This window comes from Seonamhaeicola sp. S2-3 (assembly GCF_001971785.1).
Classification (GTDB): domain Bacteria; phylum Bacteroidota; class Bacteroidia; order Flavobacteriales; family Flavobacteriaceae; genus Seonamhaeicola.
This window is the reverse complement of record NZ_CP019389.1, coordinates 3306935-3364605: the sequence shown is the minus strand read 5'-3', so window position 1 is coordinate 3364605 and position 57671 is coordinate 3306935. Positions and strand designations below refer to the sequence as shown.

General features: G+C 30.8%; 57 protein-coding genes (2 of these 57 running past the window's edge). 33 read left to right on the top strand and 24 right to left on the bottom strand.

All coding sequences use genetic code 11. The annotated features are described in order from the left end of the window. The 9 genes in view from BWZ22_RS17025 to BWZ22_RS14695 are tightly spaced (at most 26 nt apart) and all read right to left on the bottom strand, a layout consistent with a single transcriptional unit that may run on beyond the window. Positions 1 to 513: the 5' portion of a serine O-acetyltransferase gene (locus BWZ22_RS17025; protein ID WP_076701374.1), read on the bottom strand. Its footprint begins 45 nt before the window's first position; 513 of the gene's 558 nt are visible here — the first part of the coding sequence; its start codon is at positions 511 to 513; its stop codon lies off the left edge, out of view. A 4-nt stretch (positions 514 to 517) separates the two neighbouring features. After that, positions 518 to 1636, bottom strand: a complete 1119-nt coding sequence (locus BWZ22_RS14730) for a glycosyltransferase family 4 protein (RefSeq protein WP_076701370.1) — start codon at positions 1634 to 1636, stop codon at positions 518 to 520. Further along, positions 1633 to 2745: a glycosyltransferase family 4 protein gene (locus BWZ22_RS14725; RefSeq protein ID WP_076701367.1), complete on the bottom strand. Its 1113-nt coding sequence runs from the start codon at positions 2743 to 2745 to the stop codon at positions 1633 to 1635. Before BWZ22_RS14725 ends, BWZ22_RS14730 begins: the two co-directional genes overlap by 4 nt. 14 nt (positions 2746 to 2759) lie before the next feature. Next, positions 2760 to 3725, bottom strand: coding sequence for a polysaccharide pyruvyl transferase family protein (locus BWZ22_RS14720; RefSeq protein ID WP_076701365.1), 966 nt, complete (start codon positions 3723 to 3725; stop codon positions 2760 to 2762). Positions 3726 to 3727: 2 nt separating this feature from the next. Next, positions 3728 to 4999, bottom strand: coding sequence for a hypothetical protein (locus BWZ22_RS14715; RefSeq protein WP_076701362.1), 1272 nt, complete (start codon positions 4997 to 4999; stop codon positions 3728 to 3730). Next, positions 4999 to 5979 (bottom strand): lipopolysaccharide biosynthesis protein, encoded by a 981-nt coding sequence (locus tag BWZ22_RS14710; protein WP_076701359.1) that lies wholly within the window; start codon positions 5977 to 5979, stop codon positions 4999 to 5001. Before BWZ22_RS14710 ends, BWZ22_RS14715 begins: the two co-directional genes overlap by 1 nt. A 2-nt stretch (positions 5980 to 5981) precedes the next feature. Beyond that, positions 5982 to 6524 carry a lipopolysaccharide biosynthesis protein gene (locus BWZ22_RS14705; protein WP_076701356.1) on the bottom strand — a complete coding sequence of 181 codons (543 nt, stop codon included), beginning with the start codon at positions 6522 to 6524 and terminating at the stop codon, positions 5982 to 5984. Positions 6525 to 6550: 26 nt separating this feature from the next. Further along, positions 6551 to 7915 carry a nucleotide sugar dehydrogenase gene (locus tag BWZ22_RS14700; protein WP_076702551.1) on the bottom strand — a complete coding sequence of 455 codons (1365 nt, stop codon included), beginning with the start codon at positions 7913 to 7915 and terminating at the stop codon, positions 6551 to 6553. A 14-nt stretch (positions 7916 to 7929) separates the two neighbouring features. After that, positions 7930 to 8928 (bottom strand): SDR family oxidoreductase, encoded by a 999-nt coding sequence (locus BWZ22_RS14695; protein ID WP_076701354.1) that lies wholly within the window; start codon positions 8926 to 8928, stop codon positions 7930 to 7932. A gap of 630 nt (positions 8929 to 9558) precedes the next feature. Here BWZ22_RS14695 and BWZ22_RS14685 point away from each other — a divergent pair. The 4 genes from BWZ22_RS14685 to BWZ22_RS14670 all read left to right on the top strand — a co-directional run bounded on the left by BWZ22_RS14685 (position 9559) and on the right by BWZ22_RS14670 (position 15832). Continuing rightward, positions 9559 to 10689 carry a DegT/DnrJ/EryC1/StrS aminotransferase family protein gene (locus BWZ22_RS14685; protein WP_076701349.1) on the top strand — a complete coding sequence of 377 codons (1131 nt, stop codon included), beginning with the start codon at positions 9559 to 9561 and terminating at the stop codon, positions 10687 to 10689. Further along, positions 10686 to 12638: a nucleoside-diphosphate sugar epimerase/dehydratase gene (locus BWZ22_RS14680; RefSeq protein WP_076701346.1), complete on the top strand. Its 1953-nt coding sequence runs from the start codon at positions 10686 to 10688 to the stop codon at positions 12636 to 12638. The genes BWZ22_RS14685 and BWZ22_RS14680 overlap by 4 nt, the downstream gene beginning before the upstream one ends. 93 nt (positions 12639 to 12731) lie before the next feature. Continuing rightward, a complete protein-coding gene (locus BWZ22_RS14675; protein ID WP_232225191.1) occupies positions 12732 to 13448 on the top strand; it encodes a polysaccharide biosynthesis/export family protein in 717 nt (238 codons plus the stop codon). 14 nt (positions 13449 to 13462) lie between these two features. Next, positions 13463 to 15832: a polysaccharide biosynthesis tyrosine autokinase gene (locus tag BWZ22_RS14670; RefSeq protein ID WP_076701341.1), complete on the top strand. Its 2370-nt coding sequence runs from the start codon at positions 13463 to 13465 to the stop codon at positions 15830 to 15832. A gap of 3 nt (positions 15833 to 15835) precedes the next feature. On the opposite strand, the gene BWZ22_RS14665 is transcribed toward BWZ22_RS14670, so the two are convergent. After that, entirely contained in the window at positions 15836 to 16585 is a 750-nt protein-coding gene (locus BWZ22_RS14665; protein ID WP_076701339.1) for a tyrosine-protein phosphatase, read from the bottom strand. Positions 16586 to 16605: 20 nt separating this feature from the next. Next, positions 16606 to 17673, bottom strand: coding sequence for a 3-dehydroquinate synthase (gene aroB, locus BWZ22_RS14660; RefSeq protein ID WP_076701336.1), 1068 nt, complete (start codon positions 17671 to 17673; stop codon positions 16606 to 16608). Positions 17674 to 17767: 94 nt separating this feature from the next. Between aroB and BWZ22_RS14655 the strand changes: the two genes are divergently transcribed. After that, positions 17768 to 18946, top strand: a complete 1179-nt coding sequence (locus tag BWZ22_RS14655) for a proline dehydrogenase family protein (RefSeq protein ID WP_076701334.1) — start codon at positions 17768 to 17770, stop codon at positions 18944 to 18946. 1 nt (position 18947) lies between these two features. Here BWZ22_RS14655 and BWZ22_RS14650 read toward each other — a convergent pair whose 3' ends face one another. From BWZ22_RS14650 to BWZ22_RS14635, 4 genes are all read right to left on the bottom strand, one after another. Beyond that, complete coding sequence (locus tag BWZ22_RS14650) at positions 18948 to 20021, bottom strand: SDR family NAD(P)-dependent oxidoreductase (RefSeq protein WP_076701331.1); 1074 nt, start codon at positions 20019 to 20021, stop codon at positions 18948 to 18950. A gap of 110 nt (positions 20022 to 20131) precedes the next feature. After that, positions 20132 to 20725 (bottom strand): sugar transferase, encoded by a 594-nt coding sequence (locus BWZ22_RS14645; protein WP_083692383.1) that lies wholly within the window; start codon positions 20723 to 20725, stop codon positions 20132 to 20134. 3 nt (positions 20726 to 20728) lie between these two features. Then, positions 20729 to 21082 carry a hypothetical protein gene (locus BWZ22_RS14640; RefSeq protein ID WP_076701328.1) on the bottom strand — a complete coding sequence of 118 codons (354 nt, stop codon included), beginning with the start codon at positions 21080 to 21082 and terminating at the stop codon, positions 20729 to 20731. 23 nt (positions 21083 to 21105) lie between these two features. Continuing rightward, positions 21106 to 22305 carry an alanine dehydrogenase gene (locus BWZ22_RS14635; RefSeq protein WP_076701326.1) on the bottom strand — a complete coding sequence of 400 codons (1200 nt, stop codon included), beginning with the start codon at positions 22303 to 22305 and terminating at the stop codon, positions 21106 to 21108. A gap of 173 nt (positions 22306 to 22478) precedes the next feature. Between BWZ22_RS14635 and BWZ22_RS14630 the strand changes: the two genes are divergently transcribed. Beyond that, complete coding sequence (locus tag BWZ22_RS14630) at positions 22479 to 24890, top strand: outer membrane beta-barrel protein (RefSeq protein ID WP_076701323.1); 2412 nt, start codon at positions 22479 to 22481, stop codon at positions 24888 to 24890. Here the strand turns inward: BWZ22_RS14630 and BWZ22_RS14625 are convergent. The 4 genes from BWZ22_RS14625 to BWZ22_RS14615 form a co-directional block, all read right to left on the bottom strand. After that, positions 24887 to 25360 (bottom strand): hypothetical protein, encoded by a 474-nt coding sequence (locus BWZ22_RS14625; protein ID WP_232225189.1) that lies wholly within the window; start codon positions 25358 to 25360, stop codon positions 24887 to 24889. The two genes, BWZ22_RS14630 and BWZ22_RS14625, sit on opposite strands and share 4 nt — an antisense overlap. A 10-nt stretch (positions 25361 to 25370) precedes the next feature. Beyond that, positions 25371 to 25514 carry a hypothetical protein gene (locus tag BWZ22_RS16815; RefSeq protein WP_198027627.1) on the bottom strand — a complete coding sequence of 48 codons (144 nt, stop codon included), beginning with the start codon at positions 25512 to 25514 and terminating at the stop codon, positions 25371 to 25373. Positions 25515 to 25699: 185 nt separating this feature from the next. After that, positions 25700 to 26116: a tRNA (adenosine(37)-N6)-threonylcarbamoyltransferase complex ATPase subunit type 1 TsaE gene (gene tsaE / locus BWZ22_RS14620; RefSeq protein ID WP_076702545.1), complete on the bottom strand. Its 417-nt coding sequence runs from the start codon at positions 26114 to 26116 to the stop codon at positions 25700 to 25702. 90 nt (positions 26117 to 26206) lie between these two features. Further along, entirely contained in the window at positions 26207 to 27760 is a 1554-nt protein-coding gene (locus BWZ22_RS14615; protein WP_076701316.1) for a bifunctional response regulator/alkaline phosphatase family protein, read from the bottom strand. Between the two features lie 66 nt (positions 27761 to 27826). Between BWZ22_RS14615 and BWZ22_RS14610 the strand changes: the two genes are divergently transcribed. The 19 genes from BWZ22_RS14610 (at position 27827) to hisIE (ending at position 46522) form a co-directional block, all read left to right on the top strand. Further along, positions 27827 to 29056, top strand: a complete 1230-nt coding sequence (locus BWZ22_RS14610; protein ID WP_076701314.1) for an HD domain-containing protein — start codon at positions 27827 to 27829, stop codon at positions 29054 to 29056. 113 nt (positions 29057 to 29169) lie between these two features. Further along, complete coding sequence (gene lpxD, locus BWZ22_RS14605; protein ID WP_076701311.1) at positions 29170 to 30183, top strand: UDP-3-O-(3-hydroxymyristoyl)glucosamine N-acyltransferase; 1014 nt, start codon at positions 29170 to 29172, stop codon at positions 30181 to 30183. Further along, a complete protein-coding gene (locus BWZ22_RS14600) occupies positions 30184 to 31593 on the top strand; it encodes a bifunctional UDP-3-O-[3-hydroxymyristoyl] N-acetylglucosamine deacetylase/3-hydroxyacyl-ACP dehydratase (RefSeq protein WP_076701308.1) in 1410 nt (469 codons plus the stop codon). A gap of 2 nt (positions 31594 to 31595) precedes the next feature. Next, on the top strand, positions 31596 to 32381 hold the full coding sequence (lpxA, locus tag BWZ22_RS14595; RefSeq protein WP_076701306.1) for an acyl-ACP--UDP-N-acetylglucosamine O-acyltransferase: 786 nt from the start codon (positions 31596 to 31598) through the stop codon (positions 32379 to 32381). 4 nt (positions 32382 to 32385) lie between these two features. Then, complete coding sequence (gene efp, locus BWZ22_RS14590) at positions 32386 to 32952, top strand: elongation factor P (protein ID WP_076701303.1); 567 nt, start codon at positions 32386 to 32388, stop codon at positions 32950 to 32952. Positions 32953 to 32958: 6 nt separating this feature from the next. Then, the gene (locus BWZ22_RS14585) at positions 32959 to 33894 is read left to right on the top strand and encodes a UDP-3-O-(3-hydroxymyristoyl)glucosamine N-acyltransferase (RefSeq protein ID WP_076701301.1); all 936 of its coding nucleotides are present in this window, start codon (positions 32959 to 32961) and stop codon (positions 33892 to 33894) included. Between the two features lie 60 nt (positions 33895 to 33954). Continuing rightward, entirely contained in the window at positions 33955 to 34827 is an 873-nt protein-coding gene (sucD, locus tag BWZ22_RS14580; RefSeq protein WP_076701298.1) for a succinate--CoA ligase subunit alpha, read from the top strand. Between the two features lie 111 nt (positions 34828 to 34938). Further along, entirely contained in the window at positions 34939 to 35685 is a 747-nt protein-coding gene (fabG, locus tag BWZ22_RS14575) for a 3-oxoacyl-[acyl-carrier-protein] reductase (RefSeq protein WP_076701295.1), read from the top strand. Between the two features lie 8 nt (positions 35686 to 35693). Then, positions 35694 to 37730 (top strand): fibronectin type III domain-containing protein, encoded by a 2037-nt coding sequence (locus BWZ22_RS14570; protein ID WP_076701293.1) that lies wholly within the window; start codon positions 35694 to 35696, stop codon positions 37728 to 37730. Between the two features lie 10 nt (positions 37731 to 37740). Beyond that, positions 37741 to 38556, top strand: coding sequence for a prohibitin family protein (locus BWZ22_RS14565; protein WP_076701291.1), 816 nt, complete (start codon positions 37741 to 37743; stop codon positions 38554 to 38556). Between the two features lie 279 nt (positions 38557 to 38835). Further along, positions 38836 to 39693: an ATP phosphoribosyltransferase gene (hisG, locus tag BWZ22_RS14560; RefSeq protein ID WP_076701289.1), complete on the top strand. Its 858-nt coding sequence runs from the start codon at positions 38836 to 38838 to the stop codon at positions 39691 to 39693. Then, on the top strand, positions 39693 to 40976 hold the full coding sequence (gene hisD, locus BWZ22_RS14555) for a histidinol dehydrogenase (protein WP_076701286.1): 1284 nt from the start codon (positions 39693 to 39695) through the stop codon (positions 40974 to 40976). The genes hisG and hisD overlap by 1 nt, the downstream gene beginning before the upstream one ends. Further along, a complete protein-coding gene (gene hisC / locus BWZ22_RS14550; protein ID WP_076701283.1) occupies positions 40973 to 42025 on the top strand; it encodes a histidinol-phosphate transaminase in 1053 nt (350 codons plus the stop codon). The genes hisD and hisC overlap by 4 nt, the downstream gene beginning before the upstream one ends. A gap of 25 nt (positions 42026 to 42050) precedes the next feature. Beyond that, on the top strand, positions 42051 to 43190 hold the full coding sequence (hisB, locus tag BWZ22_RS14545) for a bifunctional histidinol-phosphatase/imidazoleglycerol-phosphate dehydratase HisB (protein ID WP_076701280.1): 1140 nt from the start codon (positions 42051 to 42053) through the stop codon (positions 43188 to 43190). 86 nt (positions 43191 to 43276) lie between these two features. After that, a complete protein-coding gene (hisH, locus tag BWZ22_RS14540; protein WP_076701278.1) occupies positions 43277 to 43858 on the top strand; it encodes an imidazole glycerol phosphate synthase subunit HisH in 582 nt (193 codons plus the stop codon). A 29-nt stretch (positions 43859 to 43887) separates the two neighbouring features. Further along, on the top strand, positions 43888 to 44247 hold the full coding sequence (locus tag BWZ22_RS14535) for a four helix bundle protein (RefSeq protein ID WP_083692381.1): 360 nt from the start codon (positions 43888 to 43890) through the stop codon (positions 44245 to 44247). Between the two features lie 36 nt (positions 44248 to 44283). After that, positions 44284 to 45027: a 1-(5-phosphoribosyl)-5-[(5-phosphoribosylamino)methylideneamino]imidazole-4-carboxamide isomerase gene (hisA, locus tag BWZ22_RS14530; protein ID WP_076701273.1), complete on the top strand. Its 744-nt coding sequence runs from the start codon at positions 44284 to 44286 to the stop codon at positions 45025 to 45027. A gap of 62 nt (positions 45028 to 45089) precedes the next feature. After that, the gene (hisF, locus tag BWZ22_RS14525; RefSeq protein WP_076701270.1) at positions 45090 to 45845 is read left to right on the top strand and encodes an imidazole glycerol phosphate synthase subunit HisF; all 756 of its coding nucleotides are present in this window, start codon (positions 45090 to 45092) and stop codon (positions 45843 to 45845) included. A gap of 83 nt (positions 45846 to 45928) precedes the next feature. After that, a complete protein-coding gene (gene hisIE, locus BWZ22_RS14520; RefSeq protein ID WP_232225188.1) occupies positions 45929 to 46522 on the top strand; it encodes a bifunctional phosphoribosyl-AMP cyclohydrolase/phosphoribosyl-ATP diphosphatase HisIE in 594 nt (197 codons plus the stop codon). A 17-nt stretch (positions 46523 to 46539) separates the two neighbouring features. On the opposite strand, the gene BWZ22_RS14515 is transcribed toward hisIE, so the two are convergent. After that, positions 46540 to 46959, bottom strand: coding sequence for a hypothetical protein (locus BWZ22_RS14515; RefSeq protein WP_076701268.1), 420 nt, complete (start codon positions 46957 to 46959; stop codon positions 46540 to 46542). A gap of 98 nt (positions 46960 to 47057) precedes the next feature. Between BWZ22_RS14515 and BWZ22_RS14510 the strand changes: the two genes are divergently transcribed. Together BWZ22_RS14510 and BWZ22_RS14505 are read left to right on the top strand one after the other, a co-directional pair. After that, positions 47058 to 47834 carry a hypothetical protein gene (locus tag BWZ22_RS14510; protein ID WP_076701265.1) on the top strand — a complete coding sequence of 259 codons (777 nt, stop codon included), beginning with the start codon at positions 47058 to 47060 and terminating at the stop codon, positions 47832 to 47834. Positions 47835 to 47876: 42 nt separating this feature from the next. Continuing rightward, complete coding sequence (locus BWZ22_RS14505; protein WP_076701262.1) at positions 47877 to 48560, top strand: DUF2461 domain-containing protein; 684 nt, start codon at positions 47877 to 47879, stop codon at positions 48558 to 48560. On the opposite strand, the gene BWZ22_RS14500 is transcribed toward BWZ22_RS14505, so the two are convergent. After that, positions 48557 to 48973 (bottom strand): glyoxalase, encoded by a 417-nt coding sequence (locus BWZ22_RS14500; RefSeq protein WP_076701259.1) that lies wholly within the window; start codon positions 48971 to 48973, stop codon positions 48557 to 48559. The two genes, BWZ22_RS14505 and BWZ22_RS14500, sit on opposite strands and share 4 nt — an antisense overlap. Positions 48974 to 49114: 141 nt before the next feature. On the opposite strand from BWZ22_RS14500, the gene BWZ22_RS14495 reads away from it, so the two are divergent. The 6 genes from BWZ22_RS14495 (at position 49115) to leuB (ending at position 55343) form a co-directional block, all read left to right on the top strand. Continuing rightward, positions 49115 to 50002, top strand: coding sequence for a DUF72 domain-containing protein (locus BWZ22_RS14495; protein ID WP_076701257.1), 888 nt, complete (start codon positions 49115 to 49117; stop codon positions 50000 to 50002). Between the two features lie 22 nt (positions 50003 to 50024). Next, on the top strand, positions 50025 to 50411 hold the full coding sequence (locus BWZ22_RS14490; protein WP_076701254.1) for an acyl-CoA thioesterase: 387 nt from the start codon (positions 50025 to 50027) through the stop codon (positions 50409 to 50411). A 222-nt stretch (positions 50412 to 50633) separates the two neighbouring features. After that, on the top strand, positions 50634 to 52046 hold the full coding sequence (gene leuC, locus BWZ22_RS14485; RefSeq protein WP_076701253.1) for a 3-isopropylmalate dehydratase large subunit: 1413 nt from the start codon (positions 50634 to 50636) through the stop codon (positions 52044 to 52046). Between the two features lie 89 nt (positions 52047 to 52135). After that, positions 52136 to 52735: a 3-isopropylmalate dehydratase small subunit gene (gene leuD, locus BWZ22_RS14480; RefSeq protein ID WP_076701251.1), complete on the top strand. Its 600-nt coding sequence runs from the start codon at positions 52136 to 52138 to the stop codon at positions 52733 to 52735. A gap of 31 nt (positions 52736 to 52766) precedes the next feature. Then, positions 52767 to 54284, top strand: a complete 1518-nt coding sequence (locus BWZ22_RS14475) for an alpha-isopropylmalate synthase regulatory domain-containing protein (RefSeq protein ID WP_076701250.1) — start codon at positions 52767 to 52769, stop codon at positions 54282 to 54284. A gap of 3 nt (positions 54285 to 54287) precedes the next feature. Then, positions 54288 to 55343 (top strand): 3-isopropylmalate dehydrogenase, encoded by a 1056-nt coding sequence (leuB, locus tag BWZ22_RS14470; protein ID WP_076701248.1) that lies wholly within the window; start codon positions 54288 to 54290, stop codon positions 55341 to 55343. Positions 55344 to 55434: 91 nt separating this feature from the next. On the opposite strand, the gene BWZ22_RS14465 is transcribed toward leuB, so the two are convergent. The 3 genes from BWZ22_RS14465 to BWZ22_RS14455 all read right to left on the bottom strand — a co-directional run. Next, positions 55435 to 56181 (bottom strand): hypothetical protein, encoded by a 747-nt coding sequence (locus BWZ22_RS14465; RefSeq protein ID WP_076701247.1) that lies wholly within the window; start codon positions 56179 to 56181, stop codon positions 55435 to 55437. Between the two features lie 64 nt (positions 56182 to 56245). Further along, positions 56246 to 57493, bottom strand: coding sequence for a mechanosensitive ion channel family protein (locus tag BWZ22_RS14460; protein WP_076701245.1), 1248 nt, complete (start codon positions 57491 to 57493; stop codon positions 56246 to 56248). Position 57494: 1 nt separating this feature from the next. After that, a protein-coding gene (locus BWZ22_RS14455) for a DUF3817 domain-containing protein (protein WP_076701244.1) crosses the window boundary here: on the bottom strand, positions 57495 to 57671 show its 3' portion. The gene runs 114 nt beyond the window's last position; 177 of the gene's 291 nt are visible here — the last part of the coding sequence; its start codon lies beyond the right edge, outside the window; it ends in the stop codon at positions 57495 to 57497.

Genomic DNA, 57671 nt, shown 5'->3' with positions numbered 1-57671 from the left:
TTCTGGAACATTTTTAACCACTACAGCACCCGCACCAATTTTGGCATTATCTCCAATAACAATATCACCAATAACAATGGCTCCTGTAAAAATAGAAACATTATTACCTATGGTTGGTTTTTTACCGTCAATTTCCCCAACGGTTACTAAGTGATTTACATAAAAATTTTCTCCTATAGATTTAGCGTTTAAAATAGTACAGTAGGGGTGACCCGTTAAAATGCCTCCCCCTAGTTTGGTATTGACATCTATAGTAAAGTTTTGTTCTCCTTTACAATATAATTTAAATAAATGCTTTATAGGGTTATTAATTCTAAAATAAAAAATAGTTCTAAAATCTTTAGAATGGCACAATAAATATAGTAAACTATTAATTTTAGAGCCTTTTATACTTTTTGCAACACACCATCTATCTAAATCTTTACTAATTGTTTCTTTATTGGTGCTAAATAAATAAAGTACAACATGAGGGATTAACAAAACTCTATAAATATAAAATAGTATTGTTCTCATACTTTTATTTTATTAATTGATTGAAAATTGTTAACCACTTGTCCATGATAGCTTTTACATTATAGCTAGCTGCATTTTCTCTAGCATGCTGTCCAAAATTCATTCTTAATGTTTCATTATTTATAACTTTTATAACCGCATTGGCAAATTTTGTTTGGTTTTTTGGAGGTATTAGTATACCGTTTTTATTACTTATTATGTTTCTAGGGCCATGTGGACAATCAAAAGACACTATAGGTAATCCACAGGCTTGGGCTTCTAATAAAACTAAGGGAAAGCATTCATTATCTGAGGTCATTAAAAACACCGATGCATTTAACATCTTATCTTGTATGTTATCTGTTTTGCCCTTTAATAGTATGTGTTTTGACAAATGCTTTTCATCAATTTTTTTCTGCAATGTACTCACATAATTTTTATCACCTTCGCCATATATATGTAATTGCCAATTGTTATTTTTTTTATGTATTTGTTCCCATATGTCTACAAGTAAATCAAACTGTTTTACAGGTGCAATTCTACCAGCAGCAATAGCAACGGGTTTATTTAATTGAGATACTTGTGAGGGATAAAAGGTTAAGGGGTTAGGTATTACGGCAATATTATTAGATTTGTAATAACTAGCTTCATCTTTATTTAACACAACAAGCTTATCGTATTTTTTTTCGACAAAATCAGCAAAATATAAAAAGTACTTTTTCTTTGATTTAGCCCCTTTTTTTCGATACGGAATTTCTATAGATTTAGAAAAATGAAATTCTTTAACTTTAGGTATAGATTTCTTAATAAATGGTACAAAATAGGTATCGACACTATGGCTACAAACCACAACAATATCTGGTTTTATTTCATTTAGAGTTTGCTTTACTAAGCGTATGTGTTTTGGGATTTTTAATACATTTTTAGGATGAAAATAGGATAAGTTTCTATGGTAATTTACACCTAAATCTTTAAAAGTAATATTAGAATTAAAGTGATAACAAGCTTTGTTTTTATTTTGTTCTGAAGTTATAATATAAACAGCATTATCACTATTATTAGCAAGATAATTGGCTTTTATAGACAATACACGTTCTATACCTCCGTGCCGATGTACTTGATCTATTAAAAAAACAATTTTCATACTGTTTTGTGTTTTAATAGTTCTTTAAAAAGCATATCCCATTGTTTAACCACAAACTCTGGTAAATAATTCTTTACATTTTGTCTTGCATTCTCTCCTAAATTTTTTCTTAATTCACTATCCTCTATTAATGTTTTAATTTTATCACTAAGCATATTTACATTTCCATTTGGAACAAGAAAACCATCTTCTCCATCTTTAATAATATCACTAGGACCATGTGGACAATTAAAAGAAATGCATGGTACGCCATAAGCCATGGCTTCTGTAAGTACCATACCAAATCCTTCGTAGCGAGAAGACATGACATAAATAGATGATTCTTGGTATTTTTCTGCTATATTTTTTACGGGTTTATGAAAATTTACCGAATTAGAAATATTAAGTTCTTTTGCTAAGGTCTCTAATTTTTCATTTTTATTAATTGTACCATAAATATTAAGATTCCAATCTGGAAAAGATTTATGAACTAGCCCCCAGGCTTTTAATAAACGGTCATATCCTTTTTGAAAACATTGTTTCCCTACAGCAATCACATTTTTTTTGTTTAAAGAACTAGGGGTATTAGGATAAAATGAGAGTGGGTTAGGAATTACCGTTATATTTTTTAGATGCCATTCTTTTTTGTTACCACTAGTAAGCACTACAAATTTATCATATTGTTTAGCACCCAGATTCATTAGCTTAAATTTAAGCCATGTGCTTATTTTTTGATAAATATTTGGTGTTTTTACTTGTAATTCTGCATTTTTAGAAACATGTCGTTCATAAATTAAAGGACAGGGTTTGCCTATAATTAAAGGAAAAAGTAAGCCTTTAAGTCCATCATCACAAACTAGTATAATATCTGGAGCAATCTCCTTAATTTTATCTTGAATGCCTTTTTTGTAGCTTTTTAAGTAGGCAAATGCATTGCCCCCAACTTTGATGTTATGATATTGTATTTTTTTACTAAAATTATAAAATAGAGTGTTGGTATCTTGATTTAATGTTAAGATATGCACCTTGTAAGCATAATTATCTGCCAAGTAACTAGCTTTTATAGATAGTACCCGTTCTAGCCCGCCAGGGCCATCAATACGATTTACTATGTATAATAAATTAGTCAAGATTATAAGAGGTTTTAAATTAAGCTTTTTACTTTTTCTTTAAGAGAATTTGCTAATTCATGATGTTTTTCAAGGTTTTTAATATTTGTATTTTCATCTATTTTTCCTTTTAAACCAAAATTTGAAGTAAATTCACCCGTTTTACTATTAATATCTATACGATTAAAGAGTTCTAAAATACCGTCGAAACGACAAGAATCTACAAAGCTATCAAAGCCATTAATAAAAATAACAGGCGTACCCAATGCTAAACAAGGTAAAGCACAATGTATTCTAGATGTAATTACTAATTTAGCTCGTGCATATTTTTTTAATAAAGTTTCAGCCATTTCAAATTTTTGTTCATCAGTATAGGTATTTGAAGGCGGTTCTTGATTTATAAATTCTGCTGAATTTAAAAGATTATCATCAATAAATTTTTTAAGATGTTTGTTCTTTTTGGATAATTGAAAAGCAGAACCATTTAAAATATTTCTAACAGTTGCTTTTAGATTATAAAAGATTTTTTCAGGCCTAGGATAGCTATATAAAGGGTCTACAATATATATATTATCAGTTCTTTCAGAATCGTCTACTTTATAAGAATCTAACGTTAGTGTTAAACAACCCGTAAAAAAGGCATCAATGCCTTTGGCTTTTAATGTGTCTGCAGTAAATTGATCTCTACAGCCAATAGGTTGGTGCTTTTTTAAATAGGCTATACCTTTATCATTTAACATACTTGGGGCAGCAGTATTATTCATATGAAAAGAAACAAATATAGGATCTATATCTTCAGAAGGTACCCAATTATGAATATTATGTGTAAACCAGCCATTCATTATAAGCTTTATTTTTTCACCTTTATAATCAGCCAAACGTTCTCTATTTAAGAGCATGTCTACTCTTGGTAAAAACTGTTTTGCCGCAAGACTTTGTATGTTATCGCCTACATTGAAAAAGCGTTTGTTTTCGTCGTATGTTAAAAGACCGTATTTCATGGTTATTTTAGTTTTCGGTATAATTTATAAAGTAAAGGAAACTTGTTTCTTAAAATGTGTTTCCTTTTTTTATTTTTCTTGACTTTTTCTGCGTTCTTGTTAACAATTAAGTCTAGATTTAGTTGAGCAAAGCGTTGGATAGCTTTTTGTTCTTTTTCTTTATTGTTTAAGACAAAAAAAGAGTCTGCTTTTTTTGCCATATCTTGTATACATGTCCATTGGTATTTAATACCTTTAGTCATGACGCAATCTTTTCCAAAATTTTTAAAAATTAAATCATAAAAATTATCTGGCAGATTAAAGCCATAATCGCTAGGGTTTGCATTAGCTAAAATTAGACTTAATGCAGTTCTTTGGCATTTATGGCATTTGTTGCAGTTGTATCCTGTTCGTTCATCAGCATAACAAACACGTAATTTAAAATTGAAACCTGTTTTGTTTGCAAAATCAACTATATTTTGAGCTTTTTCTGTACGTTTAAATTCATAACCATCATGAGTAACTATTGTGTTAGCCCATTTCATGTTTTCATCAATATAAGGAGACGATCCCCAACTGTAGTTTATTTCATTGGTGGCAGATGCAGCTATATTTATGTCTGTAATTTTGTGTTTATAGCTAAGGGGGGCTAACACACCAATTAAAGCCATACCGTGTTGTACCATACCCCACCAACCTAAATGATCTACCAATAAATCTACTTTATAGGTGTAAAATTCTCGTAAATTAGATTCAATATAAAATAATCTATCATGGTTTAATATTTTTTCTTCTGAATTGAATTTTTTAAACTCTTCCCACCTTAATTTATCATCTATAGCTACATCTGCTCCATGGATTGAGATTAAAAATGGATTTTTGTTATAGTGTCTAGTTAATGAATCAAAAGAATCTAAGCCTCCACTAAATAAGAGAGATGTTTCCTTACCATCAATAGTGTTTTTAATTATTTTTTTTACCAGTAACTCTCCTTTGATATCATTTTTAGGATGATATTTTATAAATTGTTCTTTTAAAATTTTTAGTGAGTTGAAAAATGTCTCATCAATTTCGTCTATAGATACATCAAAACCTACAAACCATGCTATGGGCATTATATTTGCTAAAAAAGGTATGACAGCAATGCTTTTTGGAGTTTTACTTATGTCTTGGTCATATAAAGCATAATATTGATTTGAAGAGTGGAAATACGATTTGAATTTTTCATCAACCGTATAGTCAAAAGCTATTTTTTTTCCTTCATCAAGGTATTTTATTTTATTTAATCTTAACATTATAACTTTAATTTTTTTAAGATTGGATTTAGAGAGCTTTTAAACAACTCTTTTTCATAATTAATAAACCCAAAATTATATATTAACACTGCATAAATGATAGAATAGGAAATAGCTTTAATAATAAAGTTAATCCAGCCATTACCAGGAATGTAATTAGTTAAATATCCTAAGCAGATAACGATAATTATTGTGATGATTGTTTTATGGGAGAGTTCTTTGAAAAATCTTAAAATATTTAAGCCTATAACTTTATGGTAATAAAAATTCATGACATTTTGAACAATGAACCACCCAGAAACCGTTCCGCAAATCATACCTAATGCACCAAGATTTTTAGCTAAATAAGCTCCAAATATGGCTCCTAGTATTAAAAATGATAGATATAAAATAGCCTTAAAAGATAATTTATTTCTTGCTTCTAAAATTGAGTTGCCAAAGCCTTGCACAAGAGGTAGTGTATATGCTATCATAATTAATATGGCAATGAGCCAAACTTCAAAACTACCATCTACACCAAGCTCTTTTCCTACCCACAAAAACACAAATTGATTTCCAAACAGTAAAAAGGCTCCAAAAATGTACATAAGAATAACAAATGATATACGCCCAATTTTAATCATCATGTTTGTTAGCTCTGTATTGGTAGCATTTGCAACAGTCATTTTTGTTGCTCGTGGTAAAAATACGCTAGAAATTGCTGTTGAAAAAGAACCATAATATGTTCCTAAAGTGATACCAATACCATAAATTGTAAGAATTTCAGGCGTGGCTATACGCCCTAAAATCCAATGACCAGCTTTCCACTGAAGCATACTTACTAGACCAAACACAAAAATCCATACAGAGTAGCCAAATATTTGCTTTAAGTATTTTAATTTAAATTCATGAAGTTTAAAGCGTACTTTTAGTTTGAAAAAAACATAGTAAATTCCAACAATAATAATTAGTATGTTAAATACGGTATCTACAATTACCAAAGCTATAGCTTTCCCCCTAAAGAGAGTACCGCAACAATTGTTATTGTTCTAAGTATATAACGAATAATATTTACTGTTTTAGGGAAAACAAATTTTTCATACCCAAAACAAACACCTCTAAGAGTTCCTCCTGGTAAATTAATTACTAGATTAAAAATTAATAGAATAAAAATAGTTTTAGCTATTTCTATTTCTTCAGCATTCATTTTTGTAAAGTAGTTGTCTATATGACCGTAGAAAGCTACGCCTATAATTATAACAAGTACTGAGATAATACCATAAATAATCATGGTGGTAGCTAGGAAATTTTCTTCACCCTTACGATCTTTTTCTGCTTTATATTTAGCAACAAAGCGAACAACTGTATTATTGAGTCCCAAATCTAGTAATGAAATAGTACCAATAAGAGCTCCTATGGTAGTGTAAATACCGTATTCAGATTTACCAATATGGTTTAATATGAATGGTGTTATAAATAAACCAACCGCATTTGTTAAAAATATGGTTATGTAGTTTAATGCCGCTCCTTTTTTTAATTGGCTCAAAATGATTTGGGTTTAAAATTGTATGTTTATAATCTACCGCTAACGGGTTCACTTATAACTCCTTTGACATCATATAAAATGCCTTTAGGGTTTAGCAATGATTTTAAATCTATTTGAAGAAATTCTTTATGAGCTACTGTTAGTACAATAGCGTCGTATTTGGTTTGTCCTTCGACAGGCTCAGGATGTTCTTCGACAAGCTCAGGATGACTATCGACAGGCTCAGCGTGCGCTTCGACAGGCTCAGCGTGACTGAGTTTTTGAATGGTTTTTAAGCCATATTCATGCATTACCTCTTCAGGGTTTGCCCAAGGGTCATATACCGTAACATTGGCACCATAGCTTTTTAGTTCTTCAATAACATCAACCGCTTTAGTATTTCTTACATCTGGACAATTTTCTTTAAAAGTAATTCCTAAAGCTAATATATTGCTTCCTTTTACTTTTAAATCGTTTTGAAGCATGAGTTTAATAATTTCTGAGGCTACGTATTGCCCCATACCATCATTAACACGTCTTCCTGCTAAAATTATTTCGGGGTGATAACCAACTTCTTGCGCTTTTTGGGCTAAATAATACGGGTCTACACCAATACAGTGCCCACCAACTAGTCCTGGTTTAAAGGGTAAAAAGTTCCATTTAGTTCCAGCAGCAGCCAAAACATCATGGGTGTCAATATCTAAACGATTAAAAATTTTAGCTAATTCATTAACAAAAGCAATATTAATATCGCGTTGCGAATTTTCAATAACTTTTGCTGCTTCGGCTACTTTAATGGTAGGTGCTAAGTGAGTGCCTGCTGTAATAACGCTTGCATATAGTGCATCTACTTTTTTACCAATTTCAGGTGTAGAACCAGCAGTGACTTTAAGAATTTTATCTACGGTATGTAATTTATCACCCGGATTAATTCTTTCAGGTGAATATCCGGCATAAAAATCTGTATTAAATTTAAGACCGCTTTCTTTTTCTAAAACGGGTACACATTCATCTTCAGTAACGCCAGGGTAAACGGTTGATTCGTATATAACGATATCACCTTTTTTAAGCACTTTACCTACGGTTTCACTTGATTTGTATAGTGGTGTTAAGTCTGGTCTGTTATTTTTATCTATTGGAGTAGGTACTGTAATAATATAGTAATTACAATCTTTAATAGCTTCAATATCTGTTGAACAAAATAATCCAATGTTGTTATCTGTATCTTGAGTTAGTACAGATTTTAATTCGTTTTCATCAACTTCTAATGTTGAATCATGACCACTCATTAATTCTTCAACTCTAGATTGATTAATATCATATCCTACAACAGCATATTTAGTAGCAAAAAGTCTAGCAAGTGGTAATCCCACATATCCTAAACCAATAACTGCTATTTTTATATCATTAATTTGATTCATTTTTTTTATTTTAAATTTTCCCAATACCAAGTAACAGCTTCTTTTAAGCCTTCGCTAACACTGTATTTAGGATTGTAGTTTAGAAGTTTTTTGGCTTTATCTATAGAGGCTAAAGAGTGTGGAATATCTCCAGCTCTGTTGTCTCTGTGTTTTACTTCAACATTTTTAATTTCTGGATCAAACTCTGATAAATATTCTTTAAGTAAGTTGGTGAGTTCTAGCAGCGTTGTTCTTTCGCCGTAAGCTACGTTGTATACTTGATTTAAACTATCTTTATTTTCAGTAGTAATGGCTTTTAAGTTCATTTGTACCACATTATCTATATAGGTAAAATCTCTTGAGTACGAGCCATCTCCATTAATGTATGGTGATTCATGCTTAACCAATTGTTGAACAAATTTAGGGATTACTGCAGCGTAAGCACCGTTAGGGTCTTGTCTGCGTCCAAACACATTAAAGTATCGCAATCCTATAGTATCTAGGTTGTATGTACTATGAAAAATATCGGCATATAATTCATTAACATATTTTGTAATGGCGTATGGTGAAAGCGGTTTTCCTATAACGTCTTCTACTTTGGGTAAAGCTTTGTGGTCTCCGTATGTAGAAGAACTGGCAGCATAAACAAAGCGTTTAACACCAGCATCTCTAGCAGCCACCAACATGTTTAAAAACCCAGAAACATTAACATCATTAGTTGTTATAGGATCATTAATTGATCTTGGCACAGAACCTAAAGCGGCTTGGTGCAATACATAGTCTGTGTTTTCACAAGCTTTATTACAATCGGTTAAGTTTCTAATATCGCCTTCAATTAGTTTGAAGTTCTTCAATTTAATAAAAGGAGCTATGTTTTCTCGTTTTCCTGTTGAGAAATTATCTAAACAAACAACCTTAATATTATTGTCTAGTAGTGTTTCACATAAATTGGAGCCAATAAAACCTGCGCCTCCTGTAATAAGTACTTGTTTGCCTTTTAAGATTTTGAGTTGATATTCGGTCATTATAAACTTGGGGTTACTTTATTTGCAGCAAATATGAAAAAAAATAATTTAAAACAATTAACTAATTATATTAAGGTTCTGTTTTTTCCGATGAAAGTAATAAAAGTGTTAAAATTATCGATGAACAAGAGCATATTATTAATTATTAACGAAATACAATTTAATAAAGAAGCATAACAATTGCTTTTTTTAAGGTTTCTGCTCTTTTTTATAACGTAAATCGATAATCTGCATAGTTTTACTTTTAACTCATAGCAAAAATGTATTTAACCGAATATAATTACTCTTTTGGCGAAATATGCAAAAACTAAGCTTTTTGCTTTAAAACAATTACTAAATTTACACCGAATTACAAAATTGAATTGATTAATAGCGAATTGATTTTATTTGTGTTAAAAGAAAGTTTTATAAAAAATACATTACAAATTCTCTCTTAATTAGTTGTTGATTTTCAACTCTAATTAATTTTAAAAGAGCTACTTTTTAATGCAAGTTTAAATTAAGCTAATTATGAAAATTAATTTTGTTTTTATGTTGAGAGGGAAATCCATGAAATTTATTTTAAAATTTTGAATAGGATGAAAATTCTATTAATGGGTTTGTATGCTCTTAATTTAACTAAAATAACAAATGTTGACTAAGACAAAAATATATTTATCATCACCACACATGGGCGGTACAGAACAAAAGTTTGTTAAAGAAGCTTTTGATACCAACTGGATTGCACCTTTAGGTCCTAATGTTAATGGTTTTGAAAGTGATATAGAAAATTACTTAGGAAACAGCAAGCATGTAGCAGTTCTTAGTTCTGGTACGGCAGCCATTCATTTAGCTTTACAATTGCTAAATGTAACATCAGGTGATGAAGTTTTATGTCAAAGTTTTACTTTTTCAGCTTCAGCTAACCCTATCATTTATCAAGGAGCAACTCCTGTTTTTATTGATAGTGAGGAAGATACGTGGAATATGTCGCCAGAGTTATTAGAAATAGCTATAAAAGATAGGATTGAAAAAAACAAAACACCTAAAGCCATTATTGCTGTTCATTTATATGGTATGCCATATAAGGCAAAAGAAATAAATGCTATAGCCAAAAAATATGACATACCTGTTATAGAAGATAGTGCCGAGGCTTTGGGCAGCACATATTTTAACCAATCTTGTGGAACGTTATCAGATATAGCTATTTTATCATTTAACGGTAATAAAATAATTACCACTTCTGGAGGCGGCGCATTGATAACTAAAGATGCTGAATTAAAAAATAAAGCCGTTTTCTTATCTACACAAGCTAGAGATAACGCGCCTCATTATCAACATTCTACTATAGGTTATAATTATAGAATGAGTAATGTTGTTGCAGGTATTGGTCGTGGACAAATGGAAGTTCTTGATGATAGAGTAGAAGCAAGAAGAAAGAATTATGAATTTTATAAACAAAGTTTATCTAAATATGATTCGATAACATTTTTAGATGAGCCTACAGGTTTTTATTCTAATAGATGGTTAACATGTATTAAAACAAGCAGTTATGAAATGCGTGAACAAATACGATTAGCTTTATTAGAAGAAGATATAGAATCTAGACCACTTTGGAAACCCATGCACATGCAGCCCGTTTTTAAAGATTATTTACATTTCACTAATGGTATATCTGAAGAACTTTTTGAAAAAGGACTTTGTTTACCTAGTGGCTCCAACTTAACCCAAAATGATTTAGACCGTATTCTAAATATAGTATTAAAATCCCCATACCTATGATAAGAAACTACTTTACCAGTTTATCACAAAGATACGCCTCAAAATGGCTTGTATTTTTTATTGATTTATCCGTTGTACTAACAACCCTTTTTGTTGCCTATTTAGTAAGGTTTAATTTTACATTAAATTTTGATACTAAGCAATTTTTGCTTCAAGTACCATTTATGGCATTAGTTTCAGCTATCAGTTTCTTACTGGTAAGCTCTCATAAAAGTGTTATTAGGCATACAGGGTTTACAGATGTTGTAAATGTTTTTAAAGCTGTTATGTTAATAGCTACTATAGCTTCGGTTGCCATAATAATTAATAGAATAACTTTATTTGTCCCTAGTTTTACTATACCGTTATCTATTATAGTTATCCATTCTCTATTGAGTTTTGTGGCATTAGCAGGTAGTAGGTTGGTGTTTAAAATAGCTTACAACCACATAAAGTGTAAGTTAAAAACATCTAAAAATATTTTAATTTATGGTGCTGGAGATTCTGGTATTGTAACTTATAATGCTTTATTAAACGGAACCGATAAAAATTTCAACATCATTAATTTTATTGATGACGATATTAAAAAGCGCGGTAAAGTTATTAATGGAATTAACATTATTCCTCTAAAAAAAATAAACGAAAAGTTTATAAAAAGTAATAATATAGATGAAATCATTGTAGCATCTCAAAGTATAGACCCAAAAAAACTTATTAGCTTGGTTGGATGTTTAACTGATTTAGAGGTTCAAGTTAAAAAGGTACCGCCTATTGAAAAGTGGATTGACGGTGAGTTTAGCGCAAACCAAATTAAACAAGTTCAAATTGAAGACTTATTAGGTCGTCCTTCAATTCAAATAGATAATCCTAATCTTATAAATGAGTTTAGAGGAGAAACCGTTATTGTTACTGGAGCAGCTGGATCAATAGGTAGTGAATTAGTAAATCAGTTATCTAATTTTGATTTAAAGCATTTAATACTAGTAGACCAAGCAGAATCGGCTTTATACGATGTACAACAAGATTTGAAACGTGCTGGGAAACACAATTTTACAGCTATAGTTGCTGATATTAGAGATGGTTTACGTATAGATTCTATTTTTCAATATCACAAACCCACTATGGTGTTTCATGCAGCAGCATATAAGCATGTACCATTAATGGAAAAATCGCCTTATGAAGCTATTAAAATTAATGTAAACGGTACTAAGTTATTAGCAGATACAGCCTCAAGATATAATGTTAAGAAATTTGTTTTTGTGTCAACCGATAAAGCTGTAAATCCAACAAGTGTTATGGGAGCCACTAAACGAATGGCTGAGATGTATATTACTTGCTTGCAAAAAGAAAGTAAAACTAAATTCATAACCACTAGATTTGGAAATGTTTTAGGCTCTAACGGTTCTGTGATTCCTTTATTTAAAAAGCAAATAGAAGAAGGCGGTCCATTAACTTTAACTCATAAAGATATAACAAGGTATTTTATGACCATTCCAGAAGCTTCACAATTAGTTTTAGAAGCTGGAACTATGGGTAAAGGAGGAGAAATATTTATTTTTGACATGGGCGAATCTGTGAAGATTTATGATTTAGCTAAAAACATGATAAAATTATCAGGTTTGAGATATCCTGAGGACATTGATATAAAAATTACAGGTTTAAGACCAGGCGAAAAACTTTATGAAGAACTACTAGCTAATGGCGAAAATACGTTATCAACTTATCATAAAAAGATTATGATTAGTAAAACTAGAGAACTTGATCATGATAAGGTTAAAAGTGATATAGAGGAACTTTGTATTATGAATCGTTTCCAAAACAATAATATTGTATTGAAAATGAAACAGTTAATACCAGAGTATAAATCTAATAACTCAGACTACGAACGCTTTGATAAACGCGTTCAAATTTATAAGAAAGTTAAGAGTGTTTCAAAAGAGTCTGATAATAAAGCTTACAGCGGCCTTTAATAAATAGTTTAATTTTATTACTTTACCCCAAATTATTTAAAAATGAATATGTCTTTTTTAAAGCCTAGTACATTATTTGTTATATTTTTTTTAATGTTAACGTCATGTTATACCAAAAAAGATATCGTATACTTCCAAAATGCGAAAAATTTTGAAACAATTGTAGATACAGATACCTTTAGAGCCAAGTTAAAAATAGGGGATGTTTTAAGTATTAATGTGTCTACATTAAATTTAGAAGTTACAAGACCCTACAATTTAATGGAGGCTACAGGAGGAGAAGAAGGTGGTAAATTAATAGATTATTTAATAGATTCTGACGGTAATATAGATTATCCTGTTTTGGGTAAAGTTAAACTTGTAGGATTAACAGTTGAGGAAGCTAAACAATTATTAAAAAAGAAGTTTGAAGAAGGAGGGCTATTAAAAGACCCTGTAGTTATTATAAGAATAAAAAACTATCGTGTAGCTATCATGGGGTGGGTTAATAGACCAGGTGTTTATCCTATTGGTAGTGAACGTCTTTCTATACTAGAAGCTATTGCTATGGCAGGCGACTTAAATATATACGGAAAAAGAAAAGATGTTTTAGTTATAAGAGATTTTAATGGCACTAAAACTTATACAGAAATAGATCTTACAAGTAAGGAAGTGTTTAATTCTCCTGTATTTTATTTAACTCAGAATGACATTGTTTATGTAAAACCCAACAGAGGTGCTATAAGCGCAGCTAATGGAGACGCAAGAATAGGTATAATTTCTTCTTTGGCTAGTATTGCCATAAGTTTAACTTTAATTTTCACAAGATAATTTTTAAGTAAAAAATGGATAGTCTTAGTCAAAAAAACAGTCCTTTTCAAAACTTTGATATAAAGAAAGCGCTTTCACTATACCTTAAGCAGTGGAAATGGTTTGCATTATGTATTGCTATATCTTTAAGTGTTGCCTATTTTACTATAAAATCTACTGTACCAAAATTTAAAGTAGTATCTAAAATAATGGTGTTGGAGGATTCTGATAACGAATCTGGGAAGGCAGCTATTAAAGATTTAACAATTTTTTCTGGTTCGCAAGAATCTGGAATGGAAGATGAATTGCAAATTATTAAATCTAGAAGCTTTTTGAGAAATATAGTAACTAAGCTTAATTTGAATGTTCAATTTTTTTCTAAGGGTAGAGTTAAAGAATATGAAATTTACAAAAACACTCCAATTAAAATTAATTTTATAGAGTCTGACTCTTTAATACATAAAACAAGTTATAATTGTTTTATAGAGCCTTTATCTACTACAGAATTTAATTTTTGGGTAAATGAAGATGATACGCCTAAAAAATTAACCTTTGGAGAAAAAATTGACACACATTTTGGAGGAATAATATTTACGCCTAAGGAAAATAAAATTAAAGGTTTTATAAATCAGACTATTAGAGTTAAAATTACTCCTGTAGAAAACAAGATACAGTATTTAAAGCAAAAAATTAATGTTTATTTATCTAGAGAGTCTTCTAAGATTGTAAATATATCAATGGAAGATCCTATTGAACAAAAAGCGATTGATATTGTCGGTTTACTTGTTAATGAATATAATTCATCTACAATAGATAAAAAAAGAAAGCAAGCTATTAATACGGCCAATTTTATTAATGAACGTGTTAAATCTATTTCATCAGACTTAGAAAGTGTTGATGATAGTATAGTTGGTTTTAAATCAAGAAATAAAATAACTGATATTTCATCTACAGCAACTCAAGCATTAACCTCTAGTGTTCAAAATGAACAACTTATACAGGATGTAACTACCCAAATTAATATGCTAGACTATATGAGTGGATCTCTAGGTGATAATCCTTATGAAAGTGTTCCTTCTAATCTTGGAGCTGGAGACCCCGCAATAATGGCACTAGCATCAAGATATAATGATTTATTAGCCCAAAGAGGAAATTATTTAAAAAGTGCGGGCGAAAATAATGCTGTTGTAGTAGAACTTGACAATACACTTGCTCAAATAAGAAGTAGCTTAAAACAAAGTATTAATAACACAAAACAAACTTTAAACATCCAACTAAGAGGATTAAAAAATTCTTCTAGAAAAATTAATTCTAAATTATATTCTGCTCCAGATCAAGAAAGGGTTATAAGGTCAATTGAAAGAACACAATCAATAAAAGAGGCTATATACATATTTTTGCTTGAAAAAAGAGAAGAAGCTACTATATCTATTTCTTCAATTTCTCCAGCAATTAAAATAGTTGAGGAGCCCTATAGTTTAGGTAGTACAATTTCACCAACTCCTATGGTAGCTTACTTAGGTGCGCTATTCATTGGGCTTTTTATTCCTTTTGGGGTTATCTATGTAAAAGATTTATTAGATACTAAAATTCATAATAAAGAAGATTTACAAAATGAAATTAAAAATATTACTGTTTTAGGTGAAATTCCTAATTTTGGTAAAAAAGAAAATGGATTAATTAAAAGAAATGATAGGTCTATAATGTCTGAATCTTTTAGAATTATAAGAACTAATTTTGATTATGTTAAAAGAGGACGAAATATACAAGACTATGATAATGTTGTATTTGTAACATCAACAATTAATAGTGAAGGTAAGTCTTTTGTTAGTTTAAATACAGCTTTAACATTAGCTAATACTGGAAAAAGGGTATTATTAATAGGAGCTGATATTAGAAACCCTCAAATATATTCTGCTATAAAGAACAAGGTAGGTGAAAATCAATCTAATGTGGGATTAACTGAATACCTATTTGATAAATCAATCATATTAGGTGAAACCATTAATTCTTATGATATTAATGAGATTCCAATAGATATTATGCTTTCTGGTAAAGTACCGCCAAATCCTGCAGAATTATTAATGAGTGATAGAATGAAAACCTTATTTGATGATGCTTCTAAACAATATGATTATGTAATTGTTGATACAGCTCCATCTATGTTGGTAACAGACACCTTGTTAATTAGTCAATATGCAGGACATACCATTTATGTAACTAGAGCAGGATACACTGAAAAACGTATTCTTAATTTTGCAAAAGAATTGCATGAAGACCATAAGCTAAATGGAATGATGCTTGTTGTTAATGATGTAAAACAATCTAACTTTGGTTATGGTGCAAAATACGGTTATTACGGAGCGCCTAAAAAGAAAGGCCTTTTTGGAAGATTTAAAGCTTAAGGATTAAGTTACAGAAAATACATTATTAGTATTTTCTACTATGGGTTTTAAATTATCATAAACTTTATTAGTAATAGCTAATTTTGAAAGTTTTATAATGTGGTTTTTATTGTGAACATCTGTTCCTGCAAAATCAAATAAGTTTTTCTCTAGTAAGTATTTTGCGGTATTTTCTGCACCGTTGCCATAGTGACCACTTAATGATAATAAGTTAAGCTGAAAAAAACAACCTAGTTGTTTTAATCTTAAGTAGTAATCTAATTTATTATGGTAAAAAGAATATCTTTCTGGGTGCGCTAAAACTGGTAAATATCCTTGGCTTTTGATATTAAAAATAATGTCTTCTAAATTAATAGGTGCTTGGTAATAAGACATTTCTACTAGAATATAATTTTTCTTTAAAGTGTATAAACCTTTGTTTTTTAGAAGTTCTTCAAAGTTGTGATCTAGCATATATTCAGCCGCAGGATTAATAGCGATATCTGAAAGTAATTTTGTTTTATTTAATGCTTCTAATAAAATCTCATAAGAATCTCCAATACTTTCATCTGTATTAGGGTAGTAATCTTGCATTACATGAGGCGTAGGTATAAATTGATTAATCCCTAATTTTTTTAGCCCTTTAATTAATTCAATAGATTCATGAACGGTTTTGGCTCCATCATCTATTCCTGGTAGGATATGGTTATGAATATCTACAAAGTTGTTAAGTAAATCTTTTACAAATATTTTTTTTGAAAAAAAATGAAACATATAAACGATACCGTACTTAATTAATCTGCATAATAATCAAAGGCTTCAATGATTATTTTTTCATCTACAATACAATCAATTTTAGGTTTACCAATAGATTCTAATAACACAAAATTTATATTTCCGTGGTTGTTTTTCTTGTCGTATTTAAGTAACTCAATAATTGATGCATATTCGTTTTTGTCTATTGTAACTTTTCCGTAGTAACTTAAAAACAAGGCTTTAATTTTATTAGTTTTTTCTCTAGAAAAACCCGTTAGAGTTGACGAGATGTAAAGAGCCAAAATCATGCCAACAATTATAGCTTCGCCATGTAACAGTTTGGTTTTATTAGGATTACTTAAAAAATAAGATTCAATAGCATGTCCTAGTGTATGACCAAAATTTAAGGTTTTACGCAAACCATCTTCAAAAGGATCTTCTTCAACAACATTCTTTTTTATAATGACAGATTGATAAATTAATTCATCTAAATCAGCCAAATTAAGTGCTGCTAAATCTTGAAATCTATTCCAATAATTTTCATCACTAATTAACCCATGCTTTAGCATTTCTGCTAAACCAGAACGCATTTGATTTGCTGGAAGTGTGTTTAAAAAATTAGGGTCTATAAGTACCAAATCAGGGTTGCTTATAACACCTATTTGATTTTTTAAGTGTCCTAAATCTACACCTGTTTTACCACCAACCGATGCATCTACCATAGAAAGTAGGGTAGTAGGAATATTTATATAAGCAATACCTCTTTTAAAAGTACAAGCAACAAAACCACCTAAATCTGTAATAACACCACCGCCTATGTTTATCATTAAACTTTTCCTATCGGCATCAAGATCAGAAAGCGTATTCCAAACGCCTACACAAGTATCAATAGTCTTGTTTTCTTCACCAGATTCAATTTCAATTATTTCAATTTCAGTATTGGTTTCAAATTTTTCTAAAAAATAAGGTAAGCAATATTGATGGGTATTTTCATCAACAAGAATAAAAATCTTTGAGTAATTATTCTTTTCAACATGTTTATTTATAGCTGTATAGCAATTATTATTAAAATGAATTGTACAATCTTTATAAGTAATAGAATCCATGAAAATTAGCTTTTTTTAAGGCTGTGAAATTAAGGAGATTTTATATAAAATGATAACTTCTGGTTAATTATATTTGCTGTAAATTTTATTGATAATGCAAAAAACTGAAAGAATTTTTGATAATACCGAAATTGCTTTTTCTTTAAAAAACGATTCAGAATTAGAGCGCGCTTACTTTTTATTTAAAATGATATCTATTGAGCCGCTAGTTAAAATTGGTACAGCAGCCACCAATTTTGCAATTAAAGCTAGATTACCTATTGAAGGATTAATCCGTTCTACCGTGTTTGATCATTTTTGTGGAGGCGTTAATGAAGATGATTGCCTACCCGTAATAGATAAAATGTTTAGCAAGGGAGTGAGTTCTGTATTAGATTATTCTGTTGAAGGTAAAGATATTGAAGATGAATTTGATGCAGCGGTTATAAAAGTTCTTAAAATTATTGATTTTGCAAAAAATATTGATGCGATTCCTATAGCTGTTTTTAAGCCAACGGGTTTTGGTAGATTAAGTTTATATGAAAAGGTTGGTTCTGGCAAGAAATTATCTGAAAATGAACAATTAGAATGGGCTAAAGTTGTAGAGCGTTATGATACTGTATGTAGTAAAGCTAAAGAAAATGATGTTGCCGTTTTAATTGATGCCGAAGAAAGTTGGATGCAAGATGCTGCAGATAATTTGGTTACCCAAATGATGAAAAAATACAATAAAGAAAAACCTATAGTATTTAATACACTGCAAATGTATAGGCATGATAGAATGGATTTTTTAAAGAAAGAACACAAAAAGGCTATTAAAGAAAATTATTTTCTTGGTTATAAGCTTGTTAGAGGTGCTTATATGGAAAAGGAAAATGAAAGAGCTGAAGAATTAGGTTATAAATCGCCTATTTGTGAAAGTAAATTAGCTACAGATGAGAATTTTAATAATGGCTTACAATATATAATTGATAACTTAGAACGTATTTCGGTTTTTGCAGGTACTCATAATGAAGCGAGTTCTTATTTATTAATGGAATTAATGGATAAAAAGGGCTTAAAAAACAATGACTCTAGAATTTGGTTTGGACAATTATATGGCATGAGTGATCATATTAGTTTTAATTTGGCAAATAAAGGTTATAATGTTGCAAAATATATGCCTTTTGGACCCGTAAAAGATGTTATGCCTTATTTAATACGAAGAGCTGAAGAAAACACATCGGTTGCGGGACAAACCGGAAGAGAATTAGCGCTTTTAAGTAAGGAAAAACAACGACGCAAAAACTTGTAAATTAAATATATGAACGCAATATTGACTTAATTTTTTCTTTAGAAAGATATGGTGTTATGGTTTCTAATTCAGAAAAATTAAGTTTTGAAGAATTAATATTATTGCCATTTTTAACCAAAAAAATGTCTTTATTTTTAGTTGGCAATAAGGCCTCATTTTTTGAAGTAATTTCTTCATTTAGTTTTTCGCCTGGGCGTAAATGGGTAATTACTACCTCTATTTTCACGTTTTTAGAAGCATATAAAACTTTTAGTCTATTAGCTAAATCTATGATTTTAATAGGTTTGCCCATATTAAATGTAAATATGTGATAATTGGTGTAATTAAAGTTAGCAACATCAAGAATAAGCTTACAAGCTTTGTGTTTTGATATAAAAAACCGTGAGATTTCTTTATGGGTTACCGTTATAGGTAAACCTAATTCAATTTGTTTTTTAAATAAAGGCAATACAGAACCATTAGAGCCAAATATATTTCCAAATCGTGTAGAGCAAAAAATAGTGTCGCTAGTTTTGGATAACAGATTTATATAATTTTCTGCAACCTTTTTAGAAATTCCCATAATGCTTATAGGGTTAACTGCTTTGTCAGTAGATATGAAAATAAATTTTTTTACTTTAAAACTATTAGAAATATCAGCGAGCAATTTGGTTCCAAATATGTTTAATTTCACTGCTTCATATGGATTATTTTCCATTAAAGGTACATGTTTGTAAGCTGCCGTATGAAAGATTATAGTTGGCTTATGCCTTTTGAATAGGTTTGTTATAGCTTCTTTTTCTAGAATATTTAAAAGAATGAATTCAACATTTTGTGTGTTTTCAAATTCTACTTCTTTAATTAGGTTATATAAAGGAGATTCAGCTACATCAATTAAAATAAGTTTTTTGAATTTGCTCTTTATTAATTGCTTAGAAAGTTCACTTCCTATTGATCCTGCAGCTCCTGTAATTAATATGGTTTCTTTAGAAAAATCATGCTGAATCATTTTGTGTTTTTTCTTACCCAGCACATCAGGAAATAAATTAGAATCAATTAATAATTCTTCTAAGTATAGATTAGACGGTCTATTCATACGGGGCTTTCTTTCAGTTGAAACGATATTTTATCGGCTGAAATATGTTACAAAGTATAAATAAATACACTCTGTACCAAACACTAAAACATAAACTATTTAATAATGAATTATTTAGCAATCACTTTAATAATAGTTAAAGCAATTAACTTAAGATCAAACCAAAAATTTCGCCGCTCAATATACATTTTATTGTATTTAAGTTTATCAGGAATTATGGTATTTATAAAAAAGTGTTCTGGGTCATCAGCGGCTTTTAACAACTCTACTTCATTTCTGTATTTTAATGAGGCAAGCCCAGTTATACCAGGTCTTACACAGAAGATTTTCATGTCATCTTCACTGTAAAAATTAACATAGTATCTCAGTTCTGGTCTAGGACCAACAAAACTCATATCGCCTTTTAAAATATTTATTAATTGAGGAAATTCATCAATTTTATACCGCCTTAAAAAATAACCTATTTTAGTAACCCTAGCATCTTTATTACCTAAGGTTAGTAACCCTTTTTTTTCTGATGAAACACGCATGGTTCTAAATTTATAGATGTTGAAATCTTTATTGTTTTTACCAACACGACCTTGAATGAAGAGTACAGGTCCTTTAGAATCTAACTTTATTAAAATTGAAATTAATAAAAGAATTGGAAAGAGGATTATTAAGCCTAACAATGAAAAAACCACATCAAATCCTCTTTTAATCATAGTTTATGGAATTTCTTTAAAATTGATTATAGTTGCTATACTATCACAATTTTCAACTGTTAATTCTACAATGTAATCATTATACTCTCCTTCAATCATATAAATACCACAGGGTGTTTTTCTTGGTTCACTTTTAGAAAAATTAACATCGCCACTAGATAAAATATGTTTTATAGCCGCAGTATCTTTTACAAAAGCATGGTTAAAAATAATTTGTTTTGAATTTATGTTTTTTAAAACCCTTGCTTCAGGACCATAATCACATGAAACATCTTTACCATTTAAGAAGAAAGCTAAAATAATAAGACCTATAGATAATCCTCCTAGGTAGTAGCCTAAACGTTGAATAAATTTCATTTAAATAATTTAAGAAAAATTGATTAAAAAATAAGCAAATTAGCATCGCTATAACTCAAACCAAACCATTCACCTACAGGTTTACTGGTTAAAATTCCGTGGTAAAAATACAATCCATTTCTTAAACCTTTATCAAATCTTAAAGAATTTTCAATACCGCCATCTTCAGCTATTTGCATTAAATAAGGCGTAAAAATATTACTAATTGAAATAGAGGCCGTTCTAGAATATCTGGCAGGTATATTAGGAACGCAATAATGAATAACACCGTGTTTTACAAATGTGGGCTGCTTATGAGAGGTTACTTCGCTAGTTTCAAAACACCCACCCATGTCTATACTTACATCTATAATTATAGCGCCTTTTTTCATAGACTGTACTAATGATTCTGATACTACAATAGGCGCTCTGTTTTTACCACGTACAGCACCAATAACCACATCACAGCGTTTTAAAGCTTTGGCTAAGTTTTTTGGTTGAATGGTAGATGTAAAGAAAGGTCTGCCTAAATTGGTTTGAATACACCTTAATTTAGTAATAGAGTTGTCAAAAACTTTAATATTAGCACCCAAGCCCATAGAGCATCTTGCAGCAAATTCACCCACAGTTCCAGCTCCTAAAATAACCACTTCTAACGGCGGAACACCGCTAATGTTTCCAAACATTAATCCGTTACCATTTTTAGTGTCTGAAAGTAATTCTGAAGCAATTAATACAGACGCCGTTCCTGCTATTTCGCTTAATGACCTCACAGCTGGATATGTGCCATCTGCATCACGTATAAACTCAAAAGCTAATGCCGTAATACGTTTAGAAGCTAAGGCCTCAAAATATTTTTTAGTTTGTGTTTTTAATTGTAATGCAGAAATTAATATAGTTTGCGGGTTTATAAGTTTTATTTGTTCTAGAGTAGGGGGTTCTACCTTTAATATCATAGGGCAAGCAAAAACTTTAGCGGTGTCTTTAGTAATTTCTGCTCCAGCCTCACTATAATCTTTATCGCTAAAACTAGCACCTTCACCAGCTCCAGATTCAAGTAATACCTTGTGTCCATTATTAACCAATGCAAAAACGGCATCGGGAGTTAAACATATGCGTTGCTCCTGAAAAGCTGTTTCTTTAGGAATACCAATGAAAAGATCGCCTTTTTTCTTAAAAATTTCAAGTGTTTCTTCTTGAGGTATAAGTTGCTGCTTTGTAAATGGTGAAAGTGGTTTAGACATGGTTTGCTGGTTATTAAAAACAAATTACAAATAATTTTTTTAAAGTAATTAAATTCTAAAAAATAATTAAAATTAACACAAAAAAAGTTAGAATTTATCATAAAATAATTTGAATAATAAAACTGTGGTTTTTCCGTAATAATTTTTTATTTAATTGTTTTATTTTTGTTTATATGTTCAAAATATTATTAGCGCTCTCAACTTTATTATTTTCTTTAACATGTCTCTCTCAAGATTTAGTTTTACAAGGGCGACTTGTTGATGAAAATAATTCTCCCATAGCCTTTGCTAACATAGTTTTACTAGAAAACAATTCAGTTGTTAATGGAACTATATCTAACGAGAATGGAATCTTTAAAATGGAGCAATTAAAAGCTTCAGTTTATACTCTTAAAGCTAGCTTTTTAGGGTATCAAACTATTGAAATTCAAGTTGATTTAAAATCAAATACACAACTTCAAGATATTATTCTCAAAGAAAATTTAGAAACCTTAGACGATGTTACAATAATAGCTAAAAAACCTACTGTAAACAGGATGGTAGATAGGTTGGTTTTTAATGTTGAAAATTCTACACTATCAAATAACAATGTACTAGATGTTTTAACACATACCCCGGGTGTTTTAGTTTACAATGGAGCTATTACTGTAAAAAATGCAACACCTACAATATATATTAATGATAGAAAAGTGCATTTATCAACAACAGAAGTGATGCAATTGCTAGAAGGCACTTCGGCAGGTAATTTAAAATCTATAGAAGTTATAACAAATCCTCCTGCCAAATATGAAGCTGAAGGAGGCGCTGTTATAAATATTATTACAACTAAAAATATAGCAGCTGGATATAACGGAAGTGTTTTTGGCAGTTTTAAACAAGGTTCTGAATATCCAAAATATTCTTATGGTACTAGTCATTTTTTTAAAACTAAAAAATTAAGTACCTATATTAATTTTAATGACAACCCTAAAAAAGAATTTAGACATAATCAGGAATACATAACTTTTTTTGATGATAATGAACAAGTTGGTACAAGTTGGGAAACTGATTTTGTACGCACCAGAAAAACTTCTAATAAATCAATTAATACCAATATAGATTACACCCTTAATGATAATAACAGCATTGGGCTTTCTGCTAACATGCTTATTGCTCCTAGAGAAAACACCAAGAATTTTGTTAATTCTGCAACAAAAGTTTTTAATACTAATAACGAACTAGATTCTTTATTTATAACAGCAGGTAGGCTTGTAGACGAAACTTTTAATTTAGCATTTACTCTTGATTACACACATAGATTTAAAAGAGCAGGAGAGGAGTTGTCGGTTAGTTTACACCGTACCTATTACGATTTTTCTAGTTTTCAAAATGTAGATACAGATTATTTATACCCAGATTATAGTTTAATTAGAGATAATAGGTTTCAAACATTTTCTAGTCAAGTTGTAGATTTAAATACAGGACAGTTGGATTATGTTTTACCCATTGATGAATCATCAGAATTTGAGGCGGGAGGAAAAGCATCAATAATTAGTTCAGAGAGTATTGTTTCTCAATACATATTTAATAATGATATAAAAGAAGAAGATTTAGATAATTCTGACACATTTTTATATGATGAAAATAATTATGCAACTTATGTAAGTTATTCAAAAGATTGGGACTCATGGAGCTTAAAAACAGGACTACGAGCAGAGTATACTAAAACTACAGGAAATTCAATCTCTACTAGTCAAGACAATGAAAATAATTATTTTAAACTATTTCCAACAATACATGTTTTAAACAGAATTAATGAAAATAACGAGGTTTATTTTAACTATAAAAAACGAATTTATCGCCCAAGATACAGACAGTTGAACCCTTTTAAGTATTATTTAAATGATAATGCTTATAAAATAGGCGACCCTTTTTTAAAGCCCCAAATAGATGATGTATTTACTTTAGGGTATACATTTAAAGATTTTACTTTTGAAGCTTACTACCGTATAGAAAATGACCCAACACAAGAAATTGTGTTTCAAGACAATGAAAATAACACATTAAAATACACTCAAACTAATATAGACAAAAGTATTTCTTACGGATTAGATTTTATTACCTATACCCAAATTGCTAAAAAATGGAATGTCTATTTATTAACATCTGTGTTTTACTATGATAATCAGTTTTTTGCTTTAGAAAGCAATAATGAGTTGTTAACATTAGATAAATGGAGTTTTTATGGTCAGTTCATTAATTATTTCTCTTTTTTAAAAGACAATAGTTTAACTGCTGATGTTTCTTACTTATTTATTTCTCCATTAGCTAGTGGCGCTTCTATAACAAGTGAAAGGTCTGGACTGAATATAAATTTAAGAAAAACCTTTTGGAATAACAGGGCGTCTTTAAGTGTTGGTGTAACAGATGTTTTTAACAACCAGAATTTTGACCAAAAAACGAAATATTTGAATCAAAATATTATTATGAATTCCAATATGGAAAACAGATTACTAACCGTTGGGTTCAATTACAAATTTGGTAACTTTAAGTTAAGAACTAATAAAAAAGATATTGATTTAATTGAAAGAGATAGGTTAAATTAAAAGTAATCTTTAATTTTTCCCCAGAAATTTTTTGGTGTCATTTTAAACTCTTCTTCTAATTCTTCTAATGTTTTATTGGCATCATTTATTTTATTGAAAATTTTTGCTCTAATTAAATATATGGAAGGTATAATGATAGCCATAATAGGTATTAAGTATATTAATTGATTGGAATCTATGTAGTTCAAATCAGAAGCTACTGTTCCAAATATTTGATATGCATACATTGCTATTGGTACTAACAAGACATGATACCACCAATGCCTACAAGTGAAAAACCATATAAATAAAAGAAAAATTGGGATTACTTTACCTGTTAAAGTCCAAACTAAAACAGAAACATTTTCGTAATAGTTACTTTTATAGGTACCAAAAAAAGTGTCCCATGATTTGACATCTGGAACACTTTCATATAAGTAAAATAAATAAGGAGTGATTGCGATTAGCGTAGCAACAATGCTACCACCCACAAGTCCTTTTTTATCCGCAAATTGGAATTTTGATTTTTGATTTTTCGATTTTAGCGGTTTGTTGTCCATCTACGTTGTACGTTGTTACAGCATTAGCTAAAAACACCATACCTCCAAAAATTGCCATTGCAATTAAATACTTTTTTGTTTTCATAATTTTAGGGATTTAATTAATTAATACCCCAAATTTATATAATCACCATCTTGCTAAATAGTTGTAAATGTTAAAAAAACGTTAAAAGCTTTGTTTTTTAAAATTTGTGTTGTGGTTTTTCCGTAAAAGTTAAAGAACAGGAGGGTTTGTGGTTGTTTTAAGTTTTTAGCTTTGCATATTTTTGTTTAATTAGGTTTAAAATTTAGTGTTAATGTTCTAGAATTGTCCTCATTTAATTCAATTTCAATTCTATTATATTGTTCAATTTCTATGTCTTCAATTAACTCTGGCCATTCTACAATCACCCATTCATTAGAGTATAAATAATCTTCAATTCCAAAACTAAAAGCTTCTTCCAAATTATTTATTCTATATAAATCAAAATGGTAAATTAAATTTTCTTTTGCTTCATATTCATTAACAATAGAAAATGTTGGGCTACTTACCTCTTCATTACTTCCTAAATATTCTACTAAAGATTTTACTAAAGTTGTTTTACCAACTCCCATATCACCATATAAAAAAATGGTTTTACTAGTTGCATTATTAATAATCTCTTTAGCTACGTTATTTATATTATCTAATGTATAAGTCAATTTCAAACTAAACAATGTTTATTACAATAATAGGTATATATTTTTAAATTTCCTAGTTAAAAACGCATTTCAACGGTGTTTTATGCGTTACATAGATTATTTAGGACTAAAAACTATAAATGGTATTACCATTTCTTCTAAAGAAACACCTCCATGTTGGTAGGTGTTTTTATAATAACTAACATAATGATTATAATTATTAGGATAGGCAAAAAATAAATCACTTTTTGCAAAAATAAATGAACTACTCATTGTTATTGAGGGCAAGTGAATGTCTTTTGGGTTTTTAATTTCTAATACATCTTTAGAATCATAAGTTAAGCTTCTCCCTGTTTTGTATCTAAGATTTAAACTTGTATCTCTATCTCCAATTACTTTTGATGGGTTTTTAACGTTAATTGTACCGTGGTCTGTGGTTAAAATTAATTTAAAACCAAGTTGTTGTGCCCGTTGTATCATTTCTAAAAGTGGCGAGTTTTTAAACCAGCTTAATGTTAAAGATCTGTAGGCTTTATCATTTGAAGCTAATTCTTTTACAACTTCCATTTCTGTTTTAGAGTGCGAGAGCATATCTACAAAATTATAAACAACCACTGTTAAATCGTTATCTTTTAATGAGTTGAAATTTTCAGTTAACTTTTTCCCATTTTTTAAATTGGTGATTTTATAATATTCGTACTCAATACTATTTAGCCCTAAGCGTTTCATTTGAGCTTCTAAAAAATCGGCTTCATGTAAATTTTTGCCACCTTCATCTGTATCGTTTTTCCAGTATTGTGGATATAGTTTTTCCATATCACTAGGCATTAACCCAGAAAAAATGGCATTTCTAGCATATTGGGTTGCAGACGGTAAAATGCTAAAAAAAGCTTCTTCTTTTTCTTTTTTATAGTAGTTTTTTAATATTGGTTCAAAAGCTTTCCATTGGTCATAACGTAAATTATCAATTACAACTAATAGTGTGGGTTGATTTTTATTAATTTCTGGAACAATACGCTCTTTAAAAAGCGTATGAGACATAATAGGGGCATCAGTATGTGGTTTAAACCAATCTGGGTAATTCTTTTCTATAAATTTCCCAAATTGAATATTGGCTTCTGTTTTTTGAGATTCTAAGATTTCAAACATACCCGTATCTTCTATATCTTCTAACTGAATTTCCCAATAAATAAGTTTTTGATACAAATCTACCCATTCTTCATAGGTGTTTACCATAGCCATATCCATGGCTATTTTTCTAAATTCTTGTTGGTAATTAGAGGTTGTTTTTTCAGACACCAATCTAGAATGGTCTAAATTCTTTTTTAAGCTTAGTAGTATTTGGTTAGGGTTTACAGGTTTTATTAAATAATCTGCAATTTTATTACCAATAGCCTCTTCCATAATATATTCTTCTTCACTTTTGGTAATCATTACAACGGGTAAGGTGTCTTGCTTTTCTTTAATTTCATTTAAGGTTTCAAGACCTGTTAACCCGGGCATGTTTTCATCTAAAAAAACAATATCAAAAGAAGCTTCGTCTAAAACATCTATAGCTTCGGTACCGCTTCGGCAAGTAGTTACTTTATAATTACGTTGTTCTAAAAATAAAATATGAGGTTTAAGTAGGTCTATTTCATCATCTACCCAAAGTATTTGTATAGTATTCATTAAAGTATTTATATTAATTGTTATTGTTAATTATATTTGTGATTAAATAATCACAATTTTTAAAGTTTGAATAAACTTAAAATATTAAACGACCCAATTTACGGATTTATTACCATTCCAAATTCGCTCATTTTCGATTTAATTCAACATCGGTATTTTCAAAGACTTAGGCGAATTACCCAAATGGGCATGTCTTATTTAGTATATCCTGGAGCACATCATACAAGATTTCATCATGCCATCGGTTGTGTACATTTAATGCAACAGGCTGTTAATATGCTTCGTTTTAAAGGAGTTACAATTTCTAACGAAGAAGAAAACGCGTTGTATGTTGCAATTTTACTACATGATATTGGGCATGGTCCGTTTTCTCATGCTATGGAGCATAGTATAGTTAATAATGTATCTCATGAGAAAATTTCACTGCTTTTTATGGAGCGCCTTAATAAAGAATTTAACTCAAATTTAACGCTAGCCATAAAAATATTTAAAGGAGAATATCATCGAAACTTCTTATGCCAATTAATCTCTGGTCAGTTTGATATTGATAGGGCTGATTATTTAAAACGTGATAGTTTTTATACAGGCGTAGCAGAAGGGAACATTAATAGTGAACGCCTAATCACTATGTTAAATGTAGTTGATGATGAACTAGTGGTTGAAGAAAAAGGTATTTATAGTGTTGAAAAATTTATTGTAGCCAGACGCTTAATGTATTGGCAAGTATATTTACATAAAACCGGATTAGCAGCAGAACAATTATTAATAAGAGTGTTGCAGAGAGCAAAAGAATTAAATAATCAAGGGCGCAATTTATATGCAAGTACCGCGTTAACTTATTTTTTAAACAATAAAATTAGTATTGATAACTTTACAAATGAAACCTTAGAAGTATTCTCTGAGCTAGATGACTACGATATTATATCTGCAATGAAACATTGGCAACACGATGAAGATTTTGTTTTAAGTAAGCTTAGTAAAATGATTATTAATAGAAATTTATTAAAGATAAAAGTAAAAAAGAAAAAAATTAAAGAAAGTAAATTAGAGATGCATATAACAGATTTTATGCAAGCACATAATATTAGCAAAGAAGAAGCTAAATACTTTGTATTTACTGGTAGTATTTCTAACCAAGCGTACCAATTAAAACATAATCAAATTAATATATTATTTAAATCTGGGAAAATAGTTGATATAGTTAAAGCCTCAGACCACCTTAACTTAAAAACCCTATCAAAGCCCGTAACAAAATATTATATATGTTACCCAAAAGAACAGACACACATTAGGTAACTAATTTTAACTACATTTTAATTTAAAAAACAATACGAGTAGGTGATAACAAACTTTAGGACATTTTTCCTATTTTTGCGCTACTTAAACTAAAAATAACAAACAAATTTAGTGTGAAATTTACAGCACAACAAATAGCAGGGATACTTGAAGGCGAAGTAGAAGGTAACCCAGAAGCAGAGGTATCTAAGCTATCTAAAATAGAAGAAGGAACAGAAGGGTCTCTTACCTTTTTGGCTAATCCTAAATACACATCGCATATTTATACAACTAAGGCATCTGTTGCAATAGTTAATAAAACTTTTGTCCCAGAAAGTAAGATTAACACAACTTTAATTAAGGTTGATGATGCTTATAAAGCATTCTCAAAATTACTAGAGTATTATAACGAAGTAAAAAATAATAAACTAGGTATTGAAGAACCTCATTTTATTGCATCTACTGCTAATTATGGTGAAAATGTTTATATAGGAGCATTTTCTTATGTAGGTGAAAATGTTACTATAGGTAATAATGTGAAAATATTCCCCAATGCTTTTATAGGTGATAATGTAACCATTGGTGATAATTCCGTTGTTTTTGCTGGAGCCAAATTATACTCAGAAACTGTTATAGGGAATTTTTGTGTTATTAACGCTGGAGCTATTATTGGAGCCGACGGATTTGGTTTTGCTCCAAATGAAAAAGGAGAGTATAACAAAGTACCACAAATTGGAAATGTAATTATTGAAGATTATGTTGATGTAGGTGCAGCTACAACTATAGATAGAGCAACACTAGGTTCTACAATAATAAGAAGAGGTGTTAAACTAGATAATCAAATTCAAATAGCTCACAATGTTGAAATTGGCAAAAACACTGTAATTGCAGCCCAAACAGGTGTAGCAGGTTCAACCAAAATAGGAGAGAATTGCCAAATAGGAGGTCAGGTTGGTATTGTAGGACATATTACTATAGGAGACAATGTAAAAATTCAAGCGCAATCAGGAATAGGAAAAAATGTAAAAGATAATGAAGTGCTTCAAGGTTCTCCTGCTTTACAATATTCAGATTACAATAAATCTTACGTTCATTTTAAAAACTTACCAAAAATTGTTAAAACAATTAATGATTTAGAAAAGAAATAAATGGGAATAATTAACACTGAAATCAAACAAAAAACAATAGGAAAAGAAGTTTCTTTAACTGGTGTAGGGCTACATACCGGTAAAGATGTTACTTTAACATTTACACCTGCTCCTGCTAATTTTGGTCTAGCCTTTAAACGCATAGATTTAGAAGGCGAACCTGTAATTGAAGCAGATGCTAATTATGTAACCAATACGCAACGTGGCACTTGTTTAGAGAAAAACGGAGTAACTATTCAAACATCAGAGCATGTCTTAGCAGCTTTAGTAGGAATGGATGTTGACAATGTGGTAATAGAGTTAAATGCCTCAGAACCTCCTATTATGGATGGCTCTTCAAAGTTTTTTGTTGAAGCTATTGAAGAAGCTGGTGTAGTTGAACTTGAAGATGCGTTTAGAGAAGAATTTGAAGTTACAGATATTGTTTCATACACAGATGAAGAAACAGGTAGTGAAATTTTGGTAATGCCTTCAGATGAATACAAAATTACTACTATGGTAGATTTTGGAACTAAAGTATTAGGTACCCAAAACGCCACATTAAATAAAATTTCCGATTTTAAAAAGCATATCGCTAATTCACGTACATTCAGTTTTTTACATGAAATTGAAATGCTTTTAGAACATGGTCTTATTAAAGGAGGCGATTTAAATAATGCCATTGTTTACGTAGATAAACCATTATCTGCAGAAACTATGGATAAATTAAGAGTAGCTTTCAAAAAAGACAATATAGCTGTTAAACCTAATGGGATATTAGATAATCTTACACTGCATTATCCAAACGAGGCAGCAAGACACAAGCTACTTGATGTTTTAGGAGATTTAGCTCTAGTAAAAACACGTATAAAAGGTAAAATAATTGCCAATAAACCTGGGCATTTTGTAAATACCCAGTTTGCTAAAAAGCTATCTAAAATTATAAAGAATGAACGCCGAAATAACGTGCCTAACATTGATTTGAATCAACCACCCTTAATGGATATTACACAAATCATGGCTATGTTACCGCATAGGCAACCATTCTTATTAATAGATAAAGTATTTGAGCTTAGTGATCATCATGTTACAGCAACAAAAAATGTAACAATGAATGAAGAATTTTTTAAAGGTCATTTTCCAGGAGCTCCAGTAATGCCAGGAGTTTTAATTGTTGAAGCGATGGCGCAAACAGGCGGGATTTTAGTGTTAAATACCGTTCCAGACCCAGAAAACTATTTAACGTTTTTCATGAAAATGGACAATGTTAAGTTTAAACAAAAAGTAGTTCCTGGCGACACTTTAATATTTAAATGTACGTTAATCACCCCAATACGTCGTGGTATTTGTCACATGCAAGGGTATGCCTATTCAAACGGTAAACTTTGTGCAGAAGCAGAACTAATGGCTCAAATAACTAAAGTTAAATAATTATGAACCAACCTCTTGCATATGTGCATCCCGGTGCAAAAATTGCTAAAAATGTAGTAATAGAACCTTTTACTACTATAGATAATAACGTTATTATTGGAGAAGGCACCTGGATAGGAAGTAACGTTACCATCATGGAAGGTGCTCGTATAGGAAAGAATTGTAATATTTTTCCAGGATCTGTTATATCTGCTAACCCTCAAGATTTAAAATACCAAGGAGAAGATACTACTGTTGAAATTGGAGACAATGTTACCATAAGAGAATGCGTAACTATTAATAGGGGTACTGCAGACAAAATGAAAACCGTAATAGGAAATAATTGCCTAATTATGGCTTATTGTCATATTGCTCATGATTGTGTAGTAGGTAACAATTGTATTTTTTCCAACAACAGTACACTAGCAGGTCATATTACAATAGGAGATTACGTGGTACTAGCAGGAATGACCGCAGTACATCAATTTGTATCTGTAGGTAATCATGCCTTTGTAACTGGAGGTTCTTTAGTTAGAAAAGATGTACCTCCGTACGTTAAAGCAGCACGAGAACCACTTTCTTATGTTGGTATTAATTCTGTTGGATTAAGAAGACGTGGTTTTCAGGCAGAAAAAATTAGAGAAATTCAAAATATATATAGAATTTTATATCAAAAAAATTACAATAATACTCAGGCGGCTGAAATTATTGAAGCTGAAATGGAAGCAACACCAGAGCGTGATGAAATTCTTCAGTTTATAAAAAATTCTCACCGAGGTATTATGAAAGGATATTTTAAATCAAATTAATTATATGGCTACTACAAGTGATATTAGAAATGGATTATGTATTAGATATAATCACGATATTTATAAAATAATTGAATTTTTACACGTTAAACCAGGTAAAGGACCTGCGTTTGTAAGAACCAAACTTAAAAGTGTTACTACAGGAAAAATAATTGACAATACATTTTCTGCAGGTCATAAGTTAGATGACGTTCGTGTAGAAACTCATAAATTTCAATATTTATACAATGAGGGAGAAACCTATCATTTTATGAATACTGAAGATTATTCTCAAATTGAACTTCAAAAATCTGCTTTAGATAGTCCAGGTTTAATGAAAGAAGGTGAAGTTGTAACCGTACTTATTAATTCAGAAGATGGTATGCCGCTTTCAGTAGAAATGCCTGCTAATGTTATTTTAGAGGTAACGCATACAGAACCTGGTGTAAAAGGAAATACGGCTACAAACGCTACTAAACCAGCAACCGTTGAAACCGGAGCAACAGTTAACGTACCTTTATTTATTAATGAAGGCGATAAAATTAAGGTTGAAACCGAAAAGGGAACTTATAAAGAACGCATAAAAGAATAATAAACGTTGAAATTCCCACAACCACAAACCCTTAAAACCATATCGCAACTAATTGATTGTGAATATATAGGAGCAGATGAATTTCCAGTAACTGGCATGAATGAAATTCATGTTGTTGAAGCTGGAGATATCGTTTTTGTAGATCATCCAAAGTATTATGATAAAGCCTTAAACTCTGCTGCAACTATTATTTTAATTAATAAAAAAGTAGATTGTCCCAAAGGTAAAGCACTACTTATTAGTGATGATCCTTTTAGAGATTTTAACAAACTCTCTAATCATTTTAAACCTTTTCAATCGGCTAATTCACAAATATCAAATTCAGCTATTATTGGAGAAGGCACTGTAATACAGCCAAATTGTTTTATTGGTAATAATGTAAAAATTGGTAAAAACTGTATAATTCACTCTAATGTTAGTATTTATGATGATGCTATTATAGGAGATAACGTTACTATTCACGCGGGTACAGTTTTGGGGGCTAATGCTTTCTACTACAAAAAACGTACTGAAGGTTTTGATAGATTGCTATCATGCGGAAAGGTTGTTATAGAAAACAATGTAGATTTAGGAGCTGCTTGTACTGTAGATAGAGGTGTTACTGGAGACACAACCATTAAAGAAGGAACCAAAATTGATAACCTAGTTCAAATTGGTCATGATACGGTTATTGGTAAAAAATGTTTAATAGCTTCACAAGTTGGTATTGCAGGTTGTGTTGTTATTGAAGATGAAGTAACCATTTGGGGGCAAGTAGGTATTACAAGCGGAATTACTATAGGTGCTAAAGCTGTTATATCAGCCAAATCTGGTGTTAGCAAATCGTTAGAAGGTGGTAAAAATTACTTTGGAATTCCTGCAGATGATATTAGAAGTAAATATAAAGAAATAGCATCTATAAAAAAGATACCTGAAATTTTAGATATTTTAAAAAACCAGTAAAAAATTGCAGCAAAAAAAATTACATTTGTTTATATTTTTTACATAACAAAATAAACACGTATGAGCGTTTTAGTAAATAAAGATTCAAAAATAATAGTACAAGGCTTTACAGGTAGCGAAGGAACTTTCCATGCAACCCAAATGATTGAATACGGTACCAACATTGTTGGAGGTGTGACTCCAGGAAAAGGAGGTCAAACACATTTAGATAAGCCTGTATTTAATACAGTTGAAGAAGCTGTTAAAGAGGTTGGTGCAGATACAACTATCATTTTTGTACCGCCAGCATTTGCTGCTGATGCTATTATGGAAGCTGCAGATGCCGGGATAAAAGTAATTATTACAATTACAGAAGGTATACCTGTTGCAGATATGATTAAAGCTTCAGATTATATTAAAGATAAAGATTGTCGTTTAATAGGACCTAACTGTCCAGGGGTAATCACTCCAGGAGAAGCTAAAGTAGGTATTATGCCAGGGTTTGTTTTTAAACAAGGTAAAGTAGGTATTGTTTCAAAATCAGGAACTTTAACTTATGAAGCGGCAGACCAAGTTGTAAAACAAGGTTTAGGAATTACCACAGCAATTGGTATTGGTGGAGACCCAATTATTGGAACAACAACTAAAGAAGCTGTTGAATTATTAATAAACGATCCAGAAACAAAAGCAGTTGTTATGATTGGTGAAATTGGAGGTCAGTTAGAAGCAGATGCTGCAAATTGGTACAAAGAAAGCGGTAGTAAAAAACCTGTAGTTGGCTTTATTGCTGGCGAAACTGCTCCTGCAGGACGTACAATGGGGCACGCAGGAGCCATTGTTGGCGGTAGTGATGACACAGCACAAGCCAAAAAGAAAATCATGAGAGCTTGTGGAATTCATGTAGTAGATTCTCCTGCTGAAATAGGAAAAAAAGTAGCTGAAGTTATTGCTTAAAAAACAATAATATACATTTTAAAAACCTCGCAATATTTTGTGGGGTTTTTTATTTTGAAACAACTGTAATTAGTATATTTGAATATCAACTAATACAACAAATTAATTTAAATGAAACTATTAGAAGGAAAAACAGCAATTATCACAGGGGCGAGCAGAGGTATAGGAAAAGGAATAGCTCAAGTATTTGCACAACAAGGTGCTAATGTGGCTTTTACATACAGTTCGTCTGTTGATGCGGCTAAAGCTTTAGAAGAAGAATTAAATAAATTAGGTATAAAAGCCAAAGGTTATCAAAGTAATGCTGCTAATTTTGAAGAAGCTCAAAAACTAGCTCAAGAGGTTGTTAATGAATTTGGAAGTATTGATGTTTTAGTTAATAACGCAGGTATAACAAAAGATAATCTGTTAATGCGTATTAGCGAAGAAGATTTTGATAAGGTTATTGAAGTTAACCTAAAATCGGTTTTTAATATGACCAAAGCCGTACAACGTACCATGTTAAAACAACGTAAAGGTTCAATTATTAACATGAGTTCTGTAGTTGGTGTAAAAGGAAACGCAGGACAAACCAATTATGCGGCTTCTAAAGCAGGTATTATCGGGTTTTCTAAATCGGTTGCTCTAGAACTTGGTTCAAGAAACATTAGAAGTAACGTGATTGCTCCTGGTTTTATTGAAACAGAAATGACTGCTAAATTAGATGAAGAAGTTGTAAAAGGATGGCGTGCAGGAATTCCTCTAAAACGCGGTGGTACTCCTGAAGATGTTGCAAATGCTTGTGTGTTTTTAGCTAGTGATTTGTCGGCTTATGTAACAGGGCAAACTTTAAATGTTGATGGCGGAATGTTAACCTAACACATGATATGCCAACAGAAACCTTAATTTATATAATACTATCTGGAATATTAGCGCTATTTATAGCGCTTTTTCAGTATAGATATAAATCAAAAATAAAAAGTTCTAAACTAAATTGGCTTTTTACTTTTTTAAGGTTTATAACTGTTTTTGCGTTTTTACTACTCATAGTTAATCCTAAATTTGAACAAATAAAAATAGTTTCTGAAAAACCAAATTTAGTTATCGCTGTTGATAATTCAAGCTCTATAAACTATTTAAATAGAGCAGAAGATGCCAATACAATGTTTAATAGTTTAAAAAATAATAAAGAGTTAAATACTAAATTTAATGTTACAACCTATTTGTTTGGAAACACACTTAAAACTTCAGATTCCTTAACCTTTAATGAGAGTGAAACTAATATAAATAATGCGTTTGGGCAATTAGCGCAAATTTACAAAACAACAGTATCTCCAACAGTTTTGATATCTGATGGCAACCAAACCTTTGGTAACGACTACCAGTTTGCCTATACTACTTACAAACAGCCTGTTTATCCAATTATTTTAGGAGATACCATTACGTATACCGATTTAAAAATTCAGCAACTTAACGTTAATAAATATGCGTATTTAAAAAATAGATTTCCTATTGAAGCTATTTTGGTATATAATGGAAGTCAAAATGTAAATACTAAATTAGAAGTGGTAAAAGGTAATACAACGGTGTATTCTCAACCTATTAGTTTTACCAAAACCAATAATTCTAAAATTATCAACCTCACTTTACCTGCAAATTCTATTGGTATTAATAGTTATAAACTAAATTTAATTCCTTTAGAAAATGAAAAAAATAAAGTAAATAACTCTAAAAATTTTGCTGTTGAAGTTATAGATCAAAAAACTAAAATAGCTATTGTAGCCGATATTATTCATCCAGATATTGGAGCCTTTAAAAAAAGTATTGAGAGTAATGAACAACGTTCTGTTTCTGTTTTAAAACCCAATGAAATTCTAAGTCAACTTAATGATTTTCAATTAATAATAGTTTATCAACCAAACAATAGGTTTAAAAAGTTATTTGATGAATTAAACAAACTAAATAAGAACAGATTTGTAGTTATTGGCACCAAAACAGATTTAAGTTTTATAAATTCAATCAGTACAAATTATTCGCATGAAATTGTTTTACAAACCGAAGAATATCAAGCCAATTTCAATTCAAATTTCAGTCCTTTTCAAGTTGATGATATAAACTTTGAATCTTTCCCTCCATTAAATGCTCTTTACGGTTCTATTAAATTTAATGTACCATTTCAAACTATCTTAAATAAAAGAATAGGAAATGTTTCAATACAACAACCTTTATTGGCTGCTGTTGAAGTTAACAAACAACGTGAAGTTGTATTGCTAGGAGAGAATATTTGGAAATGGCGCGCTCAAAGCTATTTAAATTCCAAATCATTTAACGAATTTGATAATTTTATAGGAAAACTTATCCAGTATTTAGCTTCAAACAAACAAAGAAACAGACTTAATGTTGACTATGAGTCGTTTTATATAGGCAACAGTAATGTTGTAATTAACGCCCAATTTTTCGATAAAAATTATGTTTTTGATGATAGAGAAACTTTAAGTATTTTGGTTGAGGATAAATTATCAGAGAGTAAATTTGAATTCCCTTTTGTTCTAAAAAATAATAACTATCAAGTAGATTTAAGTAATTTAAAACCATCTGAATATAATTTTACGGTTAGGGCTAAAAACGAAAATATTAGTAAATCGGGTAGTTTTACTATTTTAGAATATAATGTAGAACAACAATTTTTGAATGCCAATGTAACAAAGTTGCAACAGTTGGCTACTAACAGTAGTGGAAAGAGTTATTTTATTGATAAAACCAATGATTTAATTAAAGACCTAATGAGCGATAATCGTTACGTTTCCGTTCAAAAAAGCAATAAAAATATCATACCTTTGATAGATTGGAAATTTCTATTAGCAATTATAGCTTTAAGCTTATCTGCTGAGTGGTTTTTGAGAAAATATAACGGACTAATTTAAATAAAACATAATGGAAAAATTACCTAAAGTAGCACTACCTTTTATAATTGGTGGTATCATATTAATAATTGTATTAGCAAAATCAGCTGTAACTATTGGATCTGGTGAAGCAGGTGTACTTTACAAAACCTTTGGAGGAGGTGTAGTAACAGATAAACCTCCTATGGGAGAAGGTTTTCATATTGTAGCACCTTGGAACAAAGTATTTATTTATGAAGCACGCCAACAGGAGTTAACAGAACGTATGAAAGTTTTATCTTCTAATGGATTAGATATTCAATTAGAAGCTTCGGCTTGGTATAAACCAGAATTAGAAAACTTAGGAAAATTACACCGAGAAAAAGGTGCAAATTATCTAGAGCGCGTACTAAAACCAGCTATTAGATCTGCTACTAGAAGTGTAGTTGGTAGATACACTCCAGAACAAATTTATTCATCAAAAAGAGATGCTATTCAACAAGAAATTTTTGATGAAACCAAAAAAATTGTAGATGATCAATATATTGATTTACTAGAAATTTTAGTGCGCGATGTAACCTTACCAACAGCAATAAAAGATGCTATTGAGCGTAAATTGGGGCAAGAACAACAATCTTTAGAATATGAGTTTAGATTAATTACAGCCCAAAAAGAAGCAGAAAAACAACGTATTGAAGCGCAGGGTAAAGCCGATGCTAACAGGATTTTAAGTGCATCATTAACCGATAAAATTTTACAAGACAAAGGTATTGAAGCAACCATGAAACTATCAGAGTCTCCAAACAGTAAAGTTATTGTTATTGGTTCTGGAGATAGTGGATTACCAATTATTCTTGGCAATCAGTAAATAATTTATTTAAATATTTTACAAAAATTCAAAAAATGTAAAATGTTTTAATATTTATAAATTAAAGTTTGAAATATTACTTTTATTATAGATATTTGCTACAGAAATAAAAAAAACATGACTTTTATTCAAACACATCATCATTTTCATATTTGCTCTCAAGCGAAGTGAAAATGTATTGAATAAAATGAAAATATATTTAAACCCGTTTGAGACAATCAAGCGGGTTTTTCATTTCTAAAATCAACTAGATTGTTTCAAACTCATAACTAAAATAAAATGAGTAAATTAAGAATTGCAGTACAAAAATCGGGTCGATTGAATGAAGACTCAATGAAAATTTTAAAAGACATCGGTATATCTATCGATAACGGAAAAGACCAGCTAAAAGCTTCGGCTAAAAATTTTCCAGTAGAGGTGTTTTACCTTAGAAATGGTGATATTCCTCAATACTTAAAAGATGGTGTTGTAGATGTTGCTATTATTGGTGAAAATGTTTTAATTGAAAAAGGCGAAGGTATTGAGATTGCTGAAAAACTAGGCTTTTCAACCTGTCGTGTGTGTATTGCTGTACCAAAAGCTGATACATATAACAGTATAAAAGATTTAGAAGGTAAGCGCATTGCAACATCGTATCCAAATACGGTGCAAATGTTTTTAGATGAACACGGTGTTAATGCCAAATTACATATCATTAATGGTTCGGTAGAAATTGCACCAAATATTGGGCTAGCAGATGCTATTTGCGATATAGTTTCTAGCGGTAGTACCTTGTTTAAAAACAATTTAAAAGAGGTAGATACCATTTTAAAATCAGAGGCGGTTTTAGCAGTATCACCAACATTAAATGAAGAACGAAAAGCTATTTTAGAAACCGTAAAATTTAGAATACAATCTGTTTTAAAAGGCAGACAATCAAAATACATCCTTTTAAACGCACCAAATGATAGAATTCAAGATATTATTAATGTGTTACCAGGCATGAAAAGTCCAACCGTGCTACCATTAGCCGAAGAAGGTTGGAGCTCAGTACATTCCGTAATTAGTAAAAATGAATTTTGGGATGTTATAGACGATCTAAAAGCTAAAGGTGCTCAAGGAATTCTGGTTTGTCCAATTGAAAAAATGGTGCTATAATGCAAGTAATTAACAACCCAGACAAAACCACTTGGATTGATGTTTTAAAACGTCCTACACAAACCGTTGATGATATTGAAGGTGTTGTTAGTGAAGTTTTTACTGATGTTCAACAGCGTGGTGATTTAGCTATTAAGCAATACACAGAGCGTTTTGATAAAGTGACACTAGATACTAATTTAGTGTCTGCTCAAGAGATTAACGAAGCTGTTAATTCCATTCCCGAAGCTTTAAAAAAGGCTATAAAATGTGCCAAAAATAATATTGAAGTCTTCCATAGTGCACAAAAAACGCAAAAAGTAGAAGTAGAAACTACCAATGGCGTACAATGTTGGCAAGAAAAACGCCCAATTGAAAGTGTAGGTTTATACATTCCCGGAGGAACAGCACCTTTGTTTTCAACGGTATTAATGCTAGCTGCACCTGCTCAAATTGCAGGTTGTAATGAAATTGTTTTGTGTTCGCCACCAAATAAAGAAGGGAAACTAGCTCCAGAAATTTTATATGCAGCTAAACTTTGTGGTGTCACTAAAGTATTTAAAGTAGGAGGCATTCAAGCCATTGCAGCTTTAGCGTTTGGTACAGAAACCATTCCACAGGTTTATAAAATTTTCGGACCCGGAAACCAGTATGTAACTGTGGCTAAACAATTAGCAACAAAATACGGTGTGGCTATTGATATGCCTGCTGGACCAAGTGAATTGTTAGTAGTTGCAGATAAAACGGCTAATGCTAGTTATATTGCTTCAGATTTATTAAGTCAAGCCGAACACGGAGTTGATAGTCAGGTTATTTTGGTGTCTACTTCAAAAGATTTAATTTCCAAAGTTTCAAAAGAAGTTGAAGTGCAATTAAACGTACTGCCAAGAAAGGATATTGCAGAAAAAGCTATTGCCAATTCTAAATCTATTTTTGTTGATACTGATGAAATAGCTTTAGAGTTAATCAATCAATACGGGCCAGAGCATTTTATTATCTGTTCAAAAAATGAAGATTTTTATGTGAATGGTATTAGAAACGCAGGGTCGGTTTTTATAGGTGATTATACACCAGAAAGTGCTGGTGATTACGCATCTGGAACCAACCATACATTGCCAACAAACGGATTTAGTAAAGCCTATTCTGGTGTGAATTTAGATAGTTTTATGAAGAGTATGACCTTTCAAAAAATATCAAAAGAAGGGATTTTAAATATTGGTGAAACAATAGAATTAATGGCTGAAGCCGAAGGGTTGCAAGCGCATAAAAATGCGGTAAGTATCCGGTTGAAAGATTTAAAATGAAAACTTTTAATATCCAAAATATAATTAGAGCGAACGTTAAAGCTATGAAAGCTTATAGTTCGGCGCGTGACGAATATGTTTCCGATGGTTCTAAAATGATTTTTTTAGATGCTAACGAAAATCCGTTCGAAAATGGAGTGAATCGTTATCCAGATCCGTTACAGCGTACATTAAAATCTGTTTTATCAGAACAAAAAAAGGTTCCTGAAAACCAAATGTTACTTGGTAATGGTAGTGATGAAGTGTTAGATTTATTATTCAGAGCTTTTTGCGAACCAAAGCAAGATAATATCATTACCTTACCGCCAACTTATGGTATGTACTCGGTTTTATCTAATCTAAACGAAGTTGAAGAACGAAAAGTTGAGTTAAACGCAAGTTTTCAACCAAATGTTGAAGCTATTTTAGATGCTATTGATGAAAACTCAAAAATGATTTTCATTTGTTCACCTAATAACCCAACAGGAAACCTTATTGCTTCAGAAAAAATTAAAACATTACTTGAAAAATTTAATGGTTTGGTAGTAATTGATGAAGCTTATATTGATTTTTCAAATCAAGGCAGTTGGATTTCAGAATTAAATAATTATCCAAATTTAATTGTTACTCAAACGCTATCAAAAGCTTATGGATTAGCAGGAATTCGTTTAGGCTTGTGTTTCGCTTCCGCAGATATTATTGCAGTTTTAAACAAAATTAAACCGCCGTATAATGTTAATGAGTTAACGCAAAAACGAGCCTTAGAGCGTATTTTGAATGTAGAAGCTGTAAATGAAGAAATAAAATTAGTTTTAAAAGAGCGTAACATTTTAATTGAAGCGTTAAAAAATATCAGTTTTGTAGAAACCATTTTTCCTACCGAAGCTAATTTTGTTTTGGCAAGGGTTGATGATGCTACTAAACGTTATAATCAGTTAATTGAAAAAGGTATCGTTATTAGAAATAGAACCACACAACCACTTTGCGAAAACACATTGCGTTTTACAGTGGGAACTAAAACTGAAAACGAAACATTAATTTCTGCTTTAATGCAGTTAGCAAATAGCTAATATCCAAAAGCTAAAAAGCTTAATTATGAAAAAAGTACTATTTATAGACAGAGACGGAACTTTGGTGTTAGAACCGCCAGTAGATTATCAATTAGATAGTTTAGAAAAATTAGAGTTCTACCCAAAAGTATTTCAATATATGGCTAAAATAGCTAGTGAATTGGATTTCGAATTGGTGATGGTTACTAACCAAGATGGTTTAGGTACCGATTCGTTTCCAGAAGACACCTTTTGGCCTGCTCATAACAAAATTATCAATGCCTTTAAAAAAGAAGGTGTTGAATTTGCTGCAGTTCATATTGATAAAACCTTTCCGCATGAAAATGCCAATACACGTAAACCAAGAACTGGTTTATTAACTCAGTACTTTGATAAAGAAAAATACGATTTAGAAAATTCGTTTGTGCTAGGTGATCGTATTACCGATATGGAATTAGCAAAAAACCTTGGAGCAAAGGGTATTTTTTTATCTGAAAATACAGAATTAGGTGCTGATGAAATTGAGTCGTCAAAACAAGAAATTCTAGACTGTATTGCTTTAACAAGTACTAGCTGGAAAGAAATTTATGAGTTTTTAAAACTTAAAGATAGAGTTCAAGAAATTACTCGTAACACCAATGAAACTCAGATTTATATAAAATTAAATCTTGATGGTTCTGGTAAAAATGATATCGATACAGGCTTATCGTTTTTCAATCATATGTTGGATCAAATTGGTCGCCATGGTGCTATGGATTTAACCATAAAAGTTAATGGTGATTTAGAAGTAGATGAGCACCATACTATTGAAGATACCATGATTGCTTTAGGTGAATTATTCAATAAAGCCTTAGGAAATAAATTAGGTATTGAGCGTTACGGATTCTGTTTACCAATGGATGATTGTTTAGCACAAGTTGCTGTAGATTTTGGTGGCAGAAATTGGTTAGAATGGGATGCCGAATTTAAACGAGAAAAAATAGGTGACATGCCAACAGAAATGTTTTACCACCTATTTAAATCGTTTACCGATGGCGCAAAATGTAATTTAAACATAAAAGCTGAAGGCGTAAACGAGCATCATAAAATTGAAGGCATTTTTAAAGCCTTTGCTAAAGCTATGAAAATGGCCGTAAAACGCGATGCTAACAAAATGTTTTTACCATCAACTAAAGGAATGTTGTAATAGTTACTTGTTTACTGTTGTTAGTTATTTGCTTTTTTGCAGAGAATAACTAGTAACAAACAACAAATAACCAAGAACAAATAAAAATGAAATTAGTAATTATAGACTACGGTGCTGGAAATATAAAAAGTATTCAGTTTGCTTTTAACCGTTTAGGGGCAGAAGCCGTATTATCTAAAAATCCAGAAGAAATTAAAGCAGCCGATAAAGTAATTTTCCCAGGAGTTGGAGAAGCAAGTTCTGCCATGAAAATGCTTCAAGAAAGTGGTTTAGATAAATTAATTCCAACACTCAAACAGCCTGTTTTAGGTATTTGTTTAGGCATGCAACTCATGTGTTTGCATACCGAAGAAGGGAATACCAAAGGCTTAGGTATTTTTCAAACTAATGTAAAGCGCTTTTCAAAGAATGTAAAAGTGCCTCAAATGGGTTGGAACGTAATCAAAAATTTAAAATCAGATTTATTTAAAGGCATCAAAGAAAACGAATACATGTATTTAGTACATAGTTACTATGCCGAACATTGTAATGAAACTATTGCTGCCACAGATTATGAAATTAATTACGCATCAGCATTACAACATGAGAATTTTTATGGTACCCAATTTCACCCAGAAAAAAGTGGAAACGAAGGAGCTAAAATATTAAAGAATTTTTTGAAGTTATAGGTTCAATATTAGATATTAAAAGTTTTAAAATGAAGAATGAACTTATACAACGCACAAAACAATTTGCTTTAGGTTGTTGGCATTTTTGCTTTAAAGTTCCAAAATCTAGAGAATATAATGCCTTTGTTAATCAATTAATTAGAAGTTCAAGTTCTGTAGGAGCCAATTATCGTGCTTCTCAAAGAGCAAAATCTACAGCAGATTTTATTAATAAGCTTAAAATTGTTGAAGAGGAATGCGATGAAAGTGTATATTGGTTAGAAATATTTGAGGAGATTTTTCCTGAACAAATTCAGGAGATTTCCATTTTAAAAAAGGAAGGAAAAGAATTATTAGCAATCATAGTAGCATCAATTAATACAGCAAAGCGAAACCAGAAACGGAACTAACTTTTAATATTTTATATTTAACTTTTAACATTATTTATGAGAATAATACCAGCCATAGACATCATTGAAGGAAAGTGTGTTCGCTTGTCTAAAGGAGATTATAACACCAAAAAAATTTATAATGAAAATCCGTTAGAAGTCGCTAAAATGTTTGAAGACACGGGTATTAAATATTTACACCTTGTAGATTTAGATGGTGCCAAGGCAAAACATATAGTAAATTATAAGGTATTGGAAACGATTGCTTCTAAAACCAATCTTAAAATTGATTTTGGGGGCGGATTAAAAACCAATGAAGATTTACATATAGCCTTTAATTCTGGAGCTCGCCAAATTACTGGTGGTAGTATTGCGGTTAAAGACCAAGAGACTTTTACAGGTTGGATAAATAAATACGGAAGTGAAAAAATAATCTTAGGTGCTGATAGTAACGAAGGCAAAATAGCTATTAGCGGTTGGTTAGAAGACAGTGCAGAAGAGGTTATTCCATTTATTAAAGCTTATCAAAAAAAGAGCATTAGTTATGTTATTTGTACTGATATTGCTAAAGATGGTATGTTAGAAGGTCCATCCTTCAATTTGTATAAAAAGATTTTAGCAGAATGCAGCAATACTAGTAGTCGTCAGTCAATAAAATTAATAGCCTCTGGAGGTATTTCAAAATTTGAGGAACTTCCAAAACTAGCTGAAATAGGCTGTGAAGGTGTTATTATAGGAAAAGCTATTTACGAGAATAAAATAAGTTTAAAACAATTAGAAAATTATATAGTTCATAGTTGATAGTTGTTTGTTGTTAGTCTTGTAAAACGAACAACAACCAATCAACATCTAACAACCAAAATATGCTTACAAAAAGAATTATACCTTGTTTAGATATAAAAAACGGACGCACCGTTAAAGGCGTTAATTTTGTTGATTTACGAGATGCGGGAGACCCTGTAGAATTGGCAAAACAGTATGCAGATTACGGTGCAGATGAATTGGTGTTTTTAGATATAACAGCTACATTAGAAGCCCGAGCTACAACATTAGAAATGGTGTTACATGTTGCAGAACAAGTTAATATTCCATTTACAGTTGGTGGCGGCATATCATCTGTAGAGCATGTAGATGCTTTATTGAAAAATGGAGCCGATAAAGTATCTATTAATTCTTCGGCAGTTAAACGCCCAGAGTTAGTGAATGAGTTAGCCGATAAATTTGGAAGTCAGTGTGTTGTAGTTGCTATAGATGCTAAAGAAGTAGATGGTAACTGGAAAGTCCATTTGGCAGGAGGCACCATTCCAACAGATATAGATTTATTTGAATGGGCAAAAGAGGTAGAAGAACGAGGGGCAGGTGAAATACTATTCACTTCTATGAATCATGATGGCACCAAAAACGGATTTGCAAACAAGGCATTAGCTAAATTATCAGATATGTTAAACATTCCTATTATTGCCTCTGGTGGCGCAGGTAATGTGCAACATTTTATAGATACTTTTACCATAGGAAAATCAGATGCAGCATTGGCTGCTAGTGTGTTTCACTTTAATGAAATTCCTATTCCTGAATTAAAAAAAGAGTTAAAAAATAATAATATTGAAGTACGATTATGAGTTATTACGAGGATGTATGACGAAGTAATCTGTTTAATAGATTGCCACATCGCTATGCGATTTGCAATGACAATAAAATTAAAATGGAAATAAAATACGATAAAAACGGATTAGTACCAGCAATTATTCAAGATGCAACAACAAAAAATGTGTTGATGTTGGGGTATATGAACGAAGAAGCTTACCAAAAAACTATAGAAACTAAAAAGGTTACTTTTTTTAGTAGAAGTAAACAACGTTTATGGACTAAAGGTGAAGAAAGTGGTAATTTTTTAAACTTAGTTGAAATTAAAAATGATTGTGATAATGATACCTTGTTAGTTCAAGTGCATCCTGCGGGACCAACTTGCCATAAAGGAACAGGTAATTGTTGGGGAGAAGAAAACACTCCAAACTACGGCTTCTTTTCAACTTTAGAAGATGTGATTGCAGAGCGTATTGCTAATAAAGACACTGCCAAATCATATGTAGCAAGTTTGTTTTCTAAAGGTATTAATAAAATAGCGCAAAAAGTAGGAGAGGAGGCTGTAGAAACGGTTATTGAAGCTATGGATAATAACGATGAATTATTTATTTATGAATCGGCAGATTTATTCTTCCACTATTTAATGCTACTCCAAGCCAAAGGTTTTACTTTAAAAGATATTGAAAAAGAGTTAAAAGGAAGACATAAATAGTCTTCCTTTTAATTAATTTAAGACAACCATCCTTTTGCTTCAGATTTTCTAGCAAACCAAACAAATAAAAAGGCCAATAGAATAATCATTATGGTCATTTCTATGCTTGAAGCATAACTATTTATCAAAATATATCCCATTTGAATTATTACGGCAATTAATGAAAGAATCCATAATTTTACAGACCAAGATTTTCTTAGTAGTAAACCAATAGAAGCCAATGCACCAGCAAACACAGCTATTGCAAAAGTAGCGGTAACCCAAATAGGCATGTTAGCCGCTATTTCAAGTTGTTCTTCGGTGTACATGGCTCTGTAACTCTCGGTATCATAAGCTTGTTGTAAATAAGCGTTTACACCCATACCATTCCAAATAAGTGCAATCACACTTATAATCCAAAACCAAAAAGGGGGCTTAATTGTTGTAGAATTAGACATAATATTTAGTTATTATAGTTAGTAAAAGAGAATACAATGTATAAATTTTTTGTCACAATTAGTAAATAAACTAATTTCCGCAACGGAATAAAACCCTTATGAAAAAATATTTTTACGTAATAAATATTCAGTATTTAGGTTATCGGTTTCATGGTTGGCAAAAACAACCCAATGTAAAAACCTTACACTTGATGGTAGACAGAACTTTAAACTTTATTTTAGAAGGGAAATACTTTAAAAGTTTAATTTCAGGTAGAACAGATGCCATGGTATCTGCTGAAAATACTGCTTTTGAATTATTTTTAAAAGAACCATTAGAAGACAAAAACAGTTTTTTAGAATTATTTAATTATAACTTACCTCAAGATATTAGAGCTTTAAGCATAAGAGAAGTAGATAAAGATTTTAATATCATTAACCATTCAAAAGTTAAAGAATATTTATATCTCTTTACTTACGGTGAAAAGTGTCATCCGTTTTGTGCACCTATAATGACCACCATTTTAGATGATTTAAATATAGAAATAATGAAACAGGGCGCTAAACTGTTTGAAGGCGAAAATTATTTATGGTCTTATTGCTATAAACCTACAGAAAACGGTGTTTATACCAGAGAAATTATTCAGTGCGAATTAATAGAAAACAATATATACACAGCCAATTATTTTCCTGATAAATCTTATATACTTAGAGTAAAAGGTAAAGGGTTTATGCGTAACCAAATTAGATTAATGATGGGAACTTTAATAGATTTAGGAAAAGGTAAACTAACCCTTCAAGATATTAAAAATAGCTTAGTTCCAAATAGTAAAATAAAAATGGATTACATAGCACCTGCATCTGGATTAATTCTTAATAGCATTGAATTTGAATAACTTAATGTTTTTGTAATTTATAAATTCATAATTAAAAAATATATGAGCGTAACCCTTCCAAAATCGGTGTTTACTTTTTTAACCAAACTAGAAAAAAATAATAATAGAGATTGGTTTAACGAAAACAAAACGCAGTTTAAAACCATTCAAACTGAAGTAAAACAGTTTTATAATGAAGTTTTTGAAAATTTAAATGCACATGATGATATAGATAAACTGAAAATTTTTAGAATTTATAGAGATGTTCGCTTTTCAAAAAATAAATTACCCTACAAAACTCACTTTGGTGGTTCCTTCCACAGAACTAAACCAAAGTTAAGAGGTGGTTACTATTTGCATATTCAACCTAACAATCAGAGTTTTATTGCTACCGGATTTTGGGAGCCCGCAAAAGAAGATTTATTACGAATTAGAAAAGAGTTTGAAATGGATGATTCTGAAATTAGAGACATTCTAGCTAATAAAAAATTTAATAGTGTTTGGGGAAATACTTTTGTTGGCGATGAAGTAAAAACCGCTCCAAAAGGCTTTAGTAAAGAACATAAAGCCATAGATTTAATTAAGAAAAAACAATATATTTTTACTAAAAAATATACCGACAAAGAGGTTTTAGATACAGACTTTATAAAAGAAGTCAATGCTTCTTTTATAGCCATTCGCCCATTTTTTGACTATATGAGTGATGTGCTTACTACCGATTTAAACGGTGTATCTCTAATAGACTAAACAGCTTCTAAAAACTCTGGTTTTTCAAATAATTGAATGTTACTAAGTAGCCGTTCTTTTACAATATTCATCATGCGCTTATTTAAGGCTGAAGAGTTTTGTATGTAAAGCAAATATTCTTCAACTGTAAAAAGTCCTATTACCATGCCTTTCATAGAATTACGAAGTTTCATGTCTTTTTGAATAGCATTTTCAATATAAAGTATGCGTTTTTCTAAAGATAAATCATAAAAAACAGCTTTGTGTTTCGTAATGTAATTTTTAAAAACTTCAATAAGTAAATCGTTTTGAAATTTAATAATTGGTCTTAAAACTAAATTCTGAAAACGTTCATCTTTACTCATGTTATCGTTAATAGTAGCTTTAGAAATTTCTGGTCGAACATTTTTAAGGTTAAATTGTCTGGAGTCCATATTGTAAGATTTTCACTAAAAATAATTATTACAAAAGCTTATTTGAACATTGTAATTTATTATTATCAACTAGGTTATTAACATTTGGGGTTTTCTATCTTTACCCAATAAAGATAAATTCACTAGTAATTTTAATAAATAATGAAGTTTGGAAGTGTAAATAACCCTCAAGATATAGACTTTACATTACCACCAGATCACCCAGAAACTATACGGGTTTTAAACAAGGCTAAAAGCAATAATAGTAGCCTTAAAGTTTATGTAGGGTGCGCTAAATGGAATAAAGCAGATTTAAAAGGCTTTTACCCAAGAGGTACTAAAGATGAATTAGGGTATTATTCTAAACAATTTAATTCTATTGAACTAAACGCTACTTTTTACAGAATTTTTCCAGCAGAACAATTTGCTAAATGGTATGATAAAACACCTGAAAATTTCAAGTTTTTTCCAAAATTAAACCAAGAAATTAGTCATTGGAAACGTTTAAATAACACCAAAGAAGTAGTTGAACATTATTTGTATAATGCTTCTAATTTAAAAGAAAAACTAGGAACTGTTTTTTTACAAATGCATAACAATTTTGCGCCTAAAGATTTTGATAGGGTAGTAACTTTTGTTGAAAATTGGCCTAAAGAAGTTCCTTTAGCAATAGAATTTAGGCATACAAACTGGTATAATGATGAAACCATTTCTAAAGAATTATATGAACTTTTAGAAACTAATAGTATTTCTAATATTATTGTAGATACAGCAGGTAGAAGAGATTTAATGCATATGCGCTTAACTAATCCAACCGCTTTTGTACGTTATGTAGGTGCTAATCATGATACAGATTACACCCGTTTAGATGATTGGGTAGAACGCTTAAAATTATGGCAAGAACAAGGTATTAAGGAGATAAACTTTTTTATACATCAAAACATAGAAAAAGAATCTCCGCTTTTATCTGCTTATTTTATAAAAAAACTCAATGCTGCTTTAGGGTGTTCACTTAAAATACCAAATGAAGATAACCAAGAATTATTTTAAATTATAAAACATAAATAAATATATGAAATTTCACACTAGAAAATGGGTAAAACCAGAAGATTTAAATGCTAACGGGACCTTATTTGGAGGACGCTTATTAGAATGGATAGATGAAGAAGCTGCACTATATACCATCGTTCAACTTGAAAACCAAAAAGTAGTAACCAAATACATGAGTGAAATAGATTTTAAGGCTTCTGCAAAACAAGGCGATATTGTTGAAATTGGAATAAAAGTGGTTAAATTTGGAAAAGCCTCACTAGTACTAAGTAGTGAAGTTAGAAATAAAATGACGCACGAAACCATTATTACAATTTCAAATATAGTTATGGTTAATTTAGGTCCTGATGGTAAGGCTAAACCACATGGAAAAACTAAAGTAGAGTATGTGGCTGATAGGCTGTATTAATTTGCAAAAATAAAAGCCTTCAAAATTCATAACCATATTTACAGTTCTATTAAAAAATTATTGATTATTTCTAATTCCATTAGTAATTTTATAAAAATATGTAACTGTAAGACTTAAATTTTGTTATATACAGAATAAACACAGAGTTTTTTCTAAATTTGTCATCCTTTTGGCATATTTATACTTAGCCGAAGTACATTTTAAAAATTTAATAAAAATTATATGAGCAAGACATTATTTGACAAGGTATGGGATTCTCATGTGGTCAGAAAAATAGAAGACGGACCAGATGTGTTTTTTATAGACCGTCATTTTATTCATGAAGTTACAAGTCCTGTCGCATTTGTAGGGTTAAAAAGTAGAGGAATTGGTGTAATGTATCCTGAAAAAACATTTGCAACAGCAGATCATAATACACCAACGTGGAACCAACATTTACCAGTTGCAGATCCTTTATCTGCTAACCAATTAGAAGCATTAGCTACTAATGCTGCTAAATACGGTATTTCTCACTGGGGCTTAGGGCACAGAAACAATGGTATTGTACACATTGTTGGACCAGAAAATGGTATAACACTTCCTGGTTCTACAATTGTTTGTGGTGATTCTCACACCTCTACACATGGTGCTTTTGGTGCTATTGCCTTTGGTATTGGTACTTCAGAAGTAGAAATGGTACTATCTACACAGTGTATCATGCAACCAAAACCAAAGAAAATGCGTATTAACGTAAATGGTAAATTAGGCTTTGGAGTAACTCCTAAAGATGTAGCATTATATATCATTTCAAAACAAACCACATCAGGAGCTACAGGATATTTTGTAGAATACGCTGGTGATGTTTTTGAAGATATGACTATGGAGGGGCGTATGACCGTTTGTAACCTTTCTATTGAAATGGGTGCTCGTGGTGGTATGATTGCTCCAGATGAAAAAACGTTTGAATACATAAAAGGAAGAAAACATACACCCAAAGGAGCAGATTGGGATAAAGCCATGGAATATTGGCAAACCTTATATACTGAAGAAGGTGCAGAATTTGATGCTGAGTTTACTTATGATGCTGCCGATATAGAACCAATGATTACTTATGGTACTAACCCAGGAATGGGAATGGGCGTAACACAATCTATACCAAAAGCAGAAGATGTTGAAGGTGGTGTAGAAACCTATAAAAAATCTCTTGGTTATATGAAATTTAACGAAGGAGATGATATGATTGGAAAAAAAGTTGATTATGTTTTCTTAGGATCTTGTACTAATGGACGTATTGAAGATTTTAGAGCCTTTTGTTCAATTATTAAAGGCCGTAAAAAAGCAGATAATATCACGGCATGGTTAGTTCCTGGTTCTCATAAAGTTGTAGATCAAATTAAAGAAGAAGGTCTAGATAAAATTTTAGAAGAAGCTGGATTTGTACTTAGAGAACCTGGTTGTTCTGCTTGTTTAGCAATGAACGATGATAAAGTACCTGCTGGTAAATTAGCCGTTTCTACATCTAACCGTAATTTTGAAGGCCGTCAAGGTCCTGGTTCAAGAACCTTATTAGCATCACCATTAGTAGCAGCAGCAACCGCTATTGAAGGTGTTGTTACAGACCCAAGAACAATATTAGAAGATAGCAGTGTGCAGTAAATAATTTGCAGTACAATAGCTTTATAAAATTACATTTTAAAATAATAATACTGCCTACTGAATACTGGCAGACTGAATATTAAAATATTATGGCTTACGATAAATTTGAAGTTTTAACAAGTACAGCTTATCCATTACCAATTGAAAATGTAGATACAGATCAAATCATTCCTGCACGTTTCTTAAAAGCTACAGAACGTAAAGGTTTTGGTGATAATTTTTTCCGTGATTGGAGATATGATTCAGAAGGAAATCCTATTGCAGATTTCCCTTTAAATGACCCTAAATATGCAGGTTCTAAAATATTAGTAGGAGGTAAGAACTTTGGTTCTGGGTCTTCTAGAGAACATGCTGCTTGGTCTGTATATGATTTTGGATTACGTTGTGTAATCTCTTCATTCTTTGCAGATATTTTCAGAAATAACTGTTTAAATATTGGTGTACTACCTGTACAAGTATCACCAGAATTTGCTCAAAAATTGTTTGATGCTATTGAAGCAGACCCAAAAACAGAAATAAAAGTAGATTTACCTAACCAAACGGTTATATTATTAGCTACAGGAGAATCTGAATCTTTTGATATAAACGGCTATAAAAAGAGCAATATGCTTAATGGTTTTGATGATATAGATTATTTACAAAACATGAAAGAAGAAATTGCATCGTTTGGAGAAACCAGACCTTTTTAAATCTAAATTCAATAATTTCATTCATTTTTAAATGAAGAAAATAGAAATAATGGACACGACACTACGCGATGGTGAACAAACCTCGAGTGTGTCGTTTTCTGCTTCTGAGAAACTTACTATTGCAAAACTTTTATTAGAAGAATTAAAAGTAGACCGCATAGAAATTGCTTCTGCCAGAGTTTCTGAAGGTGAATTTCAAGCAGTAAAAGCTATAACTTCTTGGGCTAGAGAACATGGGTATTTAAACAATGTTGAAGTGTTATCTTTTGTAGATAAAGGCACTTCAATTGATTGGATGGTAAAAGCAGGAGCAAGGGTTCAAAATTTGCTCACTAAAGGTTCATTAAATCATTTAACTCATCAGCTTAAAAAAACTCCTAATCAGCATTTTAAAGAAATTGAAGCTTCTGTTCTACTAGCCTCAGAACAGGGTATAGCAACCAATGTGTATTTAGAAGATTGGAGTAATGGTATGCGTAATTCTAAAGACTACGTTTTTGAGTTTTTAGAGTTTATATCAACGCAACCCGTTAAGCGCATTATGTTACCAGATACCCTTGGTGTATTAACCCCAAACGAATCTTACGATTTCATTTCAGAAATAAAAGAAAAGTATCCTAATTTACATTTTGATTTTCATGCTCATAATGATTATGATCTAGGAGTTTCTAACACCATAGAGGCTTTAAAAGCTGGTGCAGATGGCCTTCATTTAACGGTAAATGGTATGGGAGAGCGTGCAGGAAATGCTCCTATGGCAAGTACTATAGCTGTTATTAATGACTTTATGCCAGACATTAAAATTGGTGTTAATGAAAAAGTACTATATACAGTTAGTAAGTTAGTAGAAACGTTTTCTGGTATTATGATTCCTGCAAATAAACCGGTTGTTGGTGCTAATGTATTTACACAAACAGCAGGTATTCATGCCGATGGAGACAATAAAAAGAACCTATATTTTAGCGAGTTACTCCCAGAACGTTTTGGAAGAACCAGAAAATATGCCTTGGGTAAAGCATCAGGTAAAGCTAATATTCAAAAAAACTTGCAAGAACTTGGGCTTCAATTAAATGAAGAAGACCTTAAAAAGGTTACCCAACGCATAATTGAACTTGGTGATAGAAAACAAGTAGTTACCAAAGAAGATTTGCCATATATCATCTCAGATGTTTTAGATAGTGGGGCTTATGAAGAAAAGATAAAAATTAATTCATACGTATTAACGCACTCAAAAGGTTTAAAACCTTCAACCACAGTAGCGCTTACTATTGATGGTGAATCATTTGAAGAAAATGCACAAGGCGATGGACAGTTTGATGCTTTTATGAATGCAGTAAGATCTATTTTTAAGAAGAAAAAACTAGTGCTTCCAGATTTAATAGATTATGCTGTTAGAATCCCTCCAGGAAGTAGATCTGATGCTTTGTGTGAAACCATTATTACTTGGAAAAATAAAGAAACAGAATTTAAAACACGTGGTTTAGATTCCGATCAAACAGTATCGGCAATTAAAGCTACAGAAAAAATGTTGAATATAATTAATAACTAAATTATGAAATTAAATATTGCGCTTTTAGCTGGAGACGGAATAGGGCCAGAAGTTATAGATCAAGCGGTAAAAGTAAGTGATGCTATTGCTGAAAAATACGGACATGAAATTACTTGGAAACCAGCATTAACTGGAGCTGCGGCTATTGATGCTGTAGGAGATCCATACCCTGATGAAACTCATGAAATTTGTGCTGCTTCAGATGCGGTTTTATTTGGAGCTATTGGGCATCCAAAATTTGATAACGATCCATCGGCTCCTGTACGTCCAGAACAAGGTTTATTAAAAATGCGTAAAAAATTAGGCTTGTTTGCTAATGTGCGCCCAACCTTTGTGTTTCCTTCATTATTAGATAAATCGCCTTTAAAAAAGGAACGTATTGAGGGAACTGATTTAGTGTTTTTCCGTGAATTAACTTCAGGAGTTTACTTTGGTGAAAAAGGAAGAAAAGATGATGGTAATACAGCATATGATACCAACCTGTACACCAAAGAAGAAGTAACGCGTTTAGCTAAAAAAGGATTTGAAGCTGCAATGCAACGCTCAAAAAAATTATGTTGTGTTGATAAAGCCAACGTTATGGAAACATCGCGTTTATGGAGAGAAACTGTGCAAGGCATGGAAAAAGATTACCCAGAAGTAGAGGTATCTTATGAGTTTGTTGATGCTGTTGCAATGCGTTTGGTACAATGGCCAAAAGATTACGATGTATTAATTACTGAAAACTTATTTGGTGATGTATTAACAGATGAAGCTTCTGTGATTTCTGGTTCTATGGGCTTAATGCCATCAGCGTCGTTAGGTACTAGTATTTCATTATTTGAGCCAATTCACGGATCATATCCGCAAGCAGCAGGTAAAAATATAGCGAACCCAATGGCAACTGTTTTATCGGCAGCTATGATGTTTGAAAACTTTAACTTAATGGAAGAAGGTAAAGCTATTAGAGATGCTGTAAACAAAGCTTTAGCTGAAGGTATAGTAACTGAAGATTTAGCAGATGGTGGTAAAGCTTATGGTACTAAAGAAGTAGGAGACTGGTTAGCTGCTAATATATAAACCATCTAGTTAAAAGATTAAAAAAAAGACCTGTTAAATTATTTAATAGGTCTTTTTTATGCTCATAAATTAACATTAAAATAAAACATGTTTATTTTACTCTGTAAGCTTTAATTAAGTTGTTAATTTTAACATCTAAATTAGTTTTAACATCATGATAACTTGCTACGTTTATAGGGTATTTACTTAAAAAATCAGGATATACCATATACATAACTTCAGTATTTATATTTTGAATAACTTCAAAAACGTTCTTTAAAAGAAAATCATCTGTCGTTAATTCTTGTTCTTTCGCTAGGTCTACAGGAACTAAATCACCTTGCATATAACCTTTAACAGCTTTTGTTACGTAATAGCTTCCTTTATGTTTAAAGTTGCCTAAAATAATTGTTTCTGGCTTAAATAAATTTCGTCTTATTTTTAATTTATTTTCTTTTTTAGTAACAACCTTACTAGGTATGCGCTCGTATTTTTTTGCAGATTTTAAAATACGGTTAGCTGTAGCTAGCCTATTATTTACATCGGCTATATTAATGACTTTATTAATTTCAGCCGATGATTTTCCAGACTTTCTTAGCTGAGCAATTTTTAAACTGTCATTTTGTGCTTTTTTATAAAAGGCTAATGTTTTTTTATAGTAGTCTGTTAAACGTTTTTTAGCAGGAATTGTAATGGTATAAGAGTCTTTATCATTTAAAATTTCGTAAGCATAAGGAGAGCTACCTTCTTTTTCTGCAATTAGAGTACTAAATTCTTTATGAAATACAAAATCTATATTTTGAGCTTCGGTATAAAAACCTCCTAATAATAAGATAATGGTAAACTTAAAAAACTTCATATGAATTAGTAACAGTAAATAAAATGATTTTTTTTTAAATTTTCAAAAAAAATACAGAATTATCTTATTGCTTTGAAAAGGATAAGCTACTTGGTAGTTCAAAAATTTCTAAATCGAAATACGGAACAGCAGCCATCACATGATCAAAAATATCGGCCATTATGTATTCATAATTAACCCATCGTTTATCACTGCTAAATGCATAAATTTCAATAGGTAAACCTTGTGTTGTTGGCGCTAATTGACGCACCATAATGGTCATATCTTTATTAATAGCAGAGTGGTTTTCAATGTACTCTTGTACATACTTTCTAAAAACACCTATATTGGTTAAATTTCGGCCGTTTAACAACAGACTTTTATCTATATTATTTTCAGTATTAAAAGCTTCAATATCTTTTTCTTTTTTGCTTAAATAGGCTTCAATTGTTTGAATGCGTTTTAATTTAGCAATATCTTCAGAAGATAAATACTTAACACTTTCAATCTTTATATTTATAGCACGTTTTATGCGTCGGCCACCAGAATTCGTCATTCCACGCCAGTTTTTAAAGGATTCTGATATTAAAGCGTATGTAGGAATTGTGGTAATGGTTTTATCCCAATTTTGAACTTTTACAGTGGCTAAAGTAATTTCTATCACATCTCCATCGGCACCAAACTTTTCAAAGGTTACCCAATCGCCAATGCGCACCATATCATTTATAGACACTTGTATGCTGGCAACAAAACCTAAAATAGTGTCTTTAAAAACTAAAATTATTACAGCAGAAACAGCTCCAAGACCTGTTAAGAATTTTAAAAAAGGAATCCCTGTAATAATGGCTATAGCAGACATAATACCACCTAACCAAGCAAAAATCATAAATACCTGAATGTAACTAGCAATAGGCTTATCTTTTAAACTTGGTAAGGTTTGTAAAAAATCTTTAATAGTGTGTAATAAACTTCTAACTATCCAAAGCGTTAAAACAATAGCAAATACTTGCAAGCCTTTTTCTACCACCGTTTCAAAATCTGGGAAATCATAAAATACAATGGGAACAAACTCTAAAGCTAGCAGTAATGGTATAATATGGGCTACATTTCTTGGTACTTTATTTGTAACCAATAAATCATCAAAATTAGATTTTGAAGCTTTTGCAAATTGGGTAAACATTTGCAGTAAAATCTTTCTTATTAAAAAGTCAACTAAAAATACAAGAATTATAGCTGCCAAAAACAAGACCGCCATGTTTAAATACTTAGCGGTGTTTTCGGCTATACCATTGGCTAAAAAATAATCGTAAAGTAAATGTTTTACAGAATCCATATTAGTTACTTGTTTTCAAATATTTCTTTTCAATAAAAAAAGTTCCAAACGGAATAATAGAAGCTAAAAGTACACCTCTAAATTGTTTATTGTTCCAATTGAATTCAGGTTTTAGCATAAAAGCTAAAACAACGTATAAAATAAATAAAATTCCGTGGGGCATTCCTAACAATTTAAC

Bases quoted from the DNA above. Each gene is read 5' to 3' on its own strand.
- BWZ22_RS14730 (WP_076701370.1), bottom strand. From the start codon at position 1,636: ATGAAAATTGTTTTTTTAATAGATCAAGTACATCGGCACGGAGGTATA.
- BWZ22_RS14720 (WP_076701365.1), bottom strand. From the start codon at position 3,725: ATGAAATACGGTCTTTTAACATACGACGAAAACAAACGCTTTTTCAAT.
- BWZ22_RS14715 (WP_076701362.1), bottom strand. From the start codon at position 4,999: ATGTTAAGATTAAATAAAATAAAATACCTTGATGAAGGAAAAAAAATA.
- BWZ22_RS14695 (WP_076701354.1), bottom strand. From the start codon at position 8,928: ATGACCGAATATCAACTCAAAATCTTAAAAGGCAAACAAGTACTTATT.
- BWZ22_RS14685 (WP_076701349.1), top strand. From the start codon at position 9,559: ATGTTGACTAAGACAAAAATATATTTATCATCACCACACATGGGCGGT.
- BWZ22_RS14680 (WP_076701346.1), top strand. From the start codon at position 10,686: ATGATAAGAAACTACTTTACCAGTTTATCACAAAGATACGCCTCAAAA.
- BWZ22_RS14675 (WP_232225191.1), top strand. From the start codon at position 12,732: ATGTTAACGTCATGTTATACCAAAAAAGATATCGTATACTTCCAAAAT.
- BWZ22_RS14670 (WP_076701341.1), top strand. From the start codon at position 13,463: ATGGATAGTCTTAGTCAAAAAAACAGTCCTTTTCAAAACTTTGATATA.
- BWZ22_RS14665 (WP_076701339.1), bottom strand. From the start codon at position 16,585: ATGTTTCATTTTTTTTCAAAAAAAATATTTGTAAAAGATTTACTTAAC.
- aroB (WP_076701336.1), bottom strand. From the start codon at position 17,673: ATGGATTCTATTACTTATAAAGATTGTACAATTCATTTTAATAATAAT.
- BWZ22_RS14655 (WP_076701334.1), top strand. From the start codon at position 17,768: ATGCAAAAAACTGAAAGAATTTTTGATAATACCGAAATTGCTTTTTCT.
- BWZ22_RS14650 (WP_076701331.1), bottom strand. From the start codon at position 20,021: ATGAATAGACCGTCTAATCTATACTTAGAAGAATTATTAATTGATTCT.
- BWZ22_RS14645 (WP_083692383.1), bottom strand. From the start codon at position 20,725: ATGATTAAAAGAGGATTTGATGTGGTTTTTTCATTGTTAGGCTTAATA.
- BWZ22_RS14640 (WP_076701328.1), bottom strand. From the start codon at position 21,082: ATGAAATTTATTCAACGTTTAGGCTACTACCTAGGAGGATTATCTATA.
- BWZ22_RS14635 (WP_076701326.1), bottom strand. From the start codon at position 22,305: ATGTCTAAACCACTTTCACCATTTACAAAGCAGCAACTTATACCTCAA.
- BWZ22_RS14630 (WP_076701323.1), top strand. From the start codon at position 22,479: ATGTTCAAAATATTATTAGCGCTCTCAACTTTATTATTTTCTTTAACA.
- BWZ22_RS16815 (WP_198027627.1), bottom strand. From the start codon at position 25,514: ATGAAAACAAAAAAGTATTTAATTGCAATGGCAATTTTTGGAGGTATG.
- BWZ22_RS14615 (WP_076701316.1), bottom strand. From the start codon at position 27,760: ATGAATACTATACAAATACTTTGGGTAGATGATGAAATAGACCTACTT.
- BWZ22_RS14600 (WP_076701308.1), top strand. From the start codon at position 30,184: ATGGGAATAATTAACACTGAAATCAAACAAAAAACAATAGGAAAAGAA.
- lpxA (WP_076701306.1), top strand. From the start codon at position 31,596: ATGAACCAACCTCTTGCATATGTGCATCCCGGTGCAAAAATTGCTAAA.
- efp (WP_076701303.1), top strand. From the start codon at position 32,386: ATGGCTACTACAAGTGATATTAGAAATGGATTATGTATTAGATATAAT.
- sucD (WP_076701298.1), top strand. From the start codon at position 33,955: ATGAGCGTTTTAGTAAATAAAGATTCAAAAATAATAGTACAAGGCTTT.
- fabG (WP_076701295.1), top strand. From the start codon at position 34,939: ATGAAACTATTAGAAGGAAAAACAGCAATTATCACAGGGGCGAGCAGA.
- BWZ22_RS14570 (WP_076701293.1), top strand. From the start codon at position 35,694: ATGCCAACAGAAACCTTAATTTATATAATACTATCTGGAATATTAGCG.
- BWZ22_RS14565 (WP_076701291.1), top strand. From the start codon at position 37,741: ATGGAAAAATTACCTAAAGTAGCACTACCTTTTATAATTGGTGGTATC.
- hisG (WP_076701289.1), top strand. From the start codon at position 38,836: ATGAGTAAATTAAGAATTGCAGTACAAAAATCGGGTCGATTGAATGAA.
- hisD (WP_076701286.1), top strand. From the start codon at position 39,693: ATGCAAGTAATTAACAACCCAGACAAAACCACTTGGATTGATGTTTTA.
- hisC (WP_076701283.1), top strand. From the start codon at position 40,973: ATGAAAACTTTTAATATCCAAAATATAATTAGAGCGAACGTTAAAGCT.
- hisB (WP_076701280.1), top strand. From the start codon at position 42,051: ATGAAAAAAGTACTATTTATAGACAGAGACGGAACTTTGGTGTTAGAA.
- hisH (WP_076701278.1), top strand. From the start codon at position 43,277: ATGAAATTAGTAATTATAGACTACGGTGCTGGAAATATAAAAAGTATT.
- BWZ22_RS14535 (WP_083692381.1), top strand. From the start codon at position 43,888: ATGAAGAATGAACTTATACAACGCACAAAACAATTTGCTTTAGGTTGT.
- hisA (WP_076701273.1), top strand. From the start codon at position 44,284: ATGAGAATAATACCAGCCATAGACATCATTGAAGGAAAGTGTGTTCGC.
- hisF (WP_076701270.1), top strand. From the start codon at position 45,090: ATGCTTACAAAAAGAATTATACCTTGTTTAGATATAAAAAACGGACGC.
- hisIE (WP_232225188.1), top strand. From the start codon at position 45,929: ATGGAAATAAAATACGATAAAAACGGATTAGTACCAGCAATTATTCAA.
- BWZ22_RS14515 (WP_076701268.1), bottom strand. From the start codon at position 46,959: ATGTCTAATTCTACAACAATTAAGCCCCCTTTTTGGTTTTGGATTATA.
- BWZ22_RS14510 (WP_076701265.1), top strand. From the start codon at position 47,058: ATGAAAAAATATTTTTACGTAATAAATATTCAGTATTTAGGTTATCGG.
- BWZ22_RS14505 (WP_076701262.1), top strand. From the start codon at position 47,877: ATGAGCGTAACCCTTCCAAAATCGGTGTTTACTTTTTTAACCAAACTA.
- BWZ22_RS14500 (WP_076701259.1), bottom strand. From the start codon at position 48,973: ATGGACTCCAGACAATTTAACCTTAAAAATGTTCGACCAGAAATTTCT.
- BWZ22_RS14495 (WP_076701257.1), top strand. From the start codon at position 49,115: ATGAAGTTTGGAAGTGTAAATAACCCTCAAGATATAGACTTTACATTA.
- BWZ22_RS14490 (WP_076701254.1), top strand. From the start codon at position 50,025: ATGAAATTTCACACTAGAAAATGGGTAAAACCAGAAGATTTAAATGCT.
- leuC (WP_076701253.1), top strand. From the start codon at position 50,634: ATGAGCAAGACATTATTTGACAAGGTATGGGATTCTCATGTGGTCAGA.
- leuD (WP_076701251.1), top strand. From the start codon at position 52,136: ATGGCTTACGATAAATTTGAAGTTTTAACAAGTACAGCTTATCCATTA.
- BWZ22_RS14475 (WP_076701250.1), top strand. From the start codon at position 52,767: ATGAAGAAAATAGAAATAATGGACACGACACTACGCGATGGTGAACAA.
- leuB (WP_076701248.1), top strand. From the start codon at position 54,288: ATGAAATTAAATATTGCGCTTTTAGCTGGAGACGGAATAGGGCCAGAA.
- BWZ22_RS14465 (WP_076701247.1), bottom strand. From the start codon at position 56,181: ATGAAGTTTTTTAAGTTTACCATTATCTTATTATTAGGAGGTTTTTAT.
- BWZ22_RS14460 (WP_076701245.1), bottom strand. From the start codon at position 57,493: ATGGATTCTGTAAAACATTTACTTTACGATTATTTTTTAGCCAATGGT.